Annotated in this window: 53 protein-coding genes (1 of these 53 running past the window's edge); 24 read left to right on the top strand and 29 right to left on the bottom strand. The window is 47.3% G+C overall.

The window, feature by feature from the left end; translation table 11 throughout:
* From KDK13_RS11170 to KDK13_RS11150, 5 genes are all read left to right on the top strand, one after another.
* Positions 1-826: the 3' portion of a GIY-YIG nuclease family protein gene (locus KDK13_RS11170; RefSeq protein ID WP_257285050.1), read on the top strand. It extends 143 nt beyond the left edge of the window; 826 of the gene's 969 nt are visible here — the last part of the coding sequence; its start codon lies off the left edge, out of view; the stop codon is at positions 824-826.
* Positions 827-1,374: 548 nt separating this feature from the next.
* Positions 1,375-2,682 carry an NCS2 family permease gene (locus KDK13_RS11165; protein WP_257285049.1) on the top strand — a complete coding sequence of 436 codons (1,308 nt, stop codon included), beginning with the start codon at positions 1,375-1,377 and terminating at the stop codon, positions 2,680-2,682.
* A gap of 93 nt (positions 2,683-2,775) precedes the next feature.
* Entirely contained in the window at positions 2,776-3,873 is a 1,098-nt protein-coding gene (gene trmA, locus KDK13_RS11160; RefSeq protein WP_257285048.1) for a tRNA (uridine(54)-C5)-methyltransferase TrmA, read from the top strand.
* Positions 3,874-3,943: 70 nt separating this feature from the next.
* Positions 3,944-5,122, top strand: a complete 1,179-nt coding sequence (locus KDK13_RS11155; RefSeq protein ID WP_257285047.1) for a hypothetical protein — start codon at positions 3,944-3,946, stop codon at positions 5,120-5,122.
* Between the two features lie 91 nt (positions 5,123-5,213).
* On the top strand, positions 5,214-5,882 hold the full coding sequence (locus tag KDK13_RS11150; protein WP_257285046.1) for a vancomycin high temperature exclusion protein: 669 nt from the start codon (positions 5,214-5,216) through the stop codon (positions 5,880-5,882).
* Between the two features lie 28 nt (positions 5,883-5,910).
* On the opposite strand, the gene KDK13_RS11145 is transcribed toward KDK13_RS11150, so the two are convergent.
* From KDK13_RS11145 to KDK13_RS11130, 4 genes are all read right to left on the bottom strand, one after another.
* Complete coding sequence (locus KDK13_RS11145; RefSeq protein WP_257285045.1) at positions 5,911-6,630, bottom strand: CpsD/CapB family tyrosine-protein kinase; 720 nt, start codon at positions 6,628-6,630, stop codon at positions 5,911-5,913.
* Complete coding sequence (locus KDK13_RS11140) at positions 6,615-9,479, bottom strand: SLBB domain-containing protein (protein WP_257285044.1); 2,865 nt, start codon at positions 9,477-9,479, stop codon at positions 6,615-6,617. The genes KDK13_RS11145 and KDK13_RS11140 overlap by 16 nt, the downstream gene beginning before the upstream one ends.
* Before the next feature lie 35 nt (positions 9,480-9,514).
* Positions 9,515-9,856 carry a hypothetical protein gene (locus tag KDK13_RS11135; RefSeq protein WP_257285043.1) on the bottom strand — a complete coding sequence of 114 codons (342 nt, stop codon included), beginning with the start codon at positions 9,854-9,856 and terminating at the stop codon, positions 9,515-9,517.
* A 196-nt stretch (positions 9,857-10,052) separates the two neighbouring features.
* Positions 10,053-10,385 (bottom strand): STAS domain-containing protein, encoded by a 333-nt coding sequence (locus KDK13_RS11130; RefSeq protein WP_209199922.1) that lies wholly within the window; start codon positions 10,383-10,385, stop codon positions 10,053-10,055.
* A 331-nt stretch (positions 10,386-10,716) separates the two neighbouring features.
* Here KDK13_RS11130 and KDK13_RS11125 point away from each other — a divergent pair, with 331 nt between their 5' ends.
* The 11 genes from KDK13_RS11125 (at position 10,717) to KDK13_RS11075 (ending at position 24,132) form a co-directional block, all read left to right on the top strand.
* A complete protein-coding gene (locus KDK13_RS11125) occupies positions 10,717-12,822 on the top strand; it encodes a bifunctional diguanylate cyclase/phosphodiesterase (RefSeq protein WP_257285042.1) in 2,106 nt (701 codons plus the stop codon).
* Positions 12,815-13,915, top strand: a complete 1,101-nt coding sequence (locus KDK13_RS11120; RefSeq protein WP_257285041.1) for a glycosyltransferase family 4 protein — start codon at positions 12,815-12,817, stop codon at positions 13,913-13,915. Before KDK13_RS11125 ends, KDK13_RS11120 begins: the two co-directional genes overlap by 8 nt.
* Before the next feature lie 5 nt (positions 13,916-13,920).
* Positions 13,921-15,351 (top strand): lipopolysaccharide biosynthesis protein, encoded by a 1,431-nt coding sequence (locus tag KDK13_RS11115; protein WP_257285040.1) that lies wholly within the window; start codon positions 13,921-13,923, stop codon positions 15,349-15,351.
* Between the two features lie 11 nt (positions 15,352-15,362).
* Positions 15,363-16,757: an O-antigen ligase family protein gene (locus KDK13_RS11110; RefSeq protein WP_257285039.1), complete on the top strand. Its 1,395-nt coding sequence runs from the start codon at positions 15,363-15,365 to the stop codon at positions 16,755-16,757.
* Between the two features lie 619 nt (positions 16,758-17,376).
* Positions 17,377-17,937 (top strand): acyltransferase, encoded by a 561-nt coding sequence (locus tag KDK13_RS11105; protein ID WP_257285038.1) that lies wholly within the window; start codon positions 17,377-17,379, stop codon positions 17,935-17,937.
* Positions 17,938-18,107: 170 nt separating this feature from the next.
* Positions 18,108-19,061: a glycosyltransferase gene (locus tag KDK13_RS11100; protein WP_257285037.1), complete on the top strand. Its 954-nt coding sequence runs from the start codon at positions 18,108-18,110 to the stop codon at positions 19,059-19,061.
* Positions 19,062-19,151: 90 nt separating this feature from the next.
* Positions 19,152-19,664: a hypothetical protein gene (locus KDK13_RS11095; protein ID WP_257285036.1), complete on the top strand. Its 513-nt coding sequence runs from the start codon at positions 19,152-19,154 to the stop codon at positions 19,662-19,664.
* The gene (locus tag KDK13_RS11090; RefSeq protein WP_257285035.1) at positions 19,654-21,159 is read left to right on the top strand and encodes a Wzz/FepE/Etk N-terminal domain-containing protein; all 1,506 of its coding nucleotides are present in this window, start codon (positions 19,654-19,656) and stop codon (positions 21,157-21,159) included. The genes KDK13_RS11095 and KDK13_RS11090 overlap by 11 nt, the downstream gene beginning before the upstream one ends.
* On the top strand, positions 21,156-22,265 hold the full coding sequence (locus KDK13_RS11085) for a glycosyltransferase (protein WP_257285034.1): 1,110 nt from the start codon (positions 21,156-21,158) through the stop codon (positions 22,263-22,265). The genes KDK13_RS11090 and KDK13_RS11085 overlap by 4 nt, the downstream gene beginning before the upstream one ends.
* Positions 22,262-23,458, top strand: a complete 1,197-nt coding sequence (locus KDK13_RS11080; RefSeq protein WP_257285033.1) for a glycosyltransferase family 2 protein — start codon at positions 22,262-22,264, stop codon at positions 23,456-23,458. The genes KDK13_RS11085 and KDK13_RS11080 overlap by 4 nt, the downstream gene beginning before the upstream one ends.
* 32 nt (positions 23,459-23,490) lie before the next feature.
* Complete coding sequence (locus KDK13_RS11075; protein ID WP_257285032.1) at positions 23,491-24,132, top strand: sugar transferase; 642 nt, start codon at positions 23,491-23,493, stop codon at positions 24,130-24,132.
* An 8-nt stretch (positions 24,133-24,140) separates the two neighbouring features.
* Here KDK13_RS11075 and yvcK read toward each other — a convergent pair whose 3' ends face one another.
* Complete coding sequence (gene yvcK / locus KDK13_RS11070; protein WP_257285031.1) at positions 24,141-25,058, bottom strand: uridine diphosphate-N-acetylglucosamine-binding protein YvcK; 918 nt, start codon at positions 25,056-25,058, stop codon at positions 24,141-24,143.
* A gap of 140 nt (positions 25,059-25,198) precedes the next feature.
* On the bottom strand, positions 25,199-27,424 hold the full coding sequence (gene sctC, locus KDK13_RS11065) for a type III secretion system outer membrane ring subunit SctC (RefSeq protein WP_257285030.1): 2,226 nt from the start codon (positions 27,422-27,424) through the stop codon (positions 25,199-25,201).
* A 246-nt stretch (positions 27,425-27,670) separates the two neighbouring features.
* Here sctC and KDK13_RS11060 point away from each other — a divergent pair, with 246 nt between their 5' ends.
* From KDK13_RS11060 to sctV, 3 genes are read left to right on the top strand one after another with little or no spacing between them, the layout of a single operon-like run.
* Positions 27,671-28,069 (top strand): hypothetical protein, encoded by a 399-nt coding sequence (locus tag KDK13_RS11060; protein WP_257285029.1) that lies wholly within the window; start codon positions 27,671-27,673, stop codon positions 28,067-28,069.
* 12 nt (positions 28,070-28,081) lie between these two features.
* Positions 28,082-28,375 carry a hypothetical protein gene (locus KDK13_RS11055; RefSeq protein WP_257285028.1) on the top strand — a complete coding sequence of 98 codons (294 nt, stop codon included), beginning with the start codon at positions 28,082-28,084 and terminating at the stop codon, positions 28,373-28,375.
* 43 nt (positions 28,376-28,418) lie between these two features.
* Positions 28,419-30,500: a type III secretion system export apparatus subunit SctV gene (gene sctV / locus KDK13_RS11050; RefSeq protein WP_257285027.1), complete on the top strand. Its 2,082-nt coding sequence runs from the start codon at positions 28,419-28,421 to the stop codon at positions 30,498-30,500.
* Between the two features lie 170 nt (positions 30,501-30,670).
* Here the strand turns inward: sctV and KDK13_RS11045 are convergent, their stop codons facing one another.
* The 7 genes from KDK13_RS11045 to KDK13_RS11015 form a co-directional block, all read right to left on the bottom strand.
* Positions 30,671-31,186 (bottom strand): GNAT family N-acetyltransferase, encoded by a 516-nt coding sequence (locus KDK13_RS11045; protein WP_257285026.1) that lies wholly within the window; start codon positions 31,184-31,186, stop codon positions 30,671-30,673.
* A 423-nt stretch (positions 31,187-31,609) separates the two neighbouring features.
* Positions 31,610-32,980, bottom strand: a complete 1,371-nt coding sequence (guaD, locus tag KDK13_RS11040) for a guanine deaminase (RefSeq protein ID WP_257285025.1) — start codon at positions 32,978-32,980, stop codon at positions 31,610-31,612.
* Between the two features lie 117 nt (positions 32,981-33,097).
* Positions 33,098-33,820, bottom strand: coding sequence for a purine-nucleoside phosphorylase (gene deoD / locus KDK13_RS11035; protein ID WP_257285024.1), 723 nt, complete (start codon positions 33,818-33,820; stop codon positions 33,098-33,100).
* Between the two features lie 93 nt (positions 33,821-33,913).
* The gene (locus tag KDK13_RS11030; RefSeq protein WP_257285023.1) at positions 33,914-35,140 is read right to left on the bottom strand and encodes a NupC/NupG family nucleoside CNT transporter; all 1,227 of its coding nucleotides are present in this window, start codon (positions 35,138-35,140) and stop codon (positions 33,914-33,916) included.
* A 171-nt stretch (positions 35,141-35,311) separates the two neighbouring features.
* Entirely contained in the window at positions 35,312-35,953 is a 642-nt protein-coding gene (locus KDK13_RS11025; protein ID WP_257285022.1) for a Crp/Fnr family transcriptional regulator, read from the bottom strand.
* A gap of 184 nt (positions 35,954-36,137) precedes the next feature.
* Positions 36,138-37,010 (bottom strand): TIGR01212 family radical SAM protein, encoded by an 873-nt coding sequence (locus tag KDK13_RS11020; RefSeq protein ID WP_257285021.1) that lies wholly within the window; start codon positions 37,008-37,010, stop codon positions 36,138-36,140.
* Positions 37,011-37,122: 112 nt separating this feature from the next.
* Positions 37,123-37,428 carry a hypothetical protein gene (locus KDK13_RS11015; protein WP_257285020.1) on the bottom strand — a complete coding sequence of 102 codons (306 nt, stop codon included), beginning with the start codon at positions 37,426-37,428 and terminating at the stop codon, positions 37,123-37,125.
* A gap of 186 nt (positions 37,429-37,614) precedes the next feature.
* Between KDK13_RS11015 and KDK13_RS11010 the strand changes: the two genes are divergently transcribed.
* The 3 genes from KDK13_RS11010 to KDK13_RS11000 all read left to right on the top strand — a co-directional run bounded on the left by KDK13_RS11010 (position 37,615) and on the right by KDK13_RS11000 (position 40,563).
* Positions 37,615-37,971 (top strand): hypothetical protein, encoded by a 357-nt coding sequence (locus tag KDK13_RS11010; protein ID WP_257285019.1) that lies wholly within the window; start codon positions 37,615-37,617, stop codon positions 37,969-37,971.
* 173 nt (positions 37,972-38,144) lie between these two features.
* Positions 38,145-40,067, top strand: a complete 1,923-nt coding sequence (locus KDK13_RS11005; protein WP_257285018.1) for a DUF1631 domain-containing protein — start codon at positions 38,145-38,147, stop codon at positions 40,065-40,067.
* Between the two features lie 172 nt (positions 40,068-40,239).
* Positions 40,240-40,563 carry an Hpt domain-containing protein gene (locus KDK13_RS11000; RefSeq protein ID WP_257285017.1) on the top strand — a complete coding sequence of 108 codons (324 nt, stop codon included), beginning with the start codon at positions 40,240-40,242 and terminating at the stop codon, positions 40,561-40,563.
* A gap of 102 nt (positions 40,564-40,665) precedes the next feature.
* On the opposite strand, the gene KDK13_RS10995 is transcribed toward KDK13_RS11000, so the two are convergent.
* Entirely contained in the window at positions 40,666-41,361 is a 696-nt protein-coding gene (locus KDK13_RS10995) for an SDR family oxidoreductase (protein WP_257285016.1), read from the bottom strand.
* A gap of 130 nt (positions 41,362-41,491) precedes the next feature.
* Here KDK13_RS10995 and KDK13_RS10990 point away from each other — a divergent pair, with 130 nt between their 5' ends.
* On the top strand, positions 41,492-41,917 hold the full coding sequence (locus KDK13_RS10990; protein ID WP_257285015.1) for a hypothetical protein: 426 nt from the start codon (positions 41,492-41,494) through the stop codon (positions 41,915-41,917).
* The gene (locus KDK13_RS10985) at positions 41,914-42,234 is read left to right on the top strand and encodes a hypothetical protein (RefSeq protein ID WP_257285014.1); all 321 of its coding nucleotides are present in this window, start codon (positions 41,914-41,916) and stop codon (positions 42,232-42,234) included. Before KDK13_RS10990 ends, KDK13_RS10985 begins: the two co-directional genes overlap by 4 nt.
* Positions 42,235-42,283: 49 nt before the next feature.
* On the opposite strand, the gene frdD is transcribed toward KDK13_RS10985, so the two are convergent.
* The 15 genes from frdD to KDK13_RS10910 all read right to left on the bottom strand — a co-directional run bounded on the left by frdD (position 42,284) and on the right by KDK13_RS10910 (position 57,569).
* Positions 42,284-42,637, bottom strand: a complete 354-nt coding sequence (gene frdD, locus KDK13_RS10980; RefSeq protein WP_252019556.1) for a fumarate reductase subunit FrdD — start codon at positions 42,635-42,637, stop codon at positions 42,284-42,286.
* Between the two features lie 19 nt (positions 42,638-42,656).
* Positions 42,657-43,046 (bottom strand): hypothetical protein, encoded by a 390-nt coding sequence (locus KDK13_RS10975; RefSeq protein WP_257285013.1) that lies wholly within the window; start codon positions 43,044-43,046, stop codon positions 42,657-42,659.
* Positions 43,046-43,795, bottom strand: coding sequence for a succinate dehydrogenase/fumarate reductase iron-sulfur subunit (locus KDK13_RS10970; RefSeq protein ID WP_257285012.1), 750 nt, complete (start codon positions 43,793-43,795; stop codon positions 43,046-43,048). Before KDK13_RS10970 ends, KDK13_RS10975 begins: the two co-directional genes overlap by 1 nt.
* 9 nt (positions 43,796-43,804) lie before the next feature.
* A complete protein-coding gene (frdA, locus tag KDK13_RS10965) occupies positions 43,805-45,604 on the bottom strand; it encodes a fumarate reductase (quinol) flavoprotein subunit (protein WP_373692233.1) in 1,800 nt (599 codons plus the stop codon).
* Positions 45,605-45,883: 279 nt separating this feature from the next.
* Positions 45,884-47,080 (bottom strand): aromatic amino acid transport family protein, encoded by a 1,197-nt coding sequence (locus tag KDK13_RS10960; protein WP_257285011.1) that lies wholly within the window; start codon positions 47,078-47,080, stop codon positions 45,884-45,886.
* 173 nt (positions 47,081-47,253) lie between these two features.
* Positions 47,254-47,913 (bottom strand): HrpE/YscL family type III secretion apparatus protein, encoded by a 660-nt coding sequence (locus KDK13_RS10955; protein WP_257285010.1) that lies wholly within the window; start codon positions 47,911-47,913, stop codon positions 47,254-47,256.
* Positions 47,892-48,584 (bottom strand): Yop proteins translocation protein K, encoded by a 693-nt coding sequence (locus KDK13_RS10950; protein ID WP_257285009.1) that lies wholly within the window; start codon positions 48,582-48,584, stop codon positions 47,892-47,894. Before KDK13_RS10950 ends, KDK13_RS10955 begins: the two co-directional genes overlap by 22 nt.
* Positions 48,585-48,680: 96 nt before the next feature.
* Positions 48,681-49,469, bottom strand: coding sequence for a type III secretion system inner membrane ring lipoprotein SctJ (sctJ, locus tag KDK13_RS10945; RefSeq protein ID WP_257285008.1), 789 nt, complete (start codon positions 49,467-49,469; stop codon positions 48,681-48,683).
* A 164-nt stretch (positions 49,470-49,633) separates the two neighbouring features.
* On the bottom strand, positions 49,634-50,062 hold the full coding sequence (locus tag KDK13_RS10940) for an EscI/YscI/HrpB family type III secretion system inner rod protein (protein ID WP_257285007.1): 429 nt from the start codon (positions 50,060-50,062) through the stop codon (positions 49,634-49,636).
* An 85-nt stretch (positions 50,063-50,147) separates the two neighbouring features.
* A complete protein-coding gene (locus tag KDK13_RS10935) occupies positions 50,148-50,516 on the bottom strand; it encodes a hypothetical protein (protein ID WP_257285006.1) in 369 nt (122 codons plus the stop codon).
* A gap of 37 nt (positions 50,517-50,553) precedes the next feature.
* The gene (locus KDK13_RS10930) at positions 50,554-52,881 is read right to left on the bottom strand and encodes a TyeA family type III secretion system gatekeeper subunit (protein WP_257285005.1); all 2,328 of its coding nucleotides are present in this window, start codon (positions 52,879-52,881) and stop codon (positions 50,554-50,556) included.
* Positions 52,882-52,985: 104 nt separating this feature from the next.
* Positions 52,986-54,518, bottom strand: coding sequence for a hypothetical protein (locus tag KDK13_RS10925; RefSeq protein ID WP_257285004.1), 1,533 nt, complete (start codon positions 54,516-54,518; stop codon positions 52,986-52,988).
* A 47-nt stretch (positions 54,519-54,565) separates the two neighbouring features.
* Positions 54,566-56,212, bottom strand: a complete 1,647-nt coding sequence (gene sctE, locus KDK13_RS10920) for a type III secretion system translocon subunit SctE (protein WP_257285002.1) — start codon at positions 56,210-56,212, stop codon at positions 54,566-54,568.
* A gap of 16 nt (positions 56,213-56,228) precedes the next feature.
* Positions 56,229-56,702 (bottom strand): SycD/LcrH family type III secretion system chaperone, encoded by a 474-nt coding sequence (locus KDK13_RS10915; protein WP_257285001.1) that lies wholly within the window; start codon positions 56,700-56,702, stop codon positions 56,229-56,231.
* A gap of 18 nt (positions 56,703-56,720) precedes the next feature.
* Positions 56,721-57,569, bottom strand: coding sequence for a hypothetical protein (locus KDK13_RS10910; RefSeq protein WP_257285000.1), 849 nt, complete (start codon positions 57,567-57,569; stop codon positions 56,721-56,723).
* Positions 57,570-57,671: the final 102 nt, after the last annotated feature.

Below are 57,671 nucleotides of genomic sequence, written 5' to 3'. Positions count from 1 at the left end.
GCACGGCAGAGACGGCTTTGCCGTTGAAGAGTGGGATTTCGTAGAAGACCGCAATGAGCTTAACACGCTTGAACAGGAAGCCATTGAAACGCTGAACGCTCGCAGTCTCCGGGGCTATAAAACCAGCACCGTAAAGATTCAGCCAAAAAAGAAAACACGAACCCGCAAGTCCAATCTGGAAAAAGAGCTTGCCAGCATCTTTGACGAGCTCGATGGAGACGTGGATGACTTTGATGAGATCTCTCCAGAGCCGAAAAAGCAGACTGAAGAGAAAACCGCAGCACCACAACAGCCCGGCCCTGCACAACCACTGACGCCTGTTTCTATTGAACGCACCAGATCACCGGAAATTAAGCTGGACGCTTCCACTACGCAGGAAAACGCAGCTGAAGCCCAAAAAGAAAAGCTGGCAGCAAAACCGGAAAACGGCTCTCAGGTGAATGCCGTTGTTCAAATGAACAACATCTGCCTCAGTGACGACATTTCGGCCCAGCTTGAAGCCATTCAGGCAGCAGCCAACGCTGTCCTGTCAGGAGACAGCAATGCGGTTGAACTTCTCAACAGGAAGCCAGCTGCTCCCGTATCTGTTGAGATAGAAGCTATTGAGCAGCCTGAGCCAGCGAAAATCGCTGAACCAGAGACTTTCATTGAGCTTGATCCAAGGGAAAAACGCATCCGCGAAGCCATTGAGCGACACCGAAAAGCCAGGGCCCAGAAGACGTCGGATAACCAGGCGTCCGATCGCCAGCAAATTGAACAATTGCTGGCAGAACTCAACACAAGAGCCATAGGCATGAATAGCCAGAGCATGGCTGCAGTTGCCTGATCCATCAGGCCGGTATTTCCCCTGAATGTGCCGGCCAGCGTATCTTACATCCATCTATACTTGGGCTATGGACAAGCCCGAAGCTCTCTCACCTGAACACCAACAGCAAGTACTTCCCCGGAAGCTGCAAAAAGCCTGTCAGACTCTGCAGGGATTTGAACAGAGAATGACCCTGATCGGCCATCACAGTGATCAAATCGCCTTGAAAATGCAGCAGATCCGGAAAAATATCCAGGACTCAATGCCAGGCCTTGTTCCCTCTAAATAGCCCCAGGAGCCAGTTAACCACAAAATCTATCGACAACCCGGTTAACACCTGCACCGAACCCGCCACTGAACAGAAACCTGATCACAGCAACAAACTGGTCACTTATCAACCAATTAATCAATTCATATCAAGCATTTCTCAAAAGAATAAATACGTATTAATAACTATTTTCAAGAAATATAAACTTCAATACTTTTGCGACCGTCCGAACAGGCAAATATTTAGAATGCCTCTTCTGATTGAAAGAACACAATGCTGATGTAAACACTGAAGGTAACTTATGTCCGGCAGGGATTTTCTAGAGAATTATTTTGACCTGAAAGCTCATGGCACGACTGTCAAAACCGAGGTGATTGCAGGCTTCACCACATTCATGACCATGGCCTATATTCTTGTGGTCAACCCTCTGATTCTTAAAGATGCCGGCATGGATTTTGGTGCTGTATTTACAGCCACCACCATCTCCGCGATTATCGGCACCCTGGTAATGGCGGTATGGGCAAAGCTGCCTTTTGCCCTGGCTCCGGGAATGGGGCTGAATGCTTTTTTTGCCTATGGTGTCGTGCTTGGCATGGGTTACTCCTGGCAAATGGCTCTGACTGCAGTTTTTCTCGAAGGTATCATCTTCCTGATTCTGACCGCTTTCAATATTCGAGAGGCTATTGTTAACAGTGTTCCACTCAGCCTGAAAAAAGCCGTTTCCTGCGGTATCGGCTTATTTATCGCCTTTATCGGCCTTCAGAATGCCGGTATTGTCGAAGCAAACCCTGCGACACTGGTAACGGTGGGCTCATTTACTGACCCAAAGCCGCTGCTGGCCCTGATCGGTATTCTGGTTACCGGCATCCTGCTGGTTAAAAATGTCCGCGGCGCCCTGCTGATTGGTATTGTAGCCACCACCCTGATCGGCTTCCCTCTGGGCGTCACTTCCATGCCGGACTTCAGCAACGGCCTGACGCCTCCCGATATTTCACCGATCTTATTCCAGTTCCAGTGGGATCAAGTGTTTACCATGGACATGGCCATCGTCCTGTTTACCTTCCTGTTCGTCGACATGTTTGACACCGTAGGCACCCTGGTGGGCGTATCGACCAAGGCCAACATGCTGAACGACAAAGGCGAAGTACCTAACTGTAAGCAGGCATTGTTTGCTGATGCAGTGGCCACTACAGCAGGCGCATGCCTTGGTACCAGCACCGTAACCACTTTCGTGGAAAGTGCCACTGGTGTATCTGCAGGCGGCCGCTCTGGCCTGACGGCCCTGGTGGTGGCAGGCCTGTTCCTGGTTGCCCTGTTCCTTTCCCCTCTGTTCCTGATGGTACCCGGCGCAGCGACCACTCCAGCCCTGGTATTGGTTGGCCTGTTCATGATGTCTCCCATCCAGGAGATTGACCTTGATGACTTCAGTGAGTCTATTCCGGCCTTCCTGACCCTTCTGTTTATGCCCCTGACTTACAGCATTGCTGAGGGCATTATTATCGGCATGCTCTCTTACATCATTCTGAAACTATTAAGCGGCAACTATCGCCAGGTATCAATTGCTTCCTATATTGTTGGCGCACTGTGTCTTGCCAAGATCGCCATGTAGACATCAGGATTAAGCATCCAGTCATAAACCACGCTTCACGCCCATGCGATTACGGCCCATAATATGGGCCGTTTTTATTTGATCACTAGTGCCATGTCCCTACCAACAGTCCAGCCCGAAAGGTATGAAGCGCAACTGGCAGAGAAAGCCAGCTGCATTCGCAACGAGTTTGCCGAGTTTGATATTCCTGAATTGGAGCTTTTCCGCTCCAGAGCTGACCATTATCGAATGAGGGCAGAGTTTCATGTCTGGCATGAGGGAGATCGTTGCTACTACCGGATGTTCGATCCACACACCAGGCAGCCCTTTGAAGTCACCTCCTTTCCCAGTGGCTCCGAAACCATTAACCGGTTAATGATGCCTTTGATGGAGGCTATCATTGCCAGCAGCCATATGAAGAAACGGCTTTTTCAGGTTGAGTTTCTCACCACCCAGACTGAGGAAGCCCTGGTGTCACTGATCTACCACCGGCAGCTGGATGATCAGTGGAAACAGGAAGCAACCGCACTTCAGGAACAGTTTGGCATCGGCATTATTGGACGCGCCCGTAAGCAGAAACTGGTGCTGGACCAGGACTATGTCACTGAAACATTGACCGTGAAGGGCAAACCATTCCATTACACCCAGGTAGAAAACAGCTTTACCCAGCCTAATGCCAGCGTTAATGAGCATATGCTTGCCTGGGCCAGTGGTGCCGCACAAGCGATTACGTCCGGCAGTAGCAGTGATCTTTTAGAACTCTATTGCGGGAATGGTAATTTCACCTGTGTGCTGGCCAGACATTTTACCAGGGTACTGGCCACTGAAATTGCCAAAACTTCAGTACATTCAGCCCGGGAAAACTTTAGGCTGAACGATGTAGAGAACGTAGAAATCGCCCGTCTATCCAGTGAGGAGTTTACCCAGGCCATGAACAGGGAACGGGCATTTCGCCGCCTGAGCGAGATCGATCTGGACAGCTATGATTTCTCAACCATTCTGGTGGATCCACCCCGGGCAGGTCTTGATGAGGGAACAGAAAAGCTGGTGCAGAATTTCGACAATATCCTGTACATTTCCTGCAATCCTGAAACGCTCAGGAAAAACCTGTCAACCATTTGCCAGACCCATAGCATCGAAAAAATCGCCCTTTTTGACCAGTTTCCATACACTCATCACGCTGAAATGGGCGTTCATCTGATTCGCAAATAGTCACATTTACACGCCCCGGCAGGACTCCTACCTTGATTCTTATCAGGGAAGTTCTCCGGGGTGGCCACACGTGAAAAACGATAAACTGAAATATCTGCCAGCAACCATCATTTTCTCTATTTTCTGGCTTTTCTTTGCACCGGCTTCTTACAGCTCCGATGCAGACTATATAAAAACGGCGGTTCTGTTCGTGGCCTACGACCAGGGTGAAAGCAACGCTTTCCTGCGTATTCAGGAAAAGCTTAAACACTCAAATATCCCCTACCGGATTCTGGCGATGGGTCGTGCTGCTGAAGTTTTCAAAGATGACCCGGCCCTGATTCCAGTGGATCGATTGACCCACAACGATGCGCTGTATGAAAATCGCGACCATCTGTTGAATCAGAAGCTGGTTTATAACCTCGCTGACAGCATCTCGACCAAAATTGTCTATACCGGTATGGCAAGCCGGGCACAGGCCCAGATTGCCAACATCTGGGATAGAAGGGGCGCAAAAGTCATTGCCTTTTATGATAATTTTGAGTCGGTTGATTCCATTAGTTATGTACAGCCTTTTTTAGAAGAGCTGAGATACATAGACGAATTCCATGTCCCCAGCAAAACAACAGCCCTCAGCTTTAAGGGCATCGCAGCCTCCCTGGGGGCAGAAGTCACTGTTACGGGACAACCCACGCTGGAAGACTGGGACAGAGTCTATAAAGATACCGATACTTTCTTATTACGCGACACCCTCAATATACACCCGGAACAGCCTGTAGTCCTTTTTGCCGGTGACTACAGCAGCAGCTATCCCCCAGCTTTTCAAACCTTTATTGCAGCAACAAGAATGCTGCCAGACGTTCTTTTTCTGGTTACATACCACCCCAAGTTTGATGGCGGCCTTGAGCACAGGATCATTGAGGCTCAATCGGACGGAAATGTCCATCTGCTACACCACGGCACATACTCCACCGCAACGCTGAGCACGATTGCTTCTGCGGTTATTGTCCATAAATCATCCGTAGCCCAGCAGGCCATTTACCGAGGCAAACCGGTCATCTACGTTGCTGATGAAAACTATCAGAACCTGATGCTGACCGAACAGCTTGCCATTCGCGCATCCAATCCAGAACCTCTGGCCATCATGATTAACGCTCACATCATGGGCTACAAACCACCGACGGCTGCCGAAAATCTGGGCATACCGGATGCTCCCAGCAGGACCATAGCAAAGCTGATCATTGATGAGTTAAAACGACAGTCTGATTAAAAATGGTGAGTTTTTTTGCGTCATTGGCTTTATAGAAATGACACAATATGATCTACTCAGTGGATGATGTGACTCGCGTTGAAGGTTTACGATGGGTATCCGAATACCCCATTTACTGATTTTTGTCAGGCTGTCCATTCTCTCTACCGTTGCCTTGCTGGCATTGACTGTGCTTTGCAATTTCATGGTGGCAAGAGCCACCAATGACGTCCTGTACTCTAACCTGAGCCAGCTTCCCTATAATCAGGTAGGTGTGTTGCTCGGTACCAGTAAATACTCTCGCCTGGGTGGATTCAATGACCACTACCGACTCCGGCTGGAGGCAGCTTTCCAGCTCTACAAAGCAGGCAAGATTGATTACATTCTCATCAGCGGCGATAACAGCACCCGTTTTTACGATGAACCAAGCACTATAAGACGCGACCTGCTCAACAAAGGAATCCCTGCAGAACGAATATACCGGGATTATGCGGGGTTCAGAACGCTTGATTCTGTCCTGAGGGCACATCATGTTTTTGATCTGGACAGCTTTACTATTATTTCCCAGGCCCCACACAATAAGCGGGCGCTTTACATCGCCATGAATCATGATATTGATGCCATTGCCTATAATGCCGGCGAGGGCTATGACATTGATATCAGCAATAAAGCCAGGGAGATGCTGGCCAGGGTACTGGCTGTGCTGGAAGTGCATTTTCTCAAGACAGGCCCGAAATTTCTTGGGCCAACCATTGAGATTGGTGTTACGCCACCGACCTGACCTGACCTGACCTGACCTGACATCCAGCTTAAAGGTCAATATTAAAGAATGGGGATTTTTTTACGTGTTTCCTGATTTTCTCCATGGTATTAGGGAACCAGTTATCAAGCCGACGGGTTTCCCGACAAATTTCATCGGCCAGTCGGGGATTTCGATAATCATTAAACACAACACCGACCAATGACACATCATGTTGGGTTAGTCTGTCCAGTGCCGATTTGAATTGTGTCTGTCGGGTCACTCCTGCCATTACGATCATTATTGTTCCATCAACCATGGAACAAATGGTCTCGGCTGGAATATTATTGCGATTCCTGGCATTGACCGGGGACGTATCAAAAACCACAGCGTCATAGTTTTCCAGCCAATGCGCCATCAGCTTGCCCATATTGGTGGCACTGCGAAATCTAAGCACATCCGTATCACAAGGGGCGGGCAGTATATCCAGGTTCACCTCATCCGAATGCATAGTACATCCATCAGCAGACTGGGGATTGGGCGACCAGTCCGTATGGATATGCCCGGAAATATCACCCAGTTCAGGGTGCAGCATATTCACTTCCACCAGCAACGTGCGCTTGCCATCAACTTCGCTGCGCTGGCTTAAGGCATAGGCCAGGGTACTGCAACCTTCTTCCGGGTTGGCAGAAGTAATGGCAACAGTGCGAAGCCCCTTGCCAATGCTGTTGCCATATATCTCTTCAATTTCCAGATAGTTAATGGGTAACTTGATCATGGCGTAATCCATCCCAAATTCCAGAGGAATTGAATGACCGTCAAAATAGTGGCCGCATCAGCAACCCGAGCCATGATCACATTCCAGTACGACTGAGATAGCTCTGGCACAAAAACCGTATCACCAGCCCTCAACACCGGCAGTCGTGAAGCATCCGGATCTTTCATAAAATCCACCAGATCAAAGGTTGTCGACCGGTTTTCACAACAGGAGCTATTGACAATGAGTATCTTCTCAATATAAGCCGTCTCTTTTGGCCCCTGAGCCTCTGCCAGTAAGTCCAGAATGGTCATATTATTGGTAAAGTCATAGCGGCCAGCTACATAAACGGCTCCCATAATCCGGACCGTATCCTGTGGGTCTTTCTCAACCCACCTCCTTTCGCTGGATGGAATAAAGATAGTGTCGCCGGGCTTCACTTTTGGAATCAAAGTATCATCACCCGTTCGAAAGTATCGCACCAGGTCCAGTTTACTGACCTTGGGGGCTCCCTCATTTCGATGAATTATCCGTATCTGGGACAGGTCAGCTTCTGCAGATGGCCCTTCGGCTGCAGAGAGTAAATCCAGAAAACCCATTTCCTCATTAAATGCAAATCGCCCGGGTCTGGAAACAGCCCCCAGCAGATAAATGGCATTTTCTTTTGGCAATTTGAGCCAGGTTGATTTATTGGATGTCGGGTTTTCAGGCAGCTCAGGAATAACTATCGTTGTACCACCGGTCAGTTCCGGCATATCTGACCACGCCCCACCAATTTCTATAAACTCCTGCAAATTGAACTCAATGACATTCCGCTCGTCATTGGAACCTGGCTTGATAATTTTCACATGGGCAAGGTCTGCATTATTCGTAGGGCCTCCTGCGTTACTGAGATAATCCATAAAATCTACTGATGGAGCCCACTCATAACGCCCCGGTTTTTTGACAGCCCCCAGAATTTTCAGTGAGCCTGAGGTTTTAAGCTTGATCCAGGACTGATCACTCTCGGGACCTTTTTCAGGGAAAAACACCGCATCTCCTGAGTCAATGGAAGGAAAACCCGTAATTCGACCTTCAGTAAACGCCTGAAAGTTAAAAGGAACAACAGTACCATTACTTTTAAGAACCCTGACCGATCGAATATCGGCATACTGGGTAGGCCCCCCTGAATTGGCAATAACATCCAGGAAACCAACGCCTTCAGATGTTTCGAATGCACCTGGCTTCTGAACTTGCCCCATCACATAAACTTTACGCGCCCCACCAGAAACAGAATCAACCATTTGGGCAACAAAGATGGTTGACCCCGGATCCAATATTGGCAGATCTTCATCTTTACCGGTTTCAAGAAACTGCTTCAGGTTAAACATCTTGGGCTCTACACCGGAAAGCACCCGAATCTGCTCAACATTGGCATACCGTGTAACACCCCCGGCTTTCAAAAGAGCATCCACCACATTAATGCCTTCCTCGAAAGGGAAGCTAACGGGCTTGATCACTTCACCAAAGACCTTGATAACGGTTCTGTCAGAAACAGAATCAACCGCTTTATCATCCACGACCCTTGGCTCTCCGTGAACGCTGCTCAGGCCAGGTGAGGTAGGCACAAAGATTTCATCCAGAGACTTGATCTCCGGAAGAACAGTGGGATCCCCCGTATCCAGGTAGCGTTTAAAGTTAAAAATTATCTTTTTACCATCTCTTCTCAGCTGCAGCTTATCCAGCTGGGCACCATCAACGAAGCCTCCTGCCTCGGTAATTGCCATCTGAATGTTGCCGGTACTGGGCAGCTCTACTTCGCCAGGTTCTTTGACAAAGCCCAGTACATTGATCAATAACCGTTTTTCCTTCAAATGGATGGTCAGTTTATCAAGGCCAAGAAAAACTTCGGAAAGCGCCGTATAAACGGCTTTATCTGCGGCCCTTAATGTAAGGCCGGATACTTTCAACTGCCCTATTTCAGGAAGGTGAATAGTGCCATCTCTACCAATAAGAAAGTTCGTATTGAATCCCTCTTCTCCGGGCAGCCCAATGACCAGAATATCCCCGGACTGCAACTGATAATGCTCAGGATCCCTGGTCCAGACTGATGACATATCAACCTCAATGTCTGATGCGTCGGCTACTTCCGGGGCTGCCAGCTCTGGAGCGGCTACCTCTGGGACAGTCAGCTCCGGATCAGACAATTCTGGATCAGCAGCCTCTGGTTCAGTAGCCCCTGGATCAGTCTCTTGTCCGTTTACTGCTATAAGTGAAGCGTTGTCTTCCAAGTCAGCGCTTTGATTATTTTCTAAATCAGGTTGATGTGAAATTTCCTTATCACTGCCCCCCTGATCCTGCAGAGCAACTGTTTTTCCAGAGGCTTTTTTCCGTAGCGAAATCAGCACAGCATCATCAGCTTCCAGCTTCCATTGGGCTGATTGTCCAGCTGTCACTGTAAAATGCTGGCTATTCCTGATGAGGGTAAAATCTGCGTCGAGGTCAGTGTCATCATAAAACGCATGGTATGAATTAAGACTCGTTAAAAATGAGTCAACAGGAAAAGGGTACTTTCCGGGACTCTGGATATCACCGAGGATGGCAATGTTGATCAGACGCTCAGGGGCAATATAGTTAATGCCCTCTACATTGAATGATTCGTATGATTCGTTAGTTATCCTGGATATTTCAGCAAGTGCAGCCTCTTCATCCATCCCCATAACATTGAGCACAACGCCATCAGGAAAAGTGATTGCCATCGCCTCATCAACTTGCAGAAGAGGAAGAGTCCCACCACCATCACTCAGCTTTATGAAGAAGCCTCCACCTTTTTCGATGAGTGCATTTGCAGATACTCCGCCAGAAGTCATTGCAAGTAATGAGAGAATTAGCAGAATTTGCAACAACCTGCCCCATAGAGCTGTGCAATAGAGCGTCTTCATTGAGGCCCCCGCATAAACAGTCTTAAATTTGCGGGTCTTGGCCAGTCTGAAAGCCCCAGCACAGAATCGCGAGACCGTAATGGTTCATGGCCCTTTTGAATCATCCCTGCCGCATACTGTAAAGGGCATCCTCCATCTTCAGCCATCGCTTCCATCATCAAACGAACCTTTTCCAGGGCAGAAAATGATTCGCTTAATCGATTACTGGCGTCCCCCAGAAGATCGCCATCAATCTCATATATAATAAGCCGGTGTTGATCATTGATTATGCTCATCTGCCCGGGAAGACAATATTCACCACCTGCTTTTTTGAGCTCCAGGTATCTGGATTGGCTCATCTCCAATAAGTTAATTACATAAGATCGGTCAATATCCCTGACATTGCGTTTTTCATCAACTGAAAGGCTATAATCACGGTCAGCATGAAGCGGCCATAGAATTACACATGAGGAGAGAAAAGGAAAAAAAAGATAAATAAGCAGATACCCGGCAGGTTTTCCAACCGGTGTCAAATAAGAAAAAAATAAAAATAATTTATTTTTTTGACAGGTATTCTTCAATACTCTCATATTGCTTGATCGTCTGGTTAATCCTGAGCATTGTCAATAACTCGTCAGGCTTTCCATTAACACCAAGCAATCCAAGATTTCTACTCTCTGTCTTTAGACGCTTATAAAGAAAAACCAGGGCACCGATGCCTGAAGAATCAAGTTCATTAACAGAACTCATGTCAACAAGGACATCCCCTGCACACTCTTTAATTAAATGATCAAAGTGACCTCTTACCTCATTCACTGTCTCTGCATTGAATTTATTATGCAATTCAATAATGTCACAGCTACTGGCTTGATAAGTCGCGTAATCCATTACCCGTTACTCCCAACTCCAACACTTCTTATTATCGGTCTAATAAAAGTAAAACAGAATTTCAAACAGCACACATTTAATTAGATTAGACAAAAGAACAAACACGTATTCTTTAAAAGTGTTTCTACTCAATTAATATAAGAATAACAAAAAATGATTTAGTAATTAAAAAAAAATTCCATTTTTTTATAGAATACACATCAAAGTAAACCCTATAGTTAAATCATAAGCCTGTAAATAACACCAACCAGACAATATGCCTAAATGCATTCAGAAATGAAGCTGTATCCAAATAACCCTGAATCAATGGCTAACATTTTAAGTTATTTTTATGGATACACAGAAGGGCACTCATTCTGAAGAACAACTGTCCATCAAACTGCTGAAGGCGATTCTTCTCTGTGCCTGTATATTAGGCGTTTTTTTAAGCCTTGTTCAGGTCTTCCTGGATGCTCGCCTGTCCAACGCTGATATTGATCGAAAAGCCAGGGAAATGCTGGCAATGATTCATGACCCTGCCAGCAAGGCTGCTTATCGTCTTGATACCGACATGGGACAGGAAGTGCTGAATGGTCTGTTGGAAATGAAATCAGTACAGGTGGCAGCAATACGTCTGGACGATACGTCAAATCTGGCCATGGTGGAAAGACCCATTTTTGCTTCCCGCTACCGCCTCCTCTCAGACTACATTTTTGACCCCATCCGTGTATACCGCCGACCACTGTATGGCAATGAATCAGAGAAAGAGCACTTTGGGGAACTGATTCTCTCCATTGATACTGCCTATGAAGGTAAGGCGTTTATTCAAAGGTCCGTCGTTGTGGTATTCGCCGGGATAATCCGGGCTATAGCAATGGCCCTGTTGATGTACCTGATCTGCACAACATTGCTGACTCGTCCCCTGAATCGTTTGATTCGCCATTTATCAAGCATTAACCCTGAAGAACCTGGACAACAGCAACTGCCTGTACCTAAAGGTAATGAGAATAATGAATTAGGACTATGGGTCAGAACAGCCAATAAACTGTTAGCGTCCATTAACTACCATCACAGTCTGCGTCAAAAAGCAGAAGCCCGCATCATGCGACTCTCTCAATATGACTACCTGACCAGACTGCCAAATCGCCGCACCATACAGAACCAGATCAATACCTTTATCCAAAAGGCCACAAAAAAGCATGAAAACATTGCCATTCTCTGTCTCGGACTGGATGACTTTAAATCATTAAATGCCCAGGTAAATTTCAATGCTGCCGAGCATATTCTGGTAAAAATCTCGGACCGGCTGAGAAACTGCATCGGTAATAAAGCCTATATTGGCCGATTAGGTGAAGATCAGTTTGCCATTATTCAATCAAGGATAGAGCAACCCTATGAGGCTGCTGAAATGGCTCAGTCTCTGATCAAGCAGCTTGACAAGCCTTTCGGGATTAACAATGAGCAGCTGACTATCAGTGCTACCGTAGGAATAACACTCTTTCCTGATGATGGAGAGGATGTCGACACATTACTGCAACAGGCTGAATTTGCCATGATCATGGCCAAGTCCAGAAGCCACAATCGTTACCAGTTCTATGTCGCTACTATTGATACCGAAATCCGCCAGCGCAAACGCCTGGAGATGGACCTCCATCAGGCCGTTGAAAACGGCGAACTCAGCCTGGCCTTTCAGCCTCAGTTCAACTATCAACAAGGTGAGCTGGTGGGAGCAGAGGCCTTGCTGCGCTGGAATCACCCGGATAAAGGGTTGATCTCTCCGGATATGTTCATTCCCATGGCAGAACACAGTCTTGATATTATTCCTATTGGTGACTGGGTTCTGGAAAATGCATGCAAACAGCTAAACAAGTGGCATCGTGACGGTTACCAAAACCTGCGTATGGCAGTCAACCTCTCGGCCATTCAGCTGCAGGATCCAAAAATTGCTGATCGTATTGCCTTTTTACTGAATAAATACCTGATCCCCCCTGGGACTCTGGAGCTTGAGGTGACAGAAACCTCCATTATTGATGACCTGGAAGCATCGAAAGCCCAACTCCAGAATATCAAAAGCATAGGGGTAACGCTGGCTATTGATGACTTTGGAACGGGCTACTCCTCTCTGGGTTATCTTAAACAGTTTCCATTCGACAAAATAAAAATTGATAAGTCCTTTGTCGAAGGCCTTCCTGAAAACCGGGAAAACTGTGGGATCGTTGAAGCTATTGTTCAGATTGGCAAGAGCTTCGGCCTGAAAGTTCTGGCTGAGGGTATAGAGACTGTTGAACAGGAAACCTACCTGGCTAAAAAAGGCTGTCAGGAAGGACAGGGCTATTACTACGGAAAGCCACTATCCGCCCACGACTTTATCAGCCTCATATCAAGTCAGCGTGCTTTGTCGGGTAATACGCCAGTAAAGGCTGGAGATCATGAGACTCTGGGAGACAATAATGACTGATCATCCCATTGTCATACTCCTGGACTCCCGACAGGCAGGTGGTATCGAGACCCATGTTTACCAACTTGGCAAAGCGCTGGAAAACAGTGGCTGGCCTGCAGAAATCTGGTTTTACCAGAAATATCAGACTGAACATCCCCTGGAACAGGCCTTAATAAACTCAGCCATCCGTTTTCGCTATCTCAGTGGCAAGTTGCCCGGGCTGATCTCAGCGCTCAAAGACACGCAGCCCCTGTTACTTCACACCCATGGCTACAAAGCCGGTATTGTTGGCCGCCTGGCTGCAGTAATCACAAGCACGCCCATTGTGTCCACCTTTCATAATGGTGATCCGGGTGAAGGTATGGTCCGGTTATATTCACTGCTTGACCAGCTGAGCAGCCCCATTTCTGAAAATATTGCCGTCAGTGAAGAGATTGCCAGAAGGTGGATCAGCACTCCCCATCGGATTGATAACTTTGTGGATGTTCCGGAACATTACCCTCCTCCGGGAAAAGCCATCGCTTTTGTTGGTCGGTTGAGTCACGAAAAAGGTCCTGACCTGTTTCTGCAGCTGGCCAAGCACCAGCCAGATCTCCCCTTCCGGCTATACGGCAGCGGCCCAATGGAAAAAGTACTGCAAAAGCAGCGGGTCAATAACGTCATGTTCATGGGGCAGGTTCAGTCCATGGAAGCCCATTGGCAAGACATTGGCCTATTGTGTATAACATCCCGTTTTGAAGGGTTACCCATGGTGGCACTTGAAGCCATGGCTTATGGCGTGCCTGTCCTCAGTTTTCCATTGGGAGGACTACCTGACCTCATTATCCAGGGCTTCAATGGCTGGACGTCCCCGGTTGGCGATCTCAATGAAATGAGCAATCTGCTGCAGTTCTGGTATTCACTGCCAGAGGCCGTGAAATGTCAGGTCAGGGAAGCGTGCGTTGCGACGGTTATCAATAAATACTCAAGTCAGGCGATCCTGCCAAAGATTCTTGATGTTTACCAGCAAGCCGTGCAGGCAAAAGGGTACGATTGGCCAGATATACCCAAAGAGTCCCCAGCCCATAGCCTGGCTAATAACAAACAGGATCGCTCTCACACAGTTGGATGAAGCAAATGGAACTCAGCCAGAATGTTATCAAAGGATTGAAAGTCGGAGCTATGCTGCGCCTGGTGGCGCAGATATTCACCTGGCTCAATACACTGATTCTGATCCGCCTCCTGACCCCTGATGATTATGGCCTTATGGCCATGACGATGGCTTTTATCGGCATATTTGCACTGATGGGAGACTTTGGTATTGGTAAAGCAATCATTCAGGCAGAAGAACTCACCACAAAGCGAATCAGGCAGGCATTCACGATTAATATTGTTTCCTGTCTGGTATTTTTCAGCATTTTCTTTTCAATTGCGCCGTTTATTGCCAGTTTCTTTGATGAACCAAGAGTGACCATTCTTGTCCAGGCAGTAGCCTGCCAGCACCTTATTATGATGTTCCATACCCTGCCTTACGCCATGGCAAGCCGCAGGATGCTGTTCAAAGAGCGGGAAAAAGTCCAGTTTTATACGACCCTGATGACCAGTATCGTCACCATCGCCATGGCTGCGTTCGGTCTCGGCGTATGGTCACTGATTCTGGGACATCTGTTCATGCGTCTGGCACTGACCGTTGGCTATAACTTTATTGCCCCGTGCTGGGTCAGGCCCGCATTGAGCTTCGAGGGATTTTCTAAAATGGCAGGATTCGGAGGCGTAGCCACCATTAATGATGTAATGCGTTTTTTCGTCAATATCTTTGGTAGCATCAGCATCGGCCGCCTGCTCACCAAAGCCGAGCTGGGGGTGTTCTCCGTAACCATAAATCTGGCCAATCTTCCCAGTGAAAAGATCGGTGAGCTTCTGAACCATCTGGGACTTTCCTCCTTTGCCAAACTTCAGAAAGAACGTGCTGTTGCAGGGCAATATCTGCATAAATCGGTGCAACTTGCCAGTCTGGTGCTGTTTCCCATGTATCTCGGTATCTGTGCCATATCCCCTGAACTGATCACGCTGGTACTCTCTGACAAATGGGCTGCCGCCATTGTCCCGTTTCAAATTCTCTGCCTGACCAGCCCATTCCGCATGCTGTCGGAAATGATGGCTACCGGGATAACCGCCATAGGTGAACCTGGCAAAAACAGCCAAACGCTGCTGTTAACGATCTTGACTCTTCCTGCTTTTTTCGTTGGGATCCAATATGGTGTTGCCGGGGCATGCTGGGCCTGGTTTGGTATTAGCCTGATCAGTTTCGCTTTCCACCTGAAAATCATTCTGCCAGCATTTGAGCTGAGACCATCGTCGTTCCTGAGCGCTCTTTTACCCAGTCTCTGCAGCTCCATTATTATGCTGGTGGGTTTACTGCTGCTTCGGGATCAGTTGACCGATCAGGTGCATGAGGCCGCCCAAATGTTCCTGATGATTCTGGCTGGAGTGCTCCTGTTTTGTGCCTCACAGTTACTACTTTTTCGTCGCCAGCTTTTTATCACCATTAAGTACTTAAGGCACTAGGGCGGTTAACGATGCAGCTACCCAACCTTGAGCGGCTGTTTATTAATCGCTACCAGACCGTAACCATCAGCGCCTACTGCGCACTCGCGGCACTTCCAAGTCTGATATTTCCACATCCGATAGCCCTGCTACCGCTGGCAGTGATTCCGCTGGGGTTGTTGTTTATCCTGCGCAAACCCTTTGTGGTTTGCCTGATTTTCATTCTCTTCTCCTTTTTCAGGCTTCATGAAGTATTTCCACAGCTGGACCCCATAAAGATTCCGCTATTAACGGCACTGGCCTCATACTTTGTTCTGGCCTGGCATATTTTTCTGACCGAAAAGGTCAAGGTCTACTGGCGACACGAACATACCATTTTTGCCCGGTTTTTCGGCTGGGTTGTGATTGGAATTGCATTTTCCAGCTATCCCCCAGCAGCTTTCGGTGCCTTTACCAGTGTGTATATGAAAATTGGCATCATGGTTTTGGCCATTTCGTGGATGATGACCGAGCACTGGCACTTCAAACTGGCGCACTTTATGATCATATGCTCCGGTCTGGCAGTTGGCGCAGTCACCCTTTATAACAATGCCAATGGTATTGGTATGGTTGAGGAAACCCGTGTCACTATTCCAGGTACCAGCCTGGGTGACCCTAATGATCTGTCGCTGGTTCTCAGCTTTCCGATGAGCTATGCCGTTGCCTACGCCTCTACCAAAGGTACCGGCAGGTTCAGGACGCTCCTTGGCCTGACCGGTATTATCGTCTTTGTTTCATCAATTATTGCTACACAAAGCCGCGGAGGCTTACTGGCGACTGTTGCCGTGTTTGGTATCTTTGGTCTCAGAATCATCAAATCAAAGCTGCTGCTCATTAGTATTGGCAGTTTTGCCTTGATGATTCTGGTGGCTGCTGCCGGCATCAGCGACCGTAAATCCGGTGGGGCTGCAGAGGATGGCATTGATGAGTCAGCCATGGGACGAATCCATGCCTGGGAAGCAGCTTTTAACATGGCCGTGAGGAACCCGATGACAGGCGTTGGCCTGGATCTCTTTCTGGACAATTACTGGGATTATGCAACCCATAGCCGGGCCGAGGGTAAGGCTCATGTTACTCACAGCACCTGGTTTCAGGTTATGTCGGAGTCTGGTTTTGTCGGTTTTGGCCTGTTCGGTTTTATGATTTTCACCGTTTTCATGTCCATAATGGGCTCATTGAAAAGGCTGGACCAAAAAAAAGATACACCAGAATATGATCCCCATATCTCAGCCATTGCAGCAGGAACCTACGCCGGGCTGGTCGGCTTCTGCGTATCCGGGACCTTCTTAAGCCAGGGTTTTCTGTGGCCGGTCTATATTATCACTGCCATAAGTATTGCCATTGCCAATTATACAGATAACCATTTCCGCCGTGAGCAGGTTCAATAACAATTTCCAGCTATCAATCTTGCATCTTGATTTGCAGTCAATATTTTTTAAAATCTGGCATTGTATATTTTTATCATCTTTAAATATTTGACAGCTTTCTAAAACATTTCATCCCCTTTTACCTTTGATTCAATCTTTTGGCTCTACTGGCTTTGCCCGATAAATTATAAATGTCATTATGCAGACCACAATTTCAATTTTGTTGTAAATAATGAACAATTTAAGGCATACGACTGTCTCAATGTTACTTTTTGCCGTTATTATCAGGTAAATCAATCTGAGCCAGCTTGCAACGATGCAAAAAATGATGCAAAAAAATTACCTTTACCCAATAGATTCACCCCATATAAGGCGAGCTGTTTACTAGATTGATTGAGTATACTCCGGTCATGACAAATAATTAATGATAATTAATGAGAACTCAGAAAAATCAGACAAGGCAGGGAGTTACCATATGCTGGAAAACATGAAGGCAAAAATAAAAAAAAGAGACTCTGTGGCAGGAAAGGTTCTGTTTCCCCTATTAAAATCTATTCACAATTTTGAAGTCCCAGTAATCAGACCGATTCATGGATTAATGTATCACCTGCATAAAGTAATTACAGGTGTTTTCAGTAATTTGACTCGTATTTTCTATTGGACTCCGGTGTTGAAATCCCAGCTCGCCAATATCCCGGGAAAGCTCTATCTTTACGACGGCATGCCTCTTCTGCTTGGGCCATTAAAGATTACTTTGGGTGACCAATGCCGACTGTCTGGCCATACTACCATCAGTGGCAGAGCCTCCACTGAGCAGAGTCCCGAATTGAAAGTTGGTAATAATGTAGACATTAGCTGGCAAAATGAAATTTTTGTCGGTGACCGTATTGAGATTGGTGATAACGTTCGGTTAGCCGTTAAAGTCAGGCTGGTTGGCTACCCCGGGCATCCTGTTGATCCGCTAGCCAGAGCCCGGGGAGAACCGGATACGGATGACCAGATTGGCAGCATTATCATCGAAGATGATGTATGGCTGGCAGCTGGAGTTACCGTTATGGGTGGCGTAACCATCGGAGCGGGAACGATTGTTGCGGCTGGCAGTATTGTCACCAAAGATTTGCCTTCCGGAGTTCTTGCCGGGGGAATTCCCGCCAGGGTCATCAAATCACTGGATTTGCCTTCGGAGAGTAGCAATGGCTGATCTGATTGTATTTGGCGAAGACTGGGGGGGCTTACCTTCCAGTACCCAGCACCTGATCAGTCATTTAACGAAAAGACATCGGGTAATCTGGATAAACTCCATTGGCATGAGGTCGCCGCAGCTTTCTTTAAGGGATATAAAAAGAGTCTGGCAAAAGATGCTGGCCATGCTTGAACATACTGGCAATCCAGAGCAAACAACTTCAGAGCACCCCCCCCCCCATTATCATCAATCCCAAAGTTATTCCTTTTCACCAGTTCAAATGGGTTCGCCGACTGAACAAACGACTTTTACTAAAAGACATTAACAGGGCAATAGAACAGGAAGGATTTGATAAGATTATTCTCTGGCTCTCATTACCCAACGCCGTCGATATGGTGGGTAGCTTGAATGAACAGGCTTCTATATATTACTGCGGTGATGATTTTGAAGGCCTTGATGGTGTTGACCATAAAATGGTCAGGCCGTTAGAGCAGGAGCTGGCAGAAAAGGTTGACCTGATTCTTGTCGTCAGCAAAACGCTGGCCAGGAAGTTTACTCACCCAAACACCATCATTCTGCCCCACGGTGTTGATTATCCACTGTTTTCATCACTAACAGAAAGACCCCATGATCTTCCTGAAAATGGCCCCGTTGCCGGTTTTTACGGCAGTATATCTGCCTGGCTGGATACCGATATACTGGTCCAATCCGCCATTGCCCTGCCCAGCTGGCAATTTGTTTTTATTGGCGATATTAAAACCGATGTCTCATCCCTTCAGGCTTTGCCAAATGTACACTTTCTGGGAGCCAGGCCACATCATCTACTGCCCTCCTATATTCAGCACTGGAATGTAGCTCTGCTGCCCTTTCGAAACAACAAGCAGATAGCTGCCTGTAATCCCCTGAAATTGAGAGAATATCTTGCGTCGGGCACTCCCATCGCTTCTACTTCTTTTCCCGCAGCTAGAGAATATGAGAATCTCGTTGCAATTCAGTCACCTAAAGAGCCATTTTCTCGAGTTATTTTGAGGGCCAATGAACAGAAAGAAGATAAAGCCAGGAGGCAGGACAGGGTTTCAACTGAATCATGGCAGCACAGGGCCACCCAGCTTGAGGCACTGATCAACCACTTGTCACGTTAAAGACACACGACTCATTTAATTAATGTCCTCTTAAAACAGAAGCTACAATTTAATTAATAGACATTCGACGCTGATAACAGGGAAGTCACCGTGACTAAGCGATATGGATCCCGCATCTTTGCCCTACTGATGTTTTTCAGTTTATCTTTCCTTTACGGATGCCAGTCACAACTGAATATCAAGACCCTGATGGAGAAGGAGCAAGCAAGATCAACACAGCAAATTACCGATGCCATCGCGCGAATGAATAAAAATGAAAATGCATTACCTATTTCAAAAAATATGTACCGTCGTCAACTATCCATCAATTTCAGCCAACAGGAATTAGAGGTAAATAACCAGCATAAACAAGTGATTGATCTTTTTTTTAATTCTTTACCCGAGAGCCAGCATCTCAACATCATTATTTCGGTAGCCCCCTCTTCTGCAGGACAGCCCTTCAAAACGCTGAATGACTCCTGGGCAAGACTACAGAGTCTCAAAAATATACTGGCGCAATACAGCGACAAAATAGAGCTGGTTTACCAACCTGAACTGGACTTTGATTCAGCCACCATTCATGTGGTGGGAAATGATATTTCCGGAGGTAACAGTGTCCAATGAAATGCTGAGAAACCTCTTCCGACTTCTCAGCGCAGCCTGGCGTCGCCGTTACACTATTTGCGTACCTATTCTCATCATGCCGGTGGTTGGTTTGATTGCCAGTTTTATGGCCCCGAAATATTATGAGGCACACACCACCATACTGCTTCAGAATACCACTGAGCTAAATCCGATTCTGGAAGACTTCACCATATCCACAAACCTGGAAGATCGGCAATTGGCACTGCAAATACTCCTTAAGAGCCGCAAGGTATTAAAGGGCGTTGCCAGAGCCGTTGGGTTTATCGACTATCAATCGACTGAGGAGCAAATAGATGAAGCCATTGATGAACTCTCAAGTTCACTGTCCGTTGTCTTCGGCGGTGAACTGGTCAAAATCTATTATCGAAGTCAGAATAGAACCGACATTAAAGAGCTACTGACCAAAGTTACTAAACACTTCCTCACTCTGGTTCAGGCACCACAAAAATCGTGGCAGGTTGCCTCAACCCAGTTTCTCAAGGATCAGGTCGATACTCGACATCAGGAGCTTTCTGATGCTGAGCTAAAATTATCTGAATACAAGGCAAAGTTCGCATTGGAACTTCCGGAACTCCATAAGGCAAACGTCACCAGACTGGCAGAACTTCGCCAGCTGTTAATGGAAAAAGAGACCGAACTGGTCGGTGCCAAAGCGGCAATGGAAGAGTTCAATGGTAACCTGGCGCAAACCAACCCCGTCATCGGTAAACTTGAAGAGCGAATTATTAACACCCGCACCACACTGAGCATGCTTCGCTCCCGTTATACCGAGAAGCACAGCAAGGTTCAGACCCTGGTACGAGAGCTTGACAGGCTGCAAGCTGAACGCCAGCGAATGATTGCTGAAAGCAGTCAGTTAAAAACGGAAGATGTCCAACGCCTCTGGAACCTGGCGTCATCAACGCCCTCTGTTTCAATGGATAACCCCCAGGGAGGACAGACCACCATACTGGCCTCTCAGCTTCAGGCGGTTCAGGAAGCCAAGGCCAAAGTGAACAGCCTGCAAAATGAAGTGAAAAATATTAAAGAGCAAACCGACCAGCTCCAGAATAAAGTGCAGCAGTTTGCTGAAGTAGAGCGGACTCTTGTTGAACTGCAACGTGACTTTGGCATTAAACAAAAACTGTATGATGATTTTCTTAACCGTTACGTCATGGCAAAAGTGGCGGAAGACCTGAACGCTTATCAGGAGTCAGAACAGGTTAAAATCATCGACGAACCCTTCACACCCAGCAGTCCCAATGCGCTTCCAGCGTCATTATTTATTGTGGCAGGCATCTTTGCCGGTCTGGGTATCGGTTCAGGCCTGGCTGCGATTTCAGAAATATCTGATAGCACCTTACGACTGCAGGATAGTATTGAACGCATTGCGGGAGTCCCCGTTCTGGCCAGGATACCGTCAATGCCCTCAGCGCCAACCCTGGTTTACGACCCGGAAAAAGACTGGTTCGATGAGGGAGAGGTATCGTCATGACAGCGTCTCCCGTTGAAGCACAGCCCGTTGTAGCACAAATAGTCCAGCACCTTGCCCCTGGCGGTATTGAAACAATGGCTTTAGACATACAGCGAAAAGCCAGAAACCCGTCGAATGTTCATATTATCAGTCTTGAGGGAACACCCTCTGAAGCGATTGAGCATTGGCCACGACTTCAGGACATGGAAAGGGTTCACTTTCTGACCAAACCTCCCGGATTGAGTCTCTCGACAGTTACGAAGCTCACACGGCTGTTACGGCAACTTAATGTTGATGTGGTTCATACCCACCATGTAGGGCCACTTATCTATGGTGGAATCGCAGCCAAACTGGCTGGATGTGGCCATGTACATACTGAACACGATGCCTGGCATCTAAACCAGCAAAAACGACGCTGGCTGGTAACAGCCTGCTTCCATTTACTCAAACCTGCCGTTGCGGCAGATGCAGAACTGGTTGCAGCAAGCATTCGACAACATATTCCACTGTTTACGCCATCAGTGGTTCTTAATGGCATTGATACGGATAAATTCCAGCCAGCAGACCAAGCCGCAGCCAGAAATAAACTGAATCTCCCCCTGGATGCGAGCATTATTGGTTGTGCAGCACGTTTTACCGAGGTTAAAAGCCATCATCTTTTGATTGATGCTTTTTCCAGATTACCCGACAGTGCTCACCTTGCTCTTGCCGGTGGTGGAGAACTTGAGCATGAACTCAGAAAGCTAACCAGTCGGCTTAACCTGGACCAAAGGGTACACTTTCTGGGTGTCATTGATGATATGCCCGGCTTCTACCACGCTATTGATATTTTCTGTCTCGCCTCAAAAAAAGAAGGCCTCCCACTCTCGCCGCTGGAAGCCCAGGCTTGCCAGAGAGTGGTTGTCATGACCGATGTGGGGGGCTGTCGTGAGGCGGTTGATCCACAGAGCGGTATCCTGATAAAGGCTGAAAGCACACAGGCATTGGAAACCGCTCTCAAAACACAGCTCTGTTCAGGCATCAATAAAGAAAAACAGGCGTCTGCACGCAACTTTGTGGTTAACCATTGCAACCTGGAGAGAATGATCAGTCAATACGATGACCTGTATTGCGGGAGGCCATTATGATCGAGTGGCTGGCCTTGATTCTCTTCTTCATGGCAGGCATGGTGATTGTGTATCACCATATTGGTTATCCCATTGTTCTGAAATTGATGACACAGGGACTGGAAAACACACTACCCAACTTTTATCAACGACATCATCAAATCACGCCCCTTGATCATATGCTGCCTAGCATCAGTCTGATCATGCCCGCCTATAACGAAGCTGGCACTATTCAGGATAAAATCAGAAACCTTGCGGCCCTTGATTACCCGGACTACAAATTGAAAGTCATCCTGTTTTGCGATGGCTGTACAGACGCTACTGCCCAGCTGGCAAAGGAGACACTGACTGAGCCTGAATGCAGCCATCTGAACTTATCCGTAGTAGAAAAACCGGAAAACGGTGGAAAAGTTGCCGCTTTGAATGAGACCATCAGCCTCTCCCGTTGCAGTGTGGTCGCCCTTTCCGATGTGTCATCACTGTTATCGAACGACAGCCTGTTAATCGTAGCGGCTCACTTAAGCAATGAAAACACCGGGGTAATTTGTGGTAGCTATCACTTTTTACAATCACTCAGTGTTGGCGAGCAGGCTTACTGGCACTACCAGCGAAGCATTAAAGCAAGAGAGAGCGCACTGGGTGCAACCCTGGGTGTGCACGGTGCATTTTATGCCTTTCGCCGTGAGCTGTTTGACCTGATCCCCGCAGACACAATCAATGATGACTTTACCCTTCCGGTACAAATAACCATGAAGGGCTACCGATGCCTTTATGACCCGAGAATCATTGCCATGGAGCTTGAGCAGGCCTGTAATGACATGGATTTCCAACGAAGAAAGCGAATTTCGGCCGGCAATATTCAACAGGCCATTCGTCACGCTGGCTTATTACATCCAAGGTTTGGAAAGATAGCATTCAACTTTTTTTCCGGTAAATTTCTGCGCCCATTCATGCCAGTGTTCCTGTTTATGGCACTGGCATCTTCAGCATTACTGTCTCAGTCATACACTATTTTTCAGATCATTCTTATCATTCAACTGGGCATTTACGGTATCACTGTCTTTTATATATTCCGGCGCACACAACCAGATCATAGAAAATTGAGAGTACTTTTTTACCTGGTATCCGGGCACATGGCCATGGCTATCGGCTTAATTAACTATCTTTCAGGCCAAACCAAAGGCCAATGGAAACGAGTAAATACTGAAAAATAAGGATCCTCAACACGTACTTAAGGAGTGTACTCATGAAAGAGTCAACCTATGTCCATCCTCTCGCCTCAATGTGCAAACGATTAATGGATATACTGATCGCCCTGGCCGGGCTGACAATCACCCTGCCACTATTTCCCTTTATCGCGCTGGCCATTCGTCTTGATAGCCCCGGGCCAATTATTTATCAGCAGATGCGTATTGGCTATCAGAAAGAAAACTATATTCGCCTGTTCATGATGAAAAAATTCAGAACCATGCGGAATGATGCTGAGTCAGGAACGGGACCTGTCTGGGCTCAGAAAAATGACCCAAGGATTACCGAAGTTGGTAACTTCCTGAGAAAAACGCGTCTTGATGAACTGCCACAACTCTGGAATGTACTCGTTGGTGATATGGCTATTGTGGGTCCAAGACCTGAGCGGCCAGGAATGTACAATAAACTGGAAACAAACATTCCGTTTTACAGTGAACGAACCTTTGATGTTGTTCCCGGTATTACCGGTCTTGCCCAGGTAAACATGGGTTATGATGAGACATTGAATGATGTGAAAAATAAAGTCGCCTATGACCATGCCTACGCCCTGGCGTTAAGCAGCCCATGGGAATGGCTGAAAATGGATATTTACGTCATGTTCAAAACCATTTTTGTCATGGTAACCGGCAAGGGGCAGTAAAGCAGTGATCAGCTCTCATGCTGAAACAGAACACTGGCAATCTCATCCAGACCTTGCCTTAAGGCCTCCCGGCCATGCACGCCTGGCTGGTGGGTATCAGCCAATGGCATGGTGTGTATATCACATCGAAGGTTTTCAGGTGATTCATTCTCAGCGGGCCACAACAGCACGTCTGGATATACGCCCGTCATTTCACTCATCCATGACAGTTTATCGCTGATGGACATTTTTCCGACAGCCGACATTTCCTGATTGATGTTGCCCACAAATACTTTCAGGGCCTTACTATTACCAATACTCTCTGCAACCTCTGGCATCAAGATCGCCGGTAAGATACTGGTCATGAAACTACCCGGCCCCAAAATAATCATATCTGACTCTTTTATCCTGGCTACTGCTTCATCAGTCGGTTGTATAGCAGGCAGAATCATCAACTTCTCCGGACATTTTTCCAGAGCATCAATGGTCGTTTCACCAACCACTTCCTTTCCATCCACGATAGCGCCAAGGCGGGCAGGCTCTTCTGACATGGGTATCAACTCTGCATCGACCTGTAACATCTGGCGAATCAGGTTTATGGCATCCAATGGGCGAACACACATTTGATCCATTGCCAGTAAAATCAGGTTACCCAGGTTGTGCCCACTGATATCACCGCTATTTTTAAAGCGATACTCAAACAGAATCCGTGCAAGATTAGGGGTATCCGAACACAGCTGATTAAGGCAATTCCTGAGATCTCCCCAGGCAATACAGCCACTGCCATCCCTGAGTCGACCTGTTGACCCACCATCATCCGTAGTCGTAACAATGCCGGACAGGTGCCCACCGAGAAACCCAAGGCTTGCCATGACCCGACCAAGGCCATGCCCTCCACCAATAGCAACAATCCGGCGACACTGATAAAGTGTTTTTACAGAATACATGGCAAGTTCTTTTATGAGTATAAATACGGTATGTCGCACCTTTCACACAATATTTCAACATTGCTAAGCATTGCAGGCAATAACAGTACCGCTACCAATCACCAGAAGAGTCTGCTGCCTGCCCAGCCTAAAAACTGATATCAGGTTTGTGTTGAACCAATGATGCGTGGCGTTATCAGGAATAAACGCACCTGCTTGATCTTTGACGTTGACTCGGCACGGAACAAATGACCAAGCACCGGAATATCACCCAGCAATGGAACTTTGGTAAGCTTTTCTTCATCCTGTTCTTTATAGAAACCACCAATTAACAGGCTCTCCTGCTCACTGATGATAGCCTGAGTATTAATTGAGCTGTTAGTCACTTCCGGTAGTTTATTGCCGACGTCCTCTGTGCCCTGACTTCCGGTACCATCCTGTATATTGACGCTCATATGAATACGTCGACCCTGCTCTTCACGAACAATTCTCGGGGTAACCTGAACAACTGTACCTGATGTTACCGGAAATAATTCCGAGTCTTCATTGCTGGCCACTGAAACATAGAAAGTGCTGCTGTTATCCAGAATGGCTTCTATGTTATCGAGTGTCAGGATAGACGGCCTTGAAACAATCTTGACCCGCCCTTCATCAGCCAACAGCTGTAAATTCGCATTAAATGACCCGAGAGCACTGGAGACAATGGTTGTGTAATTTGGTGACGGGGCATTGGGATAGGGAGTAAAAGAAAACGTGGTATCACTTGAACTACCGGAATTATTCCAGTCAACTCCCAGAGCTTGCAGGTCCTGCGTATTGATATCAATAATTGAAACACTGATCTCTATCTGGGAAGTCGGTTTATCCAGGGAAGCGACCAGCTCTTCATACATGGGCATCTTGGATTCAAGATCATGGACAATGATCGCATTCAGTCGTGGATCAGCATTGATATAAACTTCCTCGGCTACCGCACCAGCGTTCAGCGGTTCCCCTGCTGATGACGCTGAGTCATCTTGCGAAACGGGTTCACCGGATTTACTGACACTTTCTGCCGGAGTCACTGATGGGTTAGGTGCTCCCTGCCTGGCAACCTGGGCTACACCACCACCTTTAATAATTCTCGTCAGAATCGTAGCCACTCCCGGAACGGTCAGCTGCTGACCTCTGAAAGTAAAGGACTTATCGGTTGCCCAGGCATATTTGAGCGGGAAGGTACGAACCGTCAGTTTACTCTTCTGGCGCTCCCCTTCCTTCGCATCAAGCAACAGCGCTGTCTGAGAAACCATTTCTATATACCGAGGCGGTCCGGAGATAAAGACAAGACCTTCTTGCGGCTGTTCCTTCCAGAAAAAGCGACCATCCCAGATACCAATTTTTTTCAGGGTTTTCTTCAGTTGCTTTATCGGTAAATAGTTTAAGCTGATAATCTGCTGGCTGGAGGCGCTGCCATCATAAACAAACAGGGTATGCCCATCAAAATACCAGATAAAACCATAGATATTGGCCAGATGATCCAGGAAATCAACAGGGGTCATAGGGCCAATCTTGCCATTAATTTCCCCAACAACCCTATCCGCTATGATGGCAGGTATATAATAGCTCGACGCGAAATTCTGCAAAACGTCCTTCAGGTTATCCCCATTCCCGAAATAGGCATACGGACGAACACCAAACGCTGCCAGGGCAGGTGATTCATCATCACCAATAGTACCTTCAAAATCATCAATCGCATCCTGGATAGCCTCCTCTGCAGAAATGACCACGCCATTTCCGAATGGTGCATTCGTTCGCATCATATTAAGGTTTTCTGGAGAGGAATGAGGCCTTTGACTTACCGGTTGACGGTCATCTTTCTGGGCAAAGTTATAATCAAAATCAGATGTTGCTGCATAATGGGTTTGACTGCCATATCGGGAGGTATCTGCCTCTTTTCCTGACAGTTGCCCATCATTTATAAATGGCATTAGCCGTGCACTTTCTGCATCAGCGGATAAGCTACCAGGCCTTGGAGACGCCTTGGCATCCAGAGGCCTTCCCTGATCAAAAGAGGGCATGGCTTTATTGGGGAACACCCTGGCATCCAGAGGTCTCCCCTGCCCAACGGCAGGAAAGCCGGGCTGATCCGGCGCGATCTCGGAAGGAATATCCGATGGAAAATAGATAACCTGCCCTACCCGTAATGCCTCAGAAGTATTCAGCTTGTTATAGCGGGCAAGCTCATTTGCCTCAAACCCATAACTACCGGCAATAACGTCCAGAGTTTCATTAGGACGTACTACATGCTTTCTGGTTTGTGGCTCTTCAGATGACCAATTCGCCAGCGCCTGAAAGGTAATCGCCAGTAAAAGGGACAGGATTATCAGGGTATTTCTTATAAAGCCCATCAGACGCGTGCCTCCATGCTCATGTCTGCTCCAGCTTATTCAACAGCCCTTAATGAATAGATGCCTTGTAATGGTTGTACAATATCAAAACTGTCAATTAAAGTTTGTTACACACCAGTTTATCGGAAAACAAACCGGATTCACCAGCATTTCGTCAAAAAAATAATTAACATGAGAAAAATCCGTTAATCACTCTATATACCGGCCGAAAGAACGAAATGATTAAATTATCAGGTGGGCTTTATCATGACAGCATCAGTCTCTTTCAGTAACGGCATTTCAGGTATTTCAAGGATCGACAATGCCTCGATCCACTCAGATTTTCCGAAATCAAAATCAAATTTCAAACCCTCCGGCGTCAACGTTCTTGACCACACCTGGCTGGCCCTGGAAAAGAACCGTAATTACCTGAAACGTGAGTTTGATTTTGCCACCGATGTTTCCGGCCAGAATATCTATTCAAGTCCTGAGGAGCACTACCGTTTCACACAGGAAGCCATCGATTCACTTTCTGCCTTTATTGGGCAACTGCCTGAAAACAACAGTAATACCAAAATAATGAAAGAAGCCCTGTCAGTAATTGAAAAAGCCAAAGCAGACAGTGAATATTTAATGATGTGCCGCAATGTATTGATTGCCAGCTAAAGGATTAGTGAAATGGATCAGTCATTAAAAACCTGGATGCTGTCACAGGCATCCTATTATATTGAATATCTGCAGCCCAGAAAATCCATTGCGCTATTAGAGGCGCTGATGTCAATAGACCGGAAAAACCCCGATATTTATCGCATGCTCAGCTATGCCTACCTACAGGCAGAACGACCTGAAGAATCCATTCGTGCAGCCGATAATTTCCTAAAATACGCAAGGCCTGGCAGTGATACTCGGGCTATAAAATGGATCAAGGGGCGAGCCCTGCTCAAGAAGAAAAAAGCGGCACTGAGCCGCTGATCTTCAAGACCATAGCCAGCCCCATAACAGCGGCGCACCTCTCATGGCACAACTGTTACCCGGGCTGAATATAGGCGGCAGAAACGATCTGGTACTGGCAGGCCTGTTGGTATCCATCATCGGGCTTATTATTCTGCCGATGCCCACCCCCCTGGTGGACTTCCTCATTGCATTGAACATGGGGATCTCCACAATACTTCTGATGACATCCATCTACCTGAAGTCACCCCTGGAATTCTCATCTTTTCCGGGAGTACTTCTTATAACGACCCTCTTCCGTCTGGCTCTGTCCATTACCACCACCCGCCTGATCCTTCTTCAGGCAGATGCCGGTGAGATTGTATATACCTTCGGTAACTTTGTGGTAGGGGGTAACCTGGTAGTAGGTATCGTTATCTTCCTTATCATTACCATTGTGCAATTCCTGGTCATCACCAAGGGTTCTGAACGTGTTGCAGAAGTCAGCGCCCGTTTCTCTCTGGATGGTATGCCTGGTAAGCAGATGAGTATCGATGCTGACCTGCGTGCCGGGGCCATCGAAATGGAAGAAGCCCAGCGACGTCGTGAGCTGGTTACCAAAGAAAGCCAGCTGTTTGGTTCTATGGATGGAGCCATGAAGTTCGTAAAAGGTGATGCCATTGCCGGTTTGATCATCATCTTTGTCAACATTACCGCTGGTGTTGCCATTGGTACCAGTAATGGTATGAGTGGCAGCGAAGCTCTCCAGCTCTACGCTATCTTAACCGTAGGGGATGGACTTATCTCCCAGATACCGGCTCTGCTGATATCCATTACCGCCGGTATTATTGTCACCCGGGTATCCAATGAAGATGCCAAGGACCTTGGTAATGAGATAGGCACCCAGCTTACCGATAAGCCAAAGGCCCTTATGGTTGGAGGAGCACTGTTACTCGGCTTTGCCCTGATCCCCGGCTTCCCGACACTGACTTTCATGGCTCTCGCTGGAGCGATCGGTGGCGGGGGCTACTATCTAATGAAGAAAGTGGAAAAAGCCAGAACCGCTGAGGAAGATGGCGGTATTCCTGCCATGGCCGCGGCAACAGAAACCCCCAGTGAGGCCAAATCCAGACTGGACCAGCAGGAAGAGTTCACCCAAACCCTGCCCCTGATTATTGATGTCCCGACCTCGGTACAGAAAAGCCTGAACACAACCTCCCTGAATGAAGAGCTGCTGAAAGTCCGGAAATCACTGTACATGGATCTCGGTGTGCCTTTTCCCGGTATACATCTTCGGTTTAATGACGCCATGGATGAGAATACCTACAGCATACTTCTGCAGGAGGTTCCCGTTGCATCTGGCTATTTCAAACCAGGCTCTCTGTTCGTGAGAGAGAGTAATGAGCATCTGGACATGCTGAAGATCCCTTATGAAGTTGGTGATGCGTTTCTACCCAGCCTGGACTCTCTCTGGGTCACTGAAAGCCAGCAGGACAAACTTGAGCGCAATAACGTCAACTTTATGGATTCCTCAAAAATCCTGACGTACCACCTGGCACATGTTCTGAAGAAATACGCAGAAGATTTTGTGGGCATTCAGGAGACACGTTACCTTCTGGAAAAAATGGAAAGCACGTTTGGGGAACTGATAAAGGAAGTCCAGAGACTGTTACCGGTTAACAAGATCACCGAAATATTCCAGCGCCTGGTCTCTGAAGACATCTCGATCAGGAACCTCCGCTCCATTCTGCAATCTTTGGTTGTCTGGGGACACAAGGAGAAAGAGGTGGTTCAGTTAACCGAGTATGTCCGCTCATCATTGAAGCGCTACATCAGTTACAAGTACTCTAACGGTAAAAATATGCTGCCGGTGTACCTGCTTGACCAGGATGTCGAAGATACCATCCGCTCCGGTATCCGCCAGACCTCAGCAGGCAGCTACCTGGCACTTGATCCATCGACCTCAGCCCAGTTTGTGGAAAACGTCAAGCATTCTGTTGGCAAAATAGGCCATCTTGAGCATAAGCCTGTCCTGATCACCTCAATGGATATACGGCGCTATGTCCGAAAACTTCTGGAGCTGGAAGTCTATGACCTGGCAGTGCTATCACACCAGGAGTTAACTGAAGAGATTACCGTTCAACCACTGGGCCGCATTTCTCTTTAATGGATGGGTGCTCAGAACGGTTTGGCAGGAATGCTTTTTGTGCAGTATCTCAAGGGGCAATCAAATCAACTCTCATTATTTTCTCTCTTAACTTTAGTCACCACATTACTTCCCCCCCTGAAAAAGGGGGTAGAAGTAATGTTAAATGAGGGAGAAAAGGGAAATGACAACTAACGAACTAATGCAAAGACCAGCTGGTCAATAAACTGCTCTTCTTTATAAACATGCTTTTTCATCACACCTTCAAGCTCAAAACCGCATTTCTCCAGCACACGGCGAGAACCATCATTACGTGCCTGTACATCAGCGAAAATACGAACCAGCCCCATCTCATCAAATGCATACTGGCACACATAAGAAAGCGCTGCGGACATAATGCCTTTACCCCAGTGATCCTCAGAGACCCAAAAGCCAATCTCTGCACCAAAACGGTGAACATCCAGTTGAACTACAAACCCAATCTCACCTATGGCTTCGCCGCCAAAGTCAATCGCAAAGCGGGTTTTGGTCTCATGTTCTTTAACATGCTGAACCCAGGCCCTGGCATGTTCTATGGTATAGGGGTGTGGAAAAGTATCCCGAAGGTTCCTGGCTATATTGACGTTATTACCATGCTTGGCCAGAGATATCGCATCGCCGTAAAGAAACCTTCTGAGGCAGTAACCATTACCCAAGTCTATATGCATATCATTATCCTGATAGTCAGCTATCAGGTAAAACATCGGCAAAAGCACCATGGGCTTTATTGATATTTCTGTAACCCATTGATATGTCTTAATAAACCGAGGATTATCCAACCAAGCTGAAGTTTTAGTTTATCTAATCCATTTAGCAGGCTTGATTTTATAAAAGGGAAATAAAGATGAAAGCCCCAAGCATCTTTGAAGTTAAATTATAATATCAAATATCATTTTTCCTTCAAAACTCAGACAATTTTATTATTCTTATTTCTGATTAAAGATAATATTGTGATTGCATATTAATAGAATTAAACACTCTAATTAACATAAATCTAAAGCACTCTTTAAAAACCTCAAAAACACTAACCCTGAATAACCTGTTTAAGAGTGACTACAGCCTTAAAATGGCTGTAATCACGGCATTCACAATTACCGATTCTTGCTGATAACTTCCTTACCCTTTACCCACACTTTCGTTATATTCTGCCGGTGAGCGGTTGTAATAATCTTTTCCAGAATATCTGAAGGCTCATCCAGTGCTTTCCAGATTTTCAAGTCACAATCCTGAATATTGCCATCCACTAAAACAGCATCGAACCAAAATCCCTTTTGAAACAAACCAATGGGTTTATCAAGTGCTTTTCCTCCTCCGGCAGTGGCTAACCAGAAAGCTTCAAGAAAAGATATTCTGGTACCGGGCTCACCTCTTACGTCAGATGCCAGCCTCGCTGAAGTACCTTCCTCCCGGACTCTGGAATGACTGACCGCATCAAAGCATGATCGCAACATGGAAGGCGTAACACTGGCCGCAACATCGCTGCCCAAACCACAGTGCAGTCCCCTGTCGAGAATCTCTCTGGTTCCCAGGGCGGCATTGGCAAAATACATGTTTGAAAGAGGACAATGGGCAATAATGGCACCGTGTTCCTGAATTTTTTGAGTATCTCTCTCAGTCAGGAATATAGAATGGGCCAGAATCGTCTTTCTTCCTAACAACCCTGTTCTTTCATAGATACTGATATCGGTTTCACCATATTTCTGACAGCTGTACTCCCTTGTCCAGTCACTTTCAGAGCAATGAGTCTGAACGTAACACTCATTCTCTGTAGCAAACTGCCCTAATTCCTTAAGCAGCCCTTCTGTACAGCTTGGTATAAACCGTGGTGTGACCACCGGTGACACCAAACCATCATTGCCAACCATACCGGAGACATACTGATAAAACGCTTCAGTTTCATAAAGGCTCTTCTGAGCACTCTGGCGATAGTAATCAGGACAATGTTCCGGGTTATCCATGCAGACTTTACCAATAAAAGCCCGCTGCCCCTTCTCCAGACAAAGGTCTGCAAGCACTTTGGACGGCTCAAGATGAATGCTGGAGAAGTACACCGCACTGGTTGTCCCACTGCTTAATGTTGACTGCACCAGATCTCTGTAGACATGCTGGGCAAAATCCAGGTCCTGGTACCGAGCCTCAAGGGGAAATGTATAATTTTCAAGCCAGTTATACAGTGGTAAATCCAACCCCTTACCCATTTGAGGCCACTGTGGTGCATGACAATGAAGGTCAACCAGCCCTGGAATAAGGTATTGCTGGTCAGTCAGCCGGAGAATGCGCCCCTGACATTCCAGAAACTCAACGATAGGACTATTGTTGTACTCTGACGGTTTTGCTACCCCGAGAATTTCACCTTCAACATTAATGGTAATCAGGGCATTTTCAAGAAATTCAAACTCTCCGGGCGCCGGGCAATGGAAAGCATTGCCCAGAATACCGAAAAGAATATCATCGTGATTCATAACACAGCCTGTGGACTCGCTGGATTCAAAGAAAGCATTTATAAAAAATGAGCGTGATTCAAAAAGAAACCACGCTCATTCGATAAATTAACAGTAAAGCCTGCTGTGACGCAGAAATCAGGCCCTGACATCCATTTGATCAACGGTATCCAGTGCCAGAGTGATCATATCATTCAACGTCGTGCGGCGTTCATCCGCGCCTAAAGCCTCATGACGGAGAATATGGTCAGTAACCGTGCAAATTGTCAGTGCCCTGGCGCCCAGTGCCGCTGCTGCACCGTAAAGAGCAGCCGCCTCCATCTCTACCCCCAGAATGCCATGACTGGCCATCAATGGGTACAGATCTTCATCAGGTCGATAGAACAGGTCAGAAGAGAACAGGTTACCTACCTTGACTGACAGCCCCTTCTTTTCTGCCTGCTCAACAGCCGTGCGAAGCAGCGAGAAATCAGCCAGTGCCGCAAAATCATGATCCCTCAAACGGATTCGGTTCACTTTTGAGTCCGTACTGGCCCCCATACCAATCACCAGATCCATCAGTTTTACATCATCATGAATGGCACCACAGCTACCAATACGAATCAGGTTCTTAACCGCATAGACGGTAATCAATTCATGGAAATAAATGGATGCAGAAGGTATTCCCATACCATGCCCCATAACGGATACCGGCTTACCATTATAGGTTCCGGTAAAGCCCAGCATTCCCCTGACGTTAGTGACTTCCCTTGCATCATCCAGATAGTTCTCAGCGATGAACTTGGCGCGAAGCGGATCCCCTGGCATCAGAATGGTTTCTGCAAAATCCCCGGGCTTCGCGTTAATGTGTGCAGTACTCACTGACTTAAACTCCAACAATACATCTTTCTGAAACGTTATTTGATCGAAGCCTGCCGCCGCCAATAAACAATGGAAGTCGACAGGCTTGAATATTTAGCTGCCAAGACCAACCAGCAAACCAGCAATAGTGCCACTCATCAAGTTGGCAAGAACCGAGGCCAGAAGCGTTTTCATGGCTAACGTGTTCATTTCCCTTCTACGTCCGGGCACAAGACTGCCAAGACCACCAACCACCATGGCCACAGAGCCGATATTGGCAAAGCCGCAGAGTGCGAAAGTCACAATGGCCTGAGTCTTCGGGGAAAGTTCAGAGGCAACTTTCACGTAATCGATATAGGCCACAAACTCATTGATAACGATTTTCTGGCCAATAAAAGAAGCCGCCTGTGTCGCTTCATTCCAGGGCACTCCCATCACAAAAGCCAGTGGTGCCAGAAGATAACCAAGAATACTCTGAACAGTAAGGGCTTCAAAACCGAACAGGCCTCCAACTCCTCCCACAATACCATTAACAAGAGCGATCATGGCGACAAAAGAGATCAGCAGTGCGGTGACACAAGCCACCTGCTGTAAGCCAACCATGGACCCTTGAGTTATGGCGTCCAGGATGGATTCCGGTTTCTCATCTGACTGGTCGATGACATCATTGACGTTATTGGCCGGTGTCGACGTTTCCGGACAAATCAGTTTGGCAAACAGCAAACCTGCCGGAGCCGTCATAAAACAGGCGGTCAGAATGTATTTGATATCAATACCCAGATTGATGTAACCAATCATGGTGCCGCCAGCAACCGAGGCCAGACCGCCGGTCATCACGGCAAAAATTTCGGAGCGGGTCATTCCCTGGACAAAGGGCCTGACCATGGAAGGCGCTTCAATTGGGCCTACAAAAATATTGGCTGTTGCCGAGAGTGATTCAGCACGGCTGGTACCCAGCAGTTTATGCAATACACCACCAATCACATTAATAACTGCCTGCATAATATTTAAATAATACAGAACAGAGATTAATGCACTGATGAACACCACAACAAACAGAACATTAATGACAAAAACAAAACCAACTTTATACTGGGCCAGATCCCCAAATACAAATGCCAGGCCATCATTGGCAAAATTAATAACACTTTGCACACCATTGGATGCAACCTGTAAAACAGTTTGACCTGCCGGAACATACATTACAAATACACCAAAGGTAACCTGAATAAGTAATGCACCCAATACAGTCCATACATTTATCGCCTTTCGATTTTCCGAAAAGACTACGGCAATCCCGATCAGCATTGCCATACCAAACAGGCTCATGAAGATTCCCATGAGTGCCCCCTTCAAACAAACAAGAAAAACGGTTTAACAGCTTTCAATGAAAACAGCACAAGAAATAAGGCAGGCCTTAATTGCCCCTATATTGATTCAATAGGGGCACAGCAAAAAAGGACAATTGTCCGCCAGAGGTACTTTTTTGTGAAAAATTGAACATTTTTTGATTTATATCTGTATTTCTGAAAAAACCCGATCAAGGTTGATAAATCTGAAAGCACTACCTTCCTTTTCCAGAACGCCCTCATCGATCAGGCTCTTCAGAATCCTCCGGTAAGCCCGGGATGAAGTACCCAGACTTTCAGCTTCAACATCCTGAGCGATCTGGAACAAGCCATGACCCGCCGCATCAGAAAGATCAACGAGACTCTTGAGCGCATTAAAGCGAAGACCATAAAGTATGTTCTCCATAGCCCTGGTTACCGTCGTATGATAGCGGTTTGACATCAGGGCCAGAAAATCCAGGGCAAGATCCGGCATTTTGGTCAAAGCCCCCAAGACTTTCTCTCTGGAAAGCTGATAACCAACCACCGGGTTAACGGCAATAACGCTCAGCATATGTGTTCCCGAGCCACTGAACAGCTCCATCTCTCCCAGAACACCAAAGTAATTCTCTTCCTGTCCCAGGGTATACTTTCTTCCAGATGCAGAAACATACTGCACTTTAATATCAGCCCCGGAAACCACTACAAGTGCATTGGCTTCCCCCCCCTGAAAACAGATTACCTGCCCTGCTGCATATCTGACCGGCTTTCCGCCAGGTATCGTCAGTAATCGATGGTAGATCTTTGCATCAAAATCCCGGAGCACAACTCCTCCCCAAGAGAGACAATCAACTCTTTGCTATAGACTCACGACTTAGTTCGTTTTTTAACTGCGATAAATCAGACGTTAATTAATTTCCGTCCCGATTTATTACCCGTTACAACGCACTGTATTGCTGCGATCATGCCACCACACAAGCATGTATCCAGCGGGAAATTCATTGCTTTTTTCAGTTGGCTTCCAACTTTTTATAGAGCATGCCAAGCACATCCCACTTATGCATTGTCCATTGTGGTGAAAGCAGGTACTGTCTTTCCCCGGAACCTGTCAACCGGTGAAACAGCAAACCCTCTGGAGCCCGAAGGATCATCTTTGCCAGCACATCCGTGTAAGACTCCATGGATAATTCCCGAACCTGCGCCCTGCGCCATTGACGGGCCATTTGAGTGCCTTTAACGATATGAAGAGGGTGAATTTTAATAGCATCGACACCTAAACCAATGACCCGGTCAAAACTGACCAGACTGTCTTCAGGCTCTTCCCCCGGAAGACCGACAATCAGGTGAGTACACAGCTTTAATCCATAGTTCTTGGCTCTTATCACCGCATCTTCATAATCGCTGAAGGTATGACCACGGTTAATGGCTTCAAGCGTAGGATCAAAGCTGGATTGAAGGCCAAGCTCGAGCCAGACCTCATACCCCTGAGCCTGATACTCCGACAGCAGTTTTAACACCGGATCCGGTACACAGTCAGGCCGGGTACCTACGGCAAGCCCTATCACACCGGGCTGAGCCAGAGCCTCATCATAATAGCGTTTGAGATCTTCCAAAGAGCCGTAGGTATTACTGTAAGACTGGAAGTAAGCGATAAACTTTCTGGCCCCCGTTCGGACTCCCACCTTCTCCTGTGCCTGGCGAATCTGCTCGGAGATTTCTCCCGCTTTGGTGCTGCCGGGGCTGAAAGAAGCATTATTACAAAACGTACAACCACCAATACCTTTAGTGCCATCACGGTTTGGGCAGGTAAATGACGCATTCACCGAAACTTTGTGTACTTTTTCTCCGTACTTCTGCCGAAGGTAACGGCCAAAAGTATTCACGAAGCGGGTCATGTCCATAGCGAGTTATTTCGTCATCAAAAATCACTACAAAATACCGACAGACCCTTGTTTAGCCTATAGGGAATTTAACGCATGACTTAATGGCCAATGCTTAGCCTGAATTTTTTTTCATTCTTTCCAACGCTTCCTGAACGACTGCACGTGCCTCATTTTGACAGGCATCCATTGCGTCAGGGTCATCGGGAGCTACACGCCATTCAATAATTCTTTTTGCCAGCTTCCTCGCCATCACACCGACAAGATCATCCAGATAAGACTCATCGAACATGGCCAGTGGCATAAATCTGAAATGAACTAACAACTGCTCAGGTTTATCAGGTTCCTTCATATGTATGGCAAAATCGCCGGCATCAGACGTGCTTTGACTGATCGTTAACGTAAAATGCTCACCGCTCATAGTATTCTCCCGGCTGTACTAGTTTCAGTTGTCGGCGGTGATACAGGTGGCTTTATGATCTTCAGACCAGCTGTCAGCTTATTTAAGCCAACAGCATTATTGAGCAAAAGATGGGCCTTCCATCTTTTTATAATCTCTATTCATAATCTAAACTGAGCTTTATAAGGACTAAAGCATTAGCGAACAATGCCGCCAAAAATGGCGATATTTTATCATTTACCAGAAGCCAGCTTGCACTGGGCAACGGAGAGCCTGACTATGTCACTCATTACCAACAAGGATATTGATAACCTACCCTCTGATCACTCAGGCCAGGTAGGTAATGTCAAACCGGTAGATCGTATTGATCCAATGCAATCTCAGGAGTTTTCAAAGCTTGTACAAAACAAGGAAGACAATAAGCTTGCCGAAGCAGCTGCAGAAGATGGGGAGATTACCCCAGAAGAACTCCAGAGACAGATCCGTGAAAACCTTTTTAAAAATGGATTCAATAAAGCCCTCGAAAAAGCTAAAGAAATAGCCAAGGAACTCAGACAGGGATAGGCATCTGGGCCGCTGCCATTTTTAACAAAAGGTAGCTAGAACTTTGCAGTAATAGCTACACAATCTAATCAGGGGTTCTCAATTTCAATATAATAAATTTAGCGACAGGAACTATCTCTGCAGATATTTAATACCGTGCAGATAATATTGTGATGTACAGGGATGTGGCCAGCATGTCAATTCAGTCCTCCAACATTATTCCTCTGAGCCCAGATGGTGACAACAAACCACCGCAAAGCATTCTATTTTCCGAGTTAAATCAACTGGTTCAAGAAATCATTTATCCTGAGTCCGACACGCTGTTTGCTGTTTTATCAACTAAATTACAAACCAACCTGGAAGACATCAAAAACGATCAGGACATGATGCGCTGGATCGATATCAAAAACCGTTTGAAGAAATCTGAATCTTCAATTAAAAAAAGCTTCCTCGATCATTTGACCAGCACAGACAATGAACAGCCTCAACCGCAAGAAGGCGTCTTAACGCTTGAATTACTGGATAATTCTGAACTTGATCATCAACTCCTCTGGCTTTCTGCAACCAATGATTTTGAGAGCAGTAAAAACTCTGAACGTATTTGCAGAATCAAAAGCAGTCTCGAGAGCACCTATCCCCGGCATGACGGCACTTACCCTGCGACCCCGGAGCGTATCTGCGAAAGTTTCGCCATGGCTCTGGAAAGTCTCCATCCGGATCGTGACATTGAACAACAATTGTTCTGCTGGTTTGCCAGCCATCTTAGTAAAGCAGCTGATGAACTCTGGCTTAAAGCCGACCAGTTAATTCTCCATAAAGGGCTGGGTCCCAAACAGTCATCTTCGGTTGAGCGATCGAAAGCAAACACAGTCTACGACCCAAGTCACCCAAGTCACAACCCCGTATCTTCATCCCGCTTCCCGGACCGAACACAACCAACTCCTCAACAGAATTACTATCCAGACATTGATAATCCACAGTTTCTGGATAGCTTTGCTGAGAAGCTGGTATCCCGGCTGGAAAACATGCTTGCAGAAGACGAGCTCATCCCTGAGGCCAAGGCTAACAGGGTCAGGGCTATTGATCTGGCCAATGTCCTCAGCTCACTGCAACTGGAAATTCTTGAACAACACGTTTCAATAAAAAACCTACACAACTCAGTGGTCGATGCCCTGGAAATACAGGGAGTTAACCCAAACCTTTCACGCCATCATGAAGACCTCATCAATATGGTTGGCTGGTTGTTTGAGTACATTCTGGATGATCACAACCTGCCTGATGAGGTAAAAAAAACCATTGCATTATTGCAGATCCCGATTTTAAAACAGGCCATCCTGAATGATGCTTTTTTAACCGACAGAAAGCATCCGGCCCGCCTTTTATTAAACGACTTGACGTCTGCAGGAATGCTGTATTGCCGGGACCCTCAATTAACCAAACATGTGCTGCTACTGATTGAGCATACTGTCCGCACCATCATCTCTGACCACAGTGAAAACCCCGATGTACTTCAGGAATGTCTTGATGGATTTCAATTCAACCTGAATATCATCCTGCAGCCAGAGCCTGAGAGTTCAAAAAACCAGCCTGCGGAACCCAACGAACAACCAGAGGAGATCCTGGCAACAGAGTCCGACGATGACTATACCATTGACTTTCAGGCCGAGAGTCCCACGGAAGATCACTCCGAGGAAATTATTCTTTCCTGCGGACAGTCCGGGCTGAGCCTGGAAGATCCACTCTTGTCTGAACCCAACCCAGAAGCAACCGAAGGCTCTCAGGCGCTTGAACTGGTCCTTGATGAACAGGATGAAGTGGCTGACGCGCAGGAGCACCACGCCTCATTTGCCCCGGTCATCATTGATGGACTTCATCCGGGTCATTGGGTTGAATTTATTGGCCAAGGCGACGCACATCATCTCCGCTGCAAGCTTGCCCGGCTCAGTAAAGACAGTCGTCGATATATTTTTGTCAACAGCTCGGGAATGCGTGTTGCAGAGCGTTCTGGAAGCGAACTCAAAAAGGAAATCAAAGACGGTTCTGTCCGTATTCTGGAAGAGAACCCTGTTTTCGACCGGGCTATACAGGCCGTTCTTAAGCGATTCAAAAAGCATTAGTAACGCTGCCTGGGATAGCCACTGTAAGGCAAAAGCTGAAAAAGGTGAGAACTGTTCAGGCCTGTTTATCTCAACACGGGCATAGACATTGATTATTGGGCAGGCAACTGACTAAAGCACTGGAGTTTAATGGCGAAAAACTAATTTACTATCGATTTGTACAGGAAGTCTTATGATCAATCTGGAAAATTTACATCAAATTACCGACGGTGATGAGGTGCTTCTGGAAGAGTTGTTATCAACATTTTTCCAGAGCACCCGGGAAGACATTCTGAATTTGAAAGCTGCGGTCAACAATCAACAAACGACCCTTGTTGCCAAATTTGCCCACCGGATTAAAGGTGGTGCGGCCATCGTCGGAGCGGAACAACTGGCAATAATTGCCGGAGACCTTGAACAATCAGGGCAACAAGTGGAAACAGATCGTTTTGACCCTCTTTTTCTTCAACTGAACGATACGTTTAACAGCATTGAAGCCCTGTACCCTGATCTATGAAAGGGGCTGACTGGTCTGGCTGAACAGGCTCAAGCCATAACGGGCAAAAAAGTGTAGCGATTGAACAATCGATTGCATACAAATTTCACCCGATTAATCCACTTACCAGGGAATCACTGAGCCATCATAACTGATGAACTGGCCGCTGCTTTTTAAAGAAAGTTGATCAATAACCTTGCGAATACCCCTGATAGATGTTTCTGCATCAATCAGTGCATTGACGCCACCCATATCCGTTTGAACCCAGCCCGGATGAAAAATACCAACACTGATACCCTTTTCAGCCAAGTCAATGGCCAGACTCTTACCCACAGCATTTAATGCAGCCTTGGCAGAGCGATAGAGGTAACTTCCTCCTTTGTGATTGTCTCCCATACTGCCCATTTTGCTGGACATCATGATGATTTTCTTCTCGTGACTCAGGGCTACTTTTTCCACCAGAGCCTGTGTAACCATCATCGGGGCTACCGAATCAACCCTTAAAACCTCCATCCATGGGTCAACAGTCACCTCATCATAAGACAGACCAGAAGGGCCATAAATGCCGGCATTATTGATCAGGATATCAATGGGCTCTTCAATCACATACTGCAGATTATGGATCATTCCGGGCTGGGTAATGTCCAGAGGAACCAGCTCAAACTGGTAGCCCGCACTACGTTTAAGCTCCAGCAGTTTCTGCGACTGTTCCGGAGAGCGGCAACAACCATAAACCTTCGCACCCTCCGCAAGATATTGACGGCACAGTTCCAGACCCAGCCCCCGGCTAACGCCGGTCACCACCACTATTTTCTGCATACAGACTCTCCCGGATAAACTGGCAGCTTCCGGTAGAAATAAAGCTGAAGCCGCCGATAAATTATCTTACTAGCAAACCAGGCAAGAAACGTACAACACATTTTATGATGACAAACCGGGGATGGAAAAGATGCCTCCAAAAATAACTGGCGACAACCAGACATCTTATATACCTGCACAAGAAGGGCATACCTCCCCTGCTAATCACAACGCCAATCATAAAGGACGCCAGGTCAGCGAAGCCAGGGCGACTCCCCAATCGGGCAGAACCGCTAATGCAACCAGCAATCTGGCCGTTGGTCAACGTCAGGTTGAGTCTTTATCACTTGATCATCTGGAAGTGATCAAAGCACTTGCAAAACAAGGCCAATGGGGCGGTGTTTTGTCCGCCATTTTTGCTTGTAAAACAACGAATCAATTGAATGAAGCTCTGGCCGCAATAAAAACAGTCAGCCCTCTGCCCAACGATATTCACCAGGCAATAAGCGATTGCTTTGGGGACCTCTACACAAAGGAAGCCAGTAATACTCTGACAACAGGACTACTCACACCATGACACTCGAAAACCTGGGCAGTCTCGATCTTATTATGCAAAAGTCCGATGAACATGACAGCCCGCTGGGTTCCATGATCAGAATAGCGGTGGACAGCTTTATCCAGACACACTCGCTAACAGCGGTGAATCGAAATCAAATGGTCAATAGCATCACCCAGAAAATTCACGAGCAGATCAATCAAGTGATGTTTGAACAGGAAGAGCTACTGTCAAAAGACCCGGTATTAGCGGAGAAAATAGCTCAGGCACGCAATCAACGGCGAATCGAGCAAAATTATCTTCAGGAAAAAAGCCAACGCTCTGAACAAGCTTCCTAGTTTTTTATGCCAAAAAAAGGGGCTTACTCAGCCCCCTCATAAAACCTGATCAGACCAGCAATAAAGCAATGGTTGCCAGGCTGAGAATCAACGTACCACCATAACAGGCCACTTTTACCCCAACCCCCGGGTGGAAGCCCAGATCGTGGGCACCGTGGTAAATACGGTGAATACAGGCCCAGTAAGAAGGCACCAAAGCCACCATCAGTGCCAACTTGCCAATCCAGCTCTCCAGAAAGAACGCTGACATTCGCTCGTAAGAGAGCGCTTCTGCCGGAATAATTTCCAGAGGCACGCCCAGACCAACCACAAAAATAATGGCCGGAAAGAAAAAGGCGATAGTAGTGCCACCAGCCCCGAACAGACTCCACAACAGAGGTTCAATATGACGTTTATTACTCATGTTCCCTCTCCTATCCCCGTCAAAGTCCCATAGTGGCCGCAGCCAGAATGATGGCAGAAACCACCGCCAGACCAACGTACATCAACTTGTTAACCACACTGTCTTTTACCATTTTACGAATCTGCTGTGGCAGAACGCGGGGCGTCATATCGAAATAGGTGACGGCATGGTAAAGGGTGAGGCCCAGGGTAACCACAGTGAACAGAATCATTAACGGGTTGGCCTGGAAGGCAAGCCAGCTATCCCAGGCAGCTTCACCTTTAATCAGCTGAACCAGACCGACAAACAGGTTGATGGCATACAGACCATCAACTACGCAGGATGATTCCCGTACCATGTAATGACGGTAGAAGGGATGATCCATATACCAGGTGCGCTTCATAGGGCGCACATAGGGGCGACGACTCATCACTTGTCTCCTTTACGTGGCATCAGGAAAGAGAGCGCCCAATCCTGGGAACCCTGCAGTTTGTTCTGGTTGATGGCCGCGGCCGGGTCTACATTCTTTGGACAAACCTCAGAACAGTAGCCCACAAAAGTACAGGACCAGACACCATTCTTGCCCTGAATCACTTCAGTACGCTGCTCATAGCCATCATCCCGGCTGTCCAGGTTATAACGGTGCCCCAGGGCAATCACCGCAGGCCCGGTAAACAGTGGGTTCAAACCCATCTGTGGGCACGCGGAGTAGCAGAGCATGCAGTTAATGCACATGGAAAACTGCTTATAAAGGCCCAGCTGCTGAGGCGTCTGCTTATTCACACCCTCTTCAACCGGCTTCTCCATCGCATTGATGATGTAAGGTTTCACTGACTCCAGCTTCTTGATGAAGTCTTCAGAGTCAATCACCAGATCCTTTTCGATCGGGAAGTTAGCCAGTGGCTCTACCCGAATGGTGTTCGGGTAGTAATCCCGGAGGAAAGTTTCACAGCCAAGCTTTGGTGTACCATTAATGACCATTCCACAGCTGCCACATACCGCCATACGGCAGGACCAGCGGTAAGCCAGGCTGGAATCCAGTTCATCCTTGATATGCTCAAGGGCATCCAGCATGGACCAGGCTTCCACATAAGGAATAGTGAAAGTGCCAAATGTCGGCTTGTCATCGGTTTCCGGGTTATAACGCAGAATCTCGATGGTTATGGTTTTCTCACTCATGGGGCCTCCTTACTTCCCTTCGCCGTTTTTCTCAGCCGCCGCGCCATAGACGCGCTCTTCTGGCTGGAAGCGAGTTACATTCACGTCTTCATATTCCAGACGAGGCTTGGCATCACCGTTATAGAAGGTGACGGAGTGTTTCAGGAAGTTGACATCATCACGGGCTTCGAAGCCATCAATACGCTGGTGCGCACCACGGGACTCCTTACGTTCAACACCACCAATGGCCATACACTCAGCAACCATCAGGGAGCTTTGCAGTTCAAAGGCCTGCAGCAGCTCAGTATTGAAGACCTTGCTCTTGTCTTCCACCTTGACGTTTTTGAAGCGTTCACGCAGTTCGGAGATTTTGTCCAGACCGGCCTGCATCTCTTCACCCACCCGGTAAATACCGAAGCTGTCTTCCATGGTTTTCACCATTTCATGACGCAAGTGAGACGCTTTTTCAGTGCCGTTGGCGTTACGCAGGCTTTCGATAGCCGCCAGGTGCGCTTTGGCCTGCTCCAGCAGTTTGCTCTCGTCAGACATTACATTCTGGCTGGCAAAATCGGCCGCGCTTTCACCGGCAACCTTACCGAAGACCACAGTTTCTGCCAGAGAGTTGGAACCGAGACGGTTAGCACCGTGCATACCGACGCTGGCACATTCACCGGCAGCGAACAGACCGGCCAGATCGGTGGCACAGTTGATGTCCGCTCTGACACCACCCATGGTGTAATGAACCGCAGGACGAACCGGAATTGGCTGATGAACCGGATCAACCCCCAGGTAGTTTTTCGCCAGGGAACAGATCAGTGGCAGACGCTCCATCAGCTTCTGTTCGCCCAGGTGACGCAGGTCCAGATGCACCGCATCGCCCAGTGGCGTTTCAATGGTGCGCCCCTTGCGCTGCTCCTGCCAGAAGGCCTGGGACAGCTTGTCACGTGGTCCCAGTTCCATGTATTTGTTCTTTGGTTGACCAACCGGAGTCTCTGGCCCCAGACCATAATCCTGCAGGTAACGGTAACCATCCTTGTTCAACAGGATACCGCCTTCACCACGACAACCTTCCGTCATCAATACACCAGAACCTGGCAGACCGGTTGGGTGGTACTGAACAAACTCCATGTCACGCAGCGGTGCACCAGCACGCAGGGCCATGGCATGACCGTCACCGGTCACAATGGCACCGTTGGTGTTGAAACGGAAAATACGACCAGAGCCGCCTGTTGCCAGAACCACTGATTTCGCCAGGAATACTTTTGGTTCGCCAGTTTTCACTTCAATGGCAACAACGCCCTGAGCACGACCATCTTCCATGATCAGATCAGTGGCAAAATACTCATCGAAACGTTCAATGGATGGGTACTTGATGGACGTCTGGAACAACGTGTGAAGCATATGGAAGCCGGACTTGTCGGCAGCAAACCAGGTGCGCTCGATCTTCATACCACCAAAAGCGCGAACGTTTACGTTACCATCGTCCTTACGGTTCCATGGGCAGCCCCAGTGCTCCAGGCGAATCATCTCTTCGGTGGCGTGGGACACAAAGTAATCCACCACATCCTGATCGCAGAGCCAGTCGCCACCGGCAACCGTGTCAACAAAGTGGTTTTCCAGCGAGTCATGATCCTGAATGACACCGGCTGAACCGCCTTCTGCAGCCACCGTATGACTGCGCATGGGGTAGACTTTGGAAATCAATGCTACTTTGAGTTCAGGATTTTTTTCTGCAACGGCAATGGCAGCCCGAAGACCGGAACCCCCGGCACCGACAATGGCTACATCAGCCTTTATGACCTGCATACGCAAACCTCTACCACTGTTCACCACCATCTCCGGGAAGAGCCCCAAACAGAGACAGCCAGCAAACTGGCTAAATTGAATAATTTGAGAAGGGTTAAAAATCTAGCGCAGAGTTTATATAACCAAAAAAATTAAAGCCATTGACATAGAACAAGAATTAATCAGATTTTCGGAAAAAACATATTTTAGATATAGACAAACAGGATCATCCACTATACATGACGACTTAAATTTTAAGGTATGCAGATTTATTGTTTAATAAACCACAGGTTCGCTTTTAATTATCAATTTACGCAAAAAAACCTACAGCCTGGAAATGAATTGGGACAAGATGATAATACAGCCAAACACAAAACAGCTTGACATCAACATGGTTCCCCCTGGTGCCCGAAATGGGTTCTCGTAGGCCGGCTTTTTTCTTAATACATAGACCATTGTCGTAGGCAGAAGGATAGCCAGAATGGCCAGGGCAACCGCAGCATACCCCAGGGCTGCAACAAAACCATCCGGAAACATAATGGCAATAATAACCGATGGAATAAATGTCACCAGGGCGGTTTGCAGCCGATGGATACGGGTATCGGCCCTTTGTAATAAGTTGGCAAGATAATCAAACAACCCAAGGGAAACGCCCAATACTGATGTCAATAAAGCCAGATCGGAAAACAGGTACAGAATAGTGTGTACATTTTCATCACGGCTCAATGCTGAAATTAAATGGGCCGTTGCCCCGGATGACTGACTGATTCTCAGTAATAAGCTTTCTGGCAATACCCCCATCACCACCACCAGCCACAAGATATAAACCGTTAGCGGGATCAGGGTCGCTAACAGAAAAATCAGGGGAATATGCGTCAGCTGCTTCTTTTGATAAATGATAATGCTGGGAATGCCACCATGATAACCGAATGAAGTAAATATCACCGGCAATGCCGCCAGAACCGATAGAGACTCAACCCTCGCCGTATGTATCATACTCTCATAACGCACTGAAGGTGCCAGTGAAATCAGTGCAAGGATGAAAGTAATGATCATCAGGGTGAAAAAGATACGATTAACAAGATCCACTGCCCGGGTACTGTAATAAACAAACGCACCGGCAATCAGGGCAAAGAAAATCACACACAGTTGAGGGGAAGCTTCGGGAACCGCTAATTGAGCGTACTGCGCCAGTAATGCCCCTCCCCCGGAAAAGTAAGCGGACATCAATGCGTAAAAAAGCCCAAGAGGGGCAACAGCAGAGAGCACTTTACCTGTCCGCCCTAATGTTCTGCTGGCCATGGTATACAAATTACAGCCAGGTTTGATGGCAACATTGGCCTCAAAAGCATAAAGGGCAGAGATAACCGCAAAGAATGACGTCACCGCAAAAATAATCATCACTGGCATCAGGCCGGTACTGGCTGATACCAGTGGCAAAGCAAGCATGCCCGCACCGATTGCCGTTCCTGCCAAAATTAAAGCACTGCCAATTACGCTGGAACGACTGGGTTCAGACATTAGCGAGCACCTTCACTGAATATAAATTTCAGTGATAAAGATAGGGGAATTTAATAAAGATGCTCGCCTGATTATGTCCTGTTGGACAAAATGAACCCCTGGCAGATGTAAACACATATTATTCCAACTATTTATAACTGATCAGAGTACTTTGGCGATCTGGAGAACCCTTTCTATTCAGCCTTGTCATCCAGATCAGCTTCACGGCTGCGTGCTGCCAATGACTGGAGACTGTCAAATCGCTTCTGTAATGCTCGCAGCTGAACATCAACACTGGCATCTACAACACCGATTTCACTCTCCATAATACAATCGCCGGATGAGAGCCGGGGATCTGCCACAAGGTCAATAAAACCAACGCCTTTATACTCAGCCAGGATGGTATTGAGGCGCGCCTGAACAGCACTGTATTGAGCGGATGGAACACGGATGGTTACATGCTTCTCATTCCTGACATGTTGCAAGGCATTCTTAACCAGGCTTATGGCCAACTCTTCCTGATCAAACTCACCGATGATCTTTTTAACACCGGAAAGCAGAATATTCGCAAGGGTATTTTCAATATCTGAAAGATAGTTGATCGTCCTGCTGACCACTTTCAACATATGATCGGTCTGTTCAGCCTTACTTTCGGCCAAACCTTCCTGATAGCCCCGCTTTTTTTCCTGTTCAAAGGCCAGGCGGGCTTCCTCAGCAATACCTGCAGCCTGCTGCCGGGCTGCCTTGATAATTTCCTGAGCCTCAAGATAAACAACATAGTCATCTGCCTTGAGCACTTTACAGGTTGGATCCAGCTCCAGCTGGACATTATTCAGGATAACAGGTGCCGCCACTGTCGATTCACCTCTTTATGTGTTTTTACCAGTAACTTCACACACTGGGCTTTACCCAGCCCACCCGCATTTGGTGAACTCAACGTCTTTTTCCAGCTGCTGGGCATTTTTAATATCAACCGTTGCCGGAAGGCTCCGGGCAAATCAGAAAATGCAGTGGCAATAACCTGCCGGCCATTCATTTCCAGAAATGCTTTAAATCGATCCAGATGTTGCCAGTCAATGAGCACACCGGGACCACTTTTTTCTGAAGCCCGGCTGATAAACTGTGCTTTTTTCACAGTAAAGCGGTAGGCTTCTTCTCCCAGGCATTTCTGCAGTGCCATACGCTCATCCCGACGGATAACTGACCGGATCGTTCCTTCGTTGAGAATCAGCCCGATGTATAAAGCCAACTGCTCAATTTCTTCGGCACTGGCAAATACTATCCTTTTATCCTGGCGATCAAAGTCATAATCAAACTGCTCTGCGATGCCGAATTTGCTCAACAAGTAATTTGATAGATTAAATTGTGCAGGCACACTGGTCTGAAGTGATTTCAGTAACTTGAAATGTTTATCCGATTTAAGCCAGCTCGCATGGACATAACGAACAGGGAAAAAGTTAAACTCAACCATGTGATTGAACAGGCTTTTTCCATTGTATTCCTGAAAAACATTGTTACTGTTCATTGGTCATTTCACTCTAACCCTATATGCTCAACTGAATAGCCTCTTGAACGGCACGCATCATCTCACAAATAACTATGAACTTGAGCAAATCACCCGTTAACGATCACCCTTTTTTTTCTTCTGCTTTTTCTTCTGTTCCATCATCCAGAAGAAGTAGCCACTGGCACCCAATGCCAATACCAGCAGGAGAATCAAAGCATAGACAACTGTTCGAATTACCCCTGCAGAACCAGGACTAACGTCAACAAATAGCACAGTCTCTGTTGATGGCCTGTCAAAATTGCCAGAATTCAGGCGGGTCGCCGGGAACAGTGAAACAGCGATCTTCTCCAGGGAAAGCCCCTCGATACTGTTTGCCACCAGGGTTTTTACCTTGGGAACCAAACCGGCCAGTTCCAGCTCAGGAGTGTACTTGATAAACACTGAAGCAGATGAAGGATAGTTGACATCCGTCAAGCTATCCTGCTCCTGAGGCAATACCACATGAACACGAGCGGTCACGACACCATCAATCATGGACAGTGTTGATGAAAGCTCCTGTGACATGGAATAGGTATATCTGGCCCGCTCTTCCGTCGGGGAAGAAATCAAACCATCTTTAGGAAAAATATCACCGATCGACGAGTATTTTTCTTTGGGAAAGCCAAGGCTGCTCAAAATCTTGATAGATCTTGCAACATCACCGCCTTCCACCATGATGGTGACAACTTTATCTTTATCCACCAGTTTCTCAGTGGGAATGGCATTATCAAGAAGGATGGCAAGCATCTCATTACCTTCTCGTTCATCAAGCCCGGAATAAAGCTCGACTTTACACCCCAGTAGTAAAAAACCGATGAGGCACAGCAGTGTAACTCTAAAGCTCTGGACAAACCCCTGTTTCATGACGAGCCAACCTTATGCACGTTAATATATTATTGCTATTTCTTTTAACGGCCAGTTGCAGAGAAAAATTACGATTTACAGAGTATAGTTTTAAAAGAGAGGGTCAATGATGACAGCTGAAGAAAAATTACCTTATTTTTCTTCAGCTTACAAAAAAATAATATTTACTGATTGCGTAACAGCGTATCAAACGTCTGAGTACTTTTACTGACAATTTTCCCGATATAGTCTTCAGTAATCATCAGATTGGTCATAGCCATCTGAGTTTTGAACATATCCTTCATCCCCATCGCTTCGCCAGGTGCCAGGTGCTGCTTGACCAGATCAGCCCTGCCTTCCACATGATCCCTGAGCCCCTGCATTCCCTGAAGCACCTTATCTCCCAGCGTCAGGGCCGGAGCATCAGGGTTAGCAGTCAATTCTATGGGTTTAACGTTCGCCGCCTGTGAGGCTCTATCTGGCGATTCGCCAACCAACTCCGCAAAGCGGCCTGCCGCCCCATCGTCTGGTTGATCCGGATTGGCAAAGCCTTCCTGCGATTTTTCCAGTGCTTTATCCGCCAGATCACCGGTCTTGATAATATTGTCCGCCATGATAGTAACCTCTATTCATTATTGATTGGTTGAGGTACTTAAAATCCTCTTACCTGTTTAAAAACAGATTCTTAATTTTTTTGTCTTATAATTTTAGCCCATCTGCCTTGTTCATCAGAAACTGCATAGCGCGCTCCACACTGGGGCGGTTAAAATCAGAATCATCCACAAACAAACAGATAACCAGTTGATTTTCCTGAAGGCCTACCTGTAACGGATAGGGAAAGCTCCTTTTGTAATGGCACTCTGCCAGTGCACTTTCCAGAATTGGCAGACTATTAAAGGGGTCTATCTCCCGGGCCAGATACATCAAAACACCCTCTTCCTTTTGCTCCATGTAAAAGGATCCAGCTCCTTCAATTTCAAAGCATGCAACGCCGGTATCGCCAAAATCGAACCCCCTGATGCCCATGGCCTCAGCAAATTCAGAGACTACGTTATTACGCCAATCCATCCGTCCTCCTTAACTTTTCACTTCACCCGCTGGTGGTTCATATCTTCCCGGATACATCTGTTTCACCAGAAATATCTCCGCCCGCATTGGCACCCTCAAATGTTGCTTCAACCGTCATTCCATCATCTGCATCCTGGTTTCCAGCTGCATCCAGGGTTGCCTCGACCAGCACATCCTTCGCAACACCCTCACCGTCAGGCTCATTCCAGGTTGATTCAACAGACAGGCTTTTCTCCTCCGCCCTGATACTGAATGTGTGAGAGTATTCCAGCTGGTCAAAGATATCAGTTCCCAACGGGCGTGTTTTCGGTTCACCCATAGGGTCAAAGGGATGGGTAAAGAACGACTTCAAACGAGCACTGAAGGGCCCTTCTTTAAAGCGGGGATGCAAGCTTTCTTTAAAGGATTTACCTGGTCTTTCCTTTATTTTCGAATCTAACTCAGCAATGGTCGATTTAAGGCTGGCAAGATCTTTATTTAACTGATCAAGATCAAAATCCGGACCACGATCTTCTTTTAATACTTCCATTGCCGTGCGAACCAGATCATTCACACTTTTATCAGGGTGAGTTTTTAACCACGCGTTCAGTGCATCGGTATCTGGCGGAATAAGCCGCAACTCATCCCCCTCGCCTGCGGGTGTAATAGCCACTTTAAGATCCTTGGCAAAGGCTTTACCTCGTTGTTTGGCGACCGCTTGCAACGCATCAATAATATCTACATCACTATTCCCCTCTGCATGTTGCAATGCAGTTAATGAGCTGTCATAAACAAAGTTGGTATCCTTGCGTTGATGCAAGCTCCGGGCCTTATCCAGTAACTCATCCTGTTTCTGTATAAGCTCTTGATCGGATAGCCCATCAAAGCTGCCCTTTGCCGTAACTTCGGATGCCCCATTAGCGCCGCCTTTGGCAGTCACCTCAGGAGAGGTGCCTGTTGCCGGATCAGCGGTGGCTTTAGTTGCTGTCGTTGATGTTTCACCCTTTGCCACAGGCTGCGTCTCTTCAGTCCCCTGACCAAGATTGGGAATACCGGGGGATGCCATAAAATCTGGAACCGGACTCTTTTCTTGTACCCCTTTGAAGTCACGGCCCAAATCATCAATGATGCTACTTGAGACAGGGTTTGCTCCCAGAAAATTATTTAATGTGTCTTCCGAGACTTCGGTTTCTCCGCCTTTACCATAGTTTTCATCTGCCTTCAGGGCACCTTCTTCTTCCAAAGCCAGTGAGTCCTGTTCATCCTGGATAGCCGCCACCAGACTGTCTTTAACTTGTTCATTAGCAAAAATTTCTTCCGGAATCTCACGAATCAGGGTCGCAGTTTTATTGATGAAAACCGTTTTAACCTGAACAGTCTGTTCACCCAGCCCCATTTGATCCATCAACGAGGTAAAGTCACTCCCCACCACAAACTGTTTATCCAGCAGGTCCAGAACCCCGGTCATATATTGCTGACCATTAAATTGCTCAATATTAATCGGAGGCCTGCTCATCACCCCTTGTGTTTCCATACAGCTATCATGGATACCCACCAGCCTTTTCAGGGCCGTCATATCGTTAATCACTGAGCGCAGGTGAGTGTCTTCTGTGGTGGACGTCATGGAATTCAACTCGCCACTCAAAAACCTGAGTCTTCTATCTACTGAATTCTCAAAACCGGCAGCCACCTGATTATTATCCGGATCGGTATCCAGCTGGATATTAGTCAGATCTTTAAACGCTGCGGCGAGGGATTTATGATCCTTGACATGACCATATACCTGCGTACGAATTTCATCCGGCGTTTTATCAGGATGGTAGTCCTCAGCCAGTTTACCGGCAGCGTTTGAGATTTCCCTGCCAATCTCAATATACTGAGGATGCTCGTTTTCAAGCGCCTCAATGGCTTTAAAAATTTCATCTTTGGGCAGGGCGTCAGGATCAGCTTTAAACTCAACAGCGATCTCATAGAGCGCAAGATACTGGTGGTAAGGGTCCTTGAACTCCTCTTTGGCTCCTTTAAGGTAGTCTTCTTGCTGATAATCCTGTTTTGATTGTTCAGGAAAACGTTTTTTGAAATCCCTTGTTTCAGGAACTTCCTCGACATTCTTGATTTTTTTAATTAATTCAAGCTGTCGCTCACTGTCCGATTTACTTTTGGTTGTTTTAGTTTCATCTTTTGTCTTGAAATTAGCTCTCGCAAAAGTGAGCTCTTCCGCAGCCTCGGCACTTTTGGCAAGCAACGATGGTGTATTGGAGACTCGTACATCCTGCCCGGTTGACAATTTCCCTGCCTTGCCAGCTGCACTCTCGGCAGCTGCCCCAGGCGCCTGCAACTGCTGCGTCACAGCTGAGGCTTGTATTCCTCCAAGTGGATTACCCATGTTTTCCCTCTCTACAAGAAAAAGCCAACCCGCAGGGTTGGCTACATCTTATAAACCACGTCCTTTGATTACCTTGTCATCAAGATCAAATGATTAAACTTTGATCAGGCTCTCGTTGTCGATTTGAGTGTTTCAAACCATGAGCGGATGATCTCATCCATCTTGCTGATCACCGTTTTCACCATATCCTGATGGAGGTTCATAAACTCAGTATCAGACTGTGTAGCATGCTCAGCCATTCTCTGGTTTGCCTCGTGTAATTTGCCTTGCGCCTGATGCATGCCTGCCTTATAGTCTGTACCAGCCTTGACCGCATCACCGCTCGCACCGATCATCTGGGAAAGACCATTCCCAAGCGCTACCTGCCGTTGCATATTCCCCTGGTCCAGTCCACCGGCTTTGACAGACATACCGACCTGGACACCACCAGAAACAATCTTGGTACCAGCACTGACCCAGCCACCAATGGCGGTCATCAGGGCAGCATTCTTCATTTCTTCCGCCTGATTCAGAATCTCATTTTTTGCTGACTGTTGCTCAATGGAACGGGACTCCCTGGCGGAGGCACGTTGGTTTGCACTCATTTTGAACAGCAGCTCCATCACGGCAAAGATATCCACCATCTGCTCAAGTATTTTCATATCCGCGAAGGATTGGCCAGCAGCAAGCAGGTTCATTCCCTTGCTGCTGTTCATTAGAAATTGTGAAAGCCCTTGGGGAGCATTGCGCATCAGGGCAGACTGGTTCTTTAATGAAGCTGGGTTGCTGGCTTGAACAATGACCTCTATTTCCTGCTCACTGAAGCCCATTTTGGCCAAAAGCTGCTTTTGCTCTGGACTACCGAGCTGACCATGTTTGCCTGCCAGTAATGCCGACAGCCCCTTGGCCACGTCGGCACCAAAGCCCAGCGCCTGCAGAACGGCTTTAGCATCAGAACCTGCTGAGCGCATCATATCCAGACGGCTGCCGTCAGTATCCGGAGGCGCAAGAGATATCATCGTTTTGATCTGGCTGTCAGTGAAGCCCAGGGACCTCAGGATTGCCGTTTTCTGATCCAGACCTTTTGCCCCTCCATGCTGGTTGGCCAGAAATGTCTGGATATCTTTAGAGGTTGACAGCTTTTCCAGGTTATCCAGCTGAGTCTTCTGAAAGCCACCCATACCGGCCAGCACTTCCCGCTTTCCTGCAGAGGTTTCCACACCTTTGCCGGAGAGCAACTGCATGTGCGAAGCGGCACCATCGAGAAACGCCGCCTGCGATTTCAGCTTGGCGCTTTCTCCATTGGTCACCGTGCCATTCTGGATATTAGTGAACAGCTGTTTGGTTGACCCCATGGCCTCATCGGTTGACTTGGACAAAGTAGCCAGTGTTTTACTGGCATTGGTCATTTGATTCGGTGACAGATCATCGGGTGAGGCCAGTGACGGCTTTGCCTGTTGACCTGCTTTATTAAGATCATTCAAAACCTCGGATTTAGCATGTTTGGTTGAGGCAAGGCGGACGCTCTCCTGCTGAAAGTCAATATCGCCTTTCTTGATTGCCGCTTTCTTTGCTTCAGATGCCGCAGGTTTATCAAGGAGCATCTGCATATTGGCACTATGTGCCGCCCGGTCTGCACCAGAAATCCCCTCAGCCATAAGTTACCTCCATGTATTACTTATCAAGGTAAAAGAACGTTAATTCATTATCCTTTAAGGGAGCCATTGAGCTTGGTCATCGTTTCGTGGTTGTCTTTCATCATGCCGGTCATGACTTGCCACACCTGCTGCATATCCTCAATAACCTTACGGATATCCTCAGTCATGTTATCGATAATGTGCTGATTGGCCAGCATCCAGGCATACAGCTCTTTCGCCTCGGCTCTTAACATATCAGCCTCATAATTCATGGTGACACTGTGAGCGCTGGCCGAACCATCAGCAATCATGGCCCCCCCACCGGTAGCCCTGCCAATCTGGGTAAAGCGAGAGGCCATCGCAGCCAACTTGGCTGTCTTGGCTGTCGCCGTTGCCGCCGTGGTTGCCGAGGCGGTAACTGTCGCTGCACTGGATGCACCACCAGCCGCCGCAGCGGTACCCTGGGCTGTCGCATTGGCCGCTGTAGACGCAGCACTGGCACTTGATCCGGCAACCGCGCCACCAATACTCAATGCAATGATAACAGCCGACCAAAACACCATCGCGCCAATCTCTGCCTTGTCTTCATCCGATCCAAATGCCTCGAACATTGCGGCAACGCCCTTATTCATCCAGTCACCGGTTTCAGAGGAAACAGTCATCAGCGTGGTCAGGGCCAGACAGGCAGTCATCAGCGCCATGGCTGCGGGCGAACCAACTCCTGTAGCAAACATAACAACCATAACAATCGCCAGGATAGCGACAGCGATATAACCGAATATTTTACTGATCACTCCTGACTCTTTGGCTTCTTTCGCTTTTTCAATAGAATCGGCGATCTTTGCCAGCCGTTTTTCTGAAATCTGCTGTCGCTGTTGCTCATTAATTTTGATATTTTCCTGGTTGAATACCAGACGGCTATCCTGCAACTTGGTCTGAATTTGCATCAGCATTTGCGTTGCAGCATCTACATCAAGAACTTTTTTTGAATCCAGGAATGTTGCATTAAGGGCCTTCAGTTCAGCCTGCAATCCCTTATGAAGATCAGCAGGCCCACCCTCAAGGTTGGCAACCTTATTGAAAGTGTCGGCAAAAAGGTCACTCAGCTGCCCCAGGGAGTCATCACCGGCCAGTTTGCCACCCACTCGGGCGGAGAATGAATGCATAGCCTTCAGAGAATTATCCGGATCACTCGGATCTGCCAGTTTCAGCATTCCATCAACCAGGTCTTTACTGTATCCCATGGACAACAGGTGATCCCTGTTGCTCTGCATAGAGCTGATATGGCCAGCCAGTGGATCTGGCCGCCCCCCCGGCCCCTCGGTAAAGGATTCCAGATCACCGGTGAGCAGAGCCATATAATCCGAACCACCTTGTTCAACAGCTGCCTCAGCAGCCAGGCCAAGCTTTACGGCTTCAGGGTCCATTTTGCCAAGCTTCTGGATTTCTAAAAAAACAGAGAGTTCCTTGAGAACTTTTTCAGAAGGAAAATCCGAGCCTTTTGCAGGAACATCCAGGCTATGCAGCGGCTTAATGGGAGGGGCAAGGTTCTCTTGTACCTCTTTGGTCGATACCGTGTTGTGCTCCGGGTAGCCACGACTGATACTTTCGTTTTGCTCAAGCTGTTCGGTCTGTTGCTGCGGGAGTGAAGGGTCTATACCCGCCTGACCCGGTATCTGGCCCGCCGAATGAGTTCCCTGTTGGATATTCTGCATTCTGATACTCCCTGGCCTATTTCAGATTTTCCAGCATATTTTTGGCACGCTCCAGATCCCTGGCATACTCCGGGCTATCGCCGGCCCAATCAATGGAGGTCTCATAGGAAATCTGGGCATTTTCCCTGTCACCTTTCGCCAGATGGCAATCACCGATATACATCATTGGGCGGGGATCATCAGAATCCAGAAGGGTGGCAAATGAGAAGATCTCAATTGCGCTGTCATATTGTTTCTGCATTTGTTGACATGCACCCAATCCAAGGAAATATTTACGATTGAAATGGTCATAAAAACACAAGAATTGAAAAACTTTTGTTGCTTCTTCGTACTTCCCTCCCTGATAAAGGTTATAGGCAACTGAGTATATTGCTTCCATGGCATCATCACTCATGTTTTTCAAATCTTTGAAGGTCCCACCCTCACCGAAGAAATTAAGAAGCTTATCTTCAAGTTCTGCACCTTCATAATTCAGATCTTCATTATTCACGTGTGACTCCTCCATGAGTTAACGCATATTTTGAATAATAGTACTTATGGACTGAAAGTACTTGTTGATAAAATTAGAGAGCATTTCAAATGTCTGGTTGTATTTATTAATAGTCTGTTGAAGCTTGGTGGTTTCCAATTGTGATTGACTGGTCAATGATTCAATTTTTGATTTCAAATGCTCAATATTGGCTTCCCACTCGGCAGAGTTATGAGTATCATCATTACCGCTTCGGTCGGTCTGAGCACCCATCTGCTTCCAGAAATCAACCATATCCTGTGTCATCGTAGAAGTGCCTGACGTTCCTGCCGCCGCCTTTTTTTCCTTGGCTTTTGCCAGATACGCATTGGCTTCTTCCAGTAAATCATTTTTCTGGTTGATGGATTCTATCTGTTCTTCCAGCTGTGTCTGGAGAATATCTGCCCGGGCAGTCAGCACGCCCATAATCAGGGCATCCAGGCTGGGTTTGGTGAAATCCACTGGTTCGCCCAACAAGTACGCATTAATTTGTGACGCTCCGGGACCTATGTAATTATCGCCATTCCAGTTCGCCGGATTACTGACCTCCTGAACCAGTGCAACAGGTGCCTGTAGATAGACCAGCTGCTTTGCCGCTTCATTAAGCTGCCCCGTATATTTAAGAGAATTCAGTGTCTGCTTATTCACCGAATAGAAGTGGGTGGGGGTCAGCGAGTTACCCTGATCATCCGGGTCAGCCATGGATAACAGGGCCTGAATCTGGGCATCGCTATATCCTGCAGCCCGGAGTGAAGTAATCCTGTCATCATTCAAGGTGATGATTTTGGGTTGATTTGATCCGGATTTACTGCCGGAGGGATCCGCGCTGCTAATAATGGGGGTACTCATTAGTGACTCCCTGTCATTTTGAATATCCGTTAAGTTGCTTCTTTAACTCTAGGTTATGAAACAACGTTCTTGCCAATTACACCTTTGTCAATTTCTTTTTAT

It is taken from the genome of Endozoicomonas sp. SESOKO1, assembly GCF_024606265.1.
GTDB lineage: Bacteria > Pseudomonadota > Gammaproteobacteria > Pseudomonadales > Endozoicomonadaceae > Endozoicomonas.
This window is presented reverse-complemented; position numbering and strand designations above follow the sequence as displayed.

Excerpts from the sequence above, each read along its gene's own strand:
- guaD (WP_257285025.1), bottom strand. The coding sequence starts at position 32,980 with ATGAATCACGATGATATTCTTTTCGGTATTCTGGGCAATGCTTTCCAT.
- KDK13_RS11125 (WP_257285042.1), top strand. The coding sequence starts at position 10,717 with ATGGATACACAGAAGGGCACTCATTCTGAAGAACAACTGTCCATCAAA.
- yvcK (WP_257285031.1), bottom strand. The coding sequence starts at position 25,058 with ATGTATTCTGTAAAAACACTTTATCAGTGTCGCCGGATTGTTGCTATT.
- sctJ (WP_257285008.1), bottom strand. The coding sequence starts at position 49,469 with ATGAAACAGGGGTTTGTCCAGAGCTTTAGAGTTACACTGCTGTGCCTC.
- KDK13_RS10935 (WP_257285006.1), bottom strand. The coding sequence starts at position 50,516 with ATGGATTGGCGTAATAACGTAGTCTCTGAATTTGCTGAGGCCATGGGC.
- KDK13_RS11110 (WP_257285039.1), top strand. The coding sequence starts at position 15,363 with ATGCAGCTACCCAACCTTGAGCGGCTGTTTATTAATCGCTACCAGACC.
- KDK13_RS11055 (WP_257285028.1), top strand. The coding sequence starts at position 28,082 with ATGGATCAGTCATTAAAAACCTGGATGCTGTCACAGGCATCCTATTAT.
- KDK13_RS11010 (WP_257285019.1), top strand. The coding sequence starts at position 37,615 with ATGCCGCCAAAAATGGCGATATTTTATCATTTACCAGAAGCCAGCTTG.
- KDK13_RS10985 (WP_257285014.1), top strand. The coding sequence starts at position 41,914 with ATGACACTCGAAAACCTGGGCAGTCTCGATCTTATTATGCAAAAGTCC.
- trmA (WP_257285048.1), top strand. The coding sequence starts at position 2,776 with ATGTCCCTACCAACAGTCCAGCCCGAAAGGTATGAAGCGCAACTGGCA.
- KDK13_RS10970 (WP_257285012.1), bottom strand. The coding sequence starts at position 43,795 with ATGAGTGAGAAAACCATAACCATCGAGATTCTGCGTTATAACCCGGAA.
- KDK13_RS10925 (WP_257285004.1), bottom strand. The coding sequence starts at position 54,518 with ATGGCTGAGGGGATTTCTGGTGCAGACCGGGCGGCACATAGTGCCAAT.
- KDK13_RS11115 (WP_257285040.1), top strand. The coding sequence starts at position 13,921 with ATGGAACTCAGCCAGAATGTTATCAAAGGATTGAAAGTCGGAGCTATG.
- KDK13_RS10990 (WP_257285015.1), top strand. The coding sequence starts at position 41,492 with ATGCCTCCAAAAATAACTGGCGACAACCAGACATCTTATATACCTGCA.
- KDK13_RS11150 (WP_257285046.1), top strand. The coding sequence starts at position 5,214 with ATGGGTATCCGAATACCCCATTTACTGATTTTTGTCAGGCTGTCCATT.
- KDK13_RS10930 (WP_257285005.1), bottom strand. The coding sequence starts at position 52,881 with ATGGGTAATCCACTTGGAGGAATACAAGCCTCAGCTGTGACGCAGCAG.
- KDK13_RS10995 (WP_257285016.1), bottom strand. The coding sequence starts at position 41,361 with ATGCAGAAAATAGTGGTGGTGACCGGCGTTAGCCGGGGGCTGGGTCTG.
- KDK13_RS11120 (WP_257285041.1), top strand. The coding sequence starts at position 12,815 with ATGACTGATCATCCCATTGTCATACTCCTGGACTCCCGACAGGCAGGT.
- KDK13_RS11145 (WP_257285045.1), bottom strand. The coding sequence starts at position 6,630 with ATGGATTACGCCATGATCAAGTTACCCATTAACTATCTGGAAATTGAA.
- KDK13_RS11165 (WP_257285049.1), top strand. The coding sequence starts at position 1,375 with ATGTCCGGCAGGGATTTTCTAGAGAATTATTTTGACCTGAAAGCTCAT.
- KDK13_RS11075 (WP_257285032.1), top strand. The coding sequence starts at position 23,491 with ATGAAAGAGTCAACCTATGTCCATCCTCTCGCCTCAATGTGCAAACGA.
- KDK13_RS11085 (WP_257285034.1), top strand. The coding sequence starts at position 21,156 with ATGACAGCGTCTCCCGTTGAAGCACAGCCCGTTGTAGCACAAATAGTC.
- KDK13_RS10940 (WP_257285007.1), bottom strand. The coding sequence starts at position 50,062 with ATGGCGGACAATATTATCAAGACCGGTGATCTGGCGGATAAAGCACTG.
- KDK13_RS11130 (WP_209199922.1), bottom strand. The coding sequence starts at position 10,385 with ATGGATTACGCGACTTATCAAGCCAGTAGCTGTGACATTATTGAATTG.
- sctV (WP_257285027.1), top strand. The coding sequence starts at position 28,419 with ATGGCACAACTGTTACCCGGGCTGAATATAGGCGGCAGAAACGATCTG.
- KDK13_RS11080 (WP_257285033.1), top strand. The coding sequence starts at position 22,262 with ATGATCGAGTGGCTGGCCTTGATTCTCTTCTTCATGGCAGGCATGGTG.
- KDK13_RS11000 (WP_257285017.1), top strand. The coding sequence starts at position 40,240 with ATGATCAATCTGGAAAATTTACATCAAATTACCGACGGTGATGAGGTG.
- KDK13_RS10910 (WP_257285000.1), bottom strand. The coding sequence starts at position 57,569 with ATGAGTACCCCCATTATTAGCAGCGCGGATCCCTCCGGCAGTAAATCC.
- KDK13_RS10975 (WP_257285013.1), bottom strand. The coding sequence starts at position 43,046 with ATGAGTCGTCGCCCCTATGTGCGCCCTATGAAGCGCACCTGGTATATG.
- KDK13_RS10950 (WP_257285009.1), bottom strand. The coding sequence starts at position 48,584 with ATGAACAGTAACAATGTTTTTCAGGAATACAATGGAAAAAGCCTGTTC.
- KDK13_RS10960 (WP_257285011.1), bottom strand. The coding sequence starts at position 47,080 with ATGTCTGAACCCAGTCGTTCCAGCGTAATTGGCAGTGCTTTAATTTTG.
- KDK13_RS11015 (WP_257285020.1), bottom strand. The coding sequence starts at position 37,428 with ATGAGCGGTGAGCATTTTACGTTAACGATCAGTCAAAGCACGTCTGAT.
- sctC (WP_257285030.1), bottom strand. The coding sequence starts at position 27,424 with ATGGGCTTTATAAGAAATACCCTGATAATCCTGTCCCTTTTACTGGCG.
- KDK13_RS11060 (WP_257285029.1), top strand. The coding sequence starts at position 27,671 with ATGACAGCATCAGTCTCTTTCAGTAACGGCATTTCAGGTATTTCAAGG.
- KDK13_RS11135 (WP_257285043.1), bottom strand. The coding sequence starts at position 9,856 with ATGAGCCAATCCAGATACCTGGAGCTCAAAAAAGCAGGTGGTGAATAT.
- sctE (WP_257285002.1), bottom strand. The coding sequence starts at position 56,212 with ATGCAGAATATCCAACAGGGAACTCATTCGGCGGGCCAGATACCGGGT.
- KDK13_RS11005 (WP_257285018.1), top strand. The coding sequence starts at position 38,145 with ATGTCAATTCAGTCCTCCAACATTATTCCTCTGAGCCCAGATGGTGAC.
- KDK13_RS11045 (WP_257285026.1), bottom strand. The coding sequence starts at position 31,186 with ATGCATATAGACTTGGGTAATGGTTACTGCCTCAGAAGGTTTCTTTAC.
- frdD (WP_252019556.1), bottom strand. The coding sequence starts at position 42,637 with ATGAGTAATAAACGTCATATTGAACCTCTGTTGTGGAGTCTGTTCGGG.
- KDK13_RS11030 (WP_257285023.1), bottom strand. The coding sequence starts at position 35,140 with ATGGGAATCTTCATGAGCCTGTTTGGTATGGCAATGCTGATCGGGATT.